Genomic DNA, 57,671 nt, shown 5'->3' with positions numbered 1-57,671 from the left:
AGTATTGAAAGGAACAAAAATAGGAACAAGTACAGATGCAAACGGTTTCTATGAAATTAAAAACATTAAACCAGGAAATTATGTAATCAAAGTTTCTGGAATTGGATATTCTTCTAAAGAAAAAAGTGTTAGCCTTAATGCAGGCGATTCTATTATTGAAGATTTTAGAATTAGCGAAAACTCTCAAGAATTGAATGAAATTGTGGTAAACGGAAACAGAAAAAACCCGTTAGCACGTAAAGAAACAACACAAGTTTCAAGATTACCTCTTAAAAATCTTGAAAACCCGCAAGTTTATACTACCATTACTGCTGAACTTTTAAAAGAACAAGTAGTTACAAATATTGATGATGCATTAAAAAATGCTCCAGGTTTATCTCCGCTTTGGGCTTCTACAGGTCGTGGTGGCGACGGTGCAGGATACTTCTCTCTTAGAGGTTTTGCTGTACAGCCAACTATGACAAACGGATTGCCAGCTTTGAATAACGGAAGCATCGATCCTGCAAACATTGACAAAATTGAAGTTATTAAAGGACCTTCTGGAACTTTATTTGGAAGTAGTTTAATTTCTTACGGAGGTTTAATTAACCTTACTACAAAAAAACCTTACGATCATTTTGGTGGAGAAGTAAGCTACACTGCTGGAAGCTACGGATTAAACCGTGTTACTGCAGATGTTAACACTCCATTAGATGATGAACACAAAATTAATTTCCGTGTTAACACAGCTTACCACAGCGAAAATAGTTTTCAAGATGCTGGATTTAGAAAATCGTTTTTCTTTGCTCCTTCATTATCTTACCAAGTTAGTGATAGACTTTCGTTCTTGATTAATACAGAATTCATGAATAACAAACAGACGAACCCAACTATGTTATTCTTAGATAGAGGAACAGAGTTGAGAGTTCATAACATGGATGAATTAGGATACGACAACAAACGTTCTTATACAAGCAACGAATTATTTATCGAAACTCCTTCTTACTCTCTTCAAGGACAGATGAATTACAAAATTTCTGACCAATGGACTTCTCAAACAGTTCTATCTAGAGGATCATCTAAATCTGAAGGGTATTATACTTATTTATACGAAGGAACACAATTTGCACCGACGCAGATTAATCAAGGAATTGTTTTAGGACGTTCTATGAATTACCAAGACACTACTACATTAACAACAGATATTCAACAAAACTTTATTGGCGACTTTAAATTAGGCAGTTTAAGAAACAGAATTGTTGTTGGTTTGGATTATTTTAATAGAGGACAAGTTGACAATGGTTCAGGATACGTATCAAACGGATATGTTTATATCGGAAACTTAGATGTAGCAACTGTAAATAATTATTTATTTGGAATTACAGATCCAACAAAATACATTACAGATAATGATAGCGGTAATCTAACAAAAGCTGGTTCTGACAAACTTATTGCAGCAACTGATGCAAACAACAACAAAACAAAACAAGAAGTTATTAGCGCTTACGTATCTGATGTAATCAATATTACGCCTGCATTATCAGCAATGGCTAGTTTACGTGTTGACCGTTTTATGACAGAAGGTGACGTTACTACAAATGCTGATGATTTTAACCAAACTTCTTTTTCACCTAAGTTTGGTATCGTTTATCAGCCAATTATTGATAAAGTATCGCTTTTTGCTAATTATATGGATGGTTTTACTAACACAGCTCCAACAACTGATACCGGCTTAGGCGGAATGGGTATTCCAAGAACTTTCAAACCAGAACACGCTAACCAATTTGAAATTGGTACGAAATTAAATGTTCTTAAAGATAAAGTTTATGCAACATTCAGCTACTACGATATTAAGGTAACAGATCAAGTTTATACTGTTTATGGTTCTACAGGCGGAGTACCAACTCAAACCTCTTACCAGGATGGTGAACAAAGAAACAAAGGTTTTGAAGCAGAAATCGTTGCAAGCCCAATTGACGGTTTAAACATCGTTGCAGGTTACAGCTACGTTGATGCTGTCCTAAATGCTGGAGATCCTTCTTTTGTAGGACATAGACCAGAAAGCTCTGGACCAAGAAACACTGCAAACTTCTGGGCAAGCTATAAATTCCCACAAGGAGATTTACAAGGATTTGGTTTAGGTTTTGGAGGAAATTATGCTGATAAAAACTTAATCATGAACAGAAATGTTGTGGGTCAGTTTACACTTCCTTCTTACACCGTATTAAATTCATCTATTTTCTACGGAACAGAGAAATTTACATTGACGCTTAAGCTAGACAACATTGCAAATGTTGACACTTATGACGGATGGTCAACCATTCACCCAAAAAACATGAGAAGTGTGTCTGCAAACTTTTCATATAGATTTTAATAAATAATTCACAAAAACACCTTTCTAAAAATTTAGAAAGGTGTTTTTTAAATTTCTAAGATTATGATTACTATAGCCAGTCTTATCGTTTTTTTAGCTTTTTACACGCTTTATTACACCTCAAAAAGAGCGGTTTTATCGTATGATTTTGGTTTTGAAAAATGGATGAAAAACAATCCAAAGCAAACCAAACTTACAGGTCTAGGATTATTATTGATTGCTTATGCATCTTGGCTTTACACACAATCTTTAGGCTGTGGCACTTTGATGTTCTTTATTCAGCTAATGACTGTTGGAAGCTTAATTATCATTTTAGCACCACTGAAAAAGGTAAACCACAAAGCGCTTTTAGCACTTTTGATCATCATTTCTATTTTAGAATTTTATTACGCTTAAATCAAATAACGAATGCCAGCAAATCCAAAATATTTAACTCCAGCCTTTTTGCCGCGTTTTCTTAAAATCACGGCCGCAATTTTAGGCGGTTATTTCGTTGCCGTTTCTTTTCACCTTGCCCTTGCGGCTTGGTTTAACCGAGCTAATGTTTTAATGACAATGGCTTATAGCGGTTTTATTCTTTGGGTTGCTCTTATGGTCATTGCTTTTCTAGCCAAAAGTGGTTGGAAAATCTGGGGAATTTACATTCTTCTTACTTTAGTGTTCTGTCTTTTTATTTACTTAGGTCAAACTTACCATCCAACGGCAAAATAATTTATGAATAACCGTCATTACAATATCTATTTTCATACACATACTGTTAGCGGAATCGTTATCAGCGTAGTTCTTTTTGTAATTTTCTTTGCTGGGTCTTTTTCTTTTTTTAGAGATGAAATCATCAATTGGGAAAGAAGTGAATCCACTGCAATTACAAGAGAAATCCAACTAGACTACAATAGTGCACTGAAAGATCTTGACAAAAAACATATCCTTCACGGAAGAAATATTACCATTTCTAAACCTTCTGTCGAAGAAAGAGTAGCCGTTTACATGGAAGGAACCAAAGATACTTTGGCACCAGCCAAACAAAAAGAAGGTTCATTTTTCTATCTTGATGCTAAAAATTTTAAATCGTACACTTACGAAGAATCGTATTCTTTGGGAGAACTTTTATACCGTCTGCACTTTTTAGCGCAGATTCCTTATCCTGCCGGATATTATTTATCTGGATTTACAGCTTTGTTTTTCTTATTTGCAATCGTAACAGGAGTTTTATTGCATTGGAACAAAATTGTATCTAATTTCTACATCTTTCGCCCAAAAGAAAAATTAAAAACACTTTGGACAGATGCACACACTGCATTAGGAATGATTGGTCTACCATTCCAATTTGTTTATGCGGTTACAGGAGCCTTTTTTATGATTAAACTTTTAATCGTTGCTCCCGCTGTAATGGCTCTTTATGGAGGAGATGATAAAAAACTGTATGACGAATTAGAATACAACGATCCTGATTATACTTTTGAAAATAAAAAACTGGCCAATCCTTTTAATATAAATGAATTAGTTGCAAAGGCAAAAAACAACTGGAAAGATTTTGAAATCACCAGAGTAATCATTCAGAATTACGGAGATATTAACATGCATGTTTTGGTTGAAGGCGAATTATTATCTCATAAAAAATTTGTCGGCGTTGGAAAAGCAGTATATCGCGTATCTGATGGAAAAGAAATTGCTAAAAAAGATCCAGTTTCACAAAACAATTATCTTGATGCCGTAAAAACTGTTTTATACCGTATTCATTTTGGAGATTACGGCGGATACGCTTTAAAAATCGTAAGTTTCATTTTAGGAATTATAACTTGTTTTGTGATCATTTCTGGAGTTATGATTTGGCTTGTTGCTCGACAAAAAAACAATTTGCCAGAAAAGAAAAGACGTTTTAACGCTGCAGTGGTACGCATTTATTTGGCTATTTGTTTAAGCATGTATCCTATAACAGCGCTATCTTTCATTGGAAGTAAAATTTTCTATCCTTTAAGCCAATCTAATTTATTTGCACTTTATTTTGGTGGATGGTTAATCCTTACGATCTTCTTTATTATTAAAAAGAATGATGCTTTTACGAACAAGTTCTGTTTGATTTCGGGAAGTATTTTAGGATTCTTGATTCCAATTACAAACGGTATCGTTTCTGGAGATTGGTTTTGGACTTCTTTTATGGAAAACAAAATTCAGATTTTCTTTATTGATGTTTTCTGGATTTTCTTGGCTTCCATTTCGCTATACACGGCTTATCATTTAAAACCTAAAAAAGAGGTTTCTAACTAAAAGGTTTTTTTGTGCCACGAAGGCACAAAGGCACTACGTTTTTTTTGAATCTCGCAAAGTCGCGAAGTCGCAAAATTTTTCTTTCACGCTGATAAAAAAATCCTTTTAATCTTTTTAATCTGTGGCTAAAAAAACTTTGCGACTTCGCGACTTTGCGAGATTAATTTATTCCGCTCATATTAACCACTTTCAAACAAAATACTTACAATAACTTGTCCCTTATAAATTTTGAGCATACTTTTACGCTTTTAATCAAAAAATGGGATTCAAGACCAAAATACGATTTCTGCACAAATGGCTCGGATTAATTTCTGGGCTTATTGTTTTTGTAGTCTGTATTACGGGTTGTATTTTTTGTTTTCATGACGAAATAAAAGACATTACCCGAAAAGAATGGCGTTTGGTTGAACCTCAAAACAAACCTTTTTTATTGCCGTCTGAATTGCAGGAAAAAGCAAAACAAGCTGTTCCAGAAAACAAAGCCAGCATGGTTGCTTATTACGGAAAAAACAGATCGGCAATTGTTTACACCTATTCAGATACCGGAAATCTTTATTTATATTTTAATCCCTACACGGGAAAATATCTAAAATCAGAAAATCCCGAAACTGATTTCTTCATCATTGTAGAATACATTCATTTGTATCTTCTTCTGCCCGACTATATCGGAAAACATATTATTGGTGGAGCAACTATCATTTTTATTTTGTTGCTCATTTCCGGAATTATACAATGGTGGCCAAAACGAAAAAGTGATCTCAAAAGAAGTTTTACCATTAAATGGAATGCCAAATGGCGACGTATCAATTATGATTGGCACAATACTACAGGTTTTTACATTTCGATAATTGCCTTAATTCTAGCCATAACTGGACTTACTTTTACCTACGAATGGGTTGGCGACGGAATTTACAAATCTTTTAATTTGGGCGGAGACAAAGCAGCCGAAACCAAAACTCCTGTAATTGATACTACTGCATTCAAAACCAATTCGATTACAGCAATTGACAAAGCATTTATTCAGACCCAGAAATTAGAGCCAAAAGCAGAAATGTTTTTTATAATGATTCCCCAGCAAAAAGGAGATATTGTGAGCACTGGCGCTTATCCGCATACATTGCGCTATGATCAGCAGAGCAATTATTATTTTCATCCGTCAAGCGGAAAATTAATTCAAAGCCAGACTTTCGATAAAAAAACTTTAGGACTCCAAATTGTAGAAATGAATTACGGAATACATACCGGACAAGTTTTAGATCTTCCTGGAAAGATTTTAGCTTTTACCGTAAGTTTAATTGCTGCCGCGCTACCCGTTAGTGGATTTATAATTTGGTATGGAAGAAACAGAAAATCTAAAAAAGTAAAAGCATAAAAAAACCGCCCCGATGTATCGGGACGGTTTTTTTATAATTGGGGTTTCTGAAATTATGATTAATTTCTGTTTGCTAAAGCATTTTTCTGTAAGCTTTTAACCGAGCTTACTTTATTGTCTACATACGCAACTTCGTTTAAACTGTTTTCATTAAAATAAATCCAATTTCCAGTTTTTACTCCGTCTGTATATTCTCCAACGGCTTTTTTGTTTCCATTTACGTCATAAGATACCCAAACACCGTCTAATTTACCGTCTTTAAAAAAGCCTTCCTGCTGTACTTTACCATTGTCATAGTAATACGTTGCTTTTACCTTGTTTCCAGCAGCTTCCAATTCAGGCTTTCCTTCTTGTGCAACTACAATTCCTGAGAACAATATTGCAGCTAAAATTACACTCTTTTTCATATCTTTAGGTATTTAATGTTAAGAAATCTTTATCAAATATAATCAAATGTTTACATTAAAAAAACTTTTGCTTAACAATTTGGTAACATAGAATAAAAACTTAACATTGGAAAACTTCAAAAAAACAAAAAACCAGCGCTCAGGCACTGGTTTTACTAGTATTCTATAAAAAATGCTATTTTACGAAAACGTTTTAAATTTCGTAAAAAATTTAGTTCAATAATGCGCTAAGCTGTTTATCTAATTCAGGATCAGACGGTCTTGCCGCTTCAGATTTCAGAATATTTCCATTTGGATCTATCAAGATAAATCTCGGAATTCCTAATATACCGTAGTTAACAACAAACTCAGATTCCCAATCCTTGTCAGCCAATAGCTGTGTACCGCCAAGATGCTTATCATTTACAAATTTTTTCCATTTCTCAGTGTCTTTCAATTTATCAATAGAAATACTCACAAATTCAATATTCTTTCCATGATATTTCTCTTCGATCTTTTGTAAATACGGAATCTCAGCTCTACAAGGTGCACACCAAGTTGCCCAAACATCAATGTAAACATATTTCCCTTTCAAGTCAGAAAGTTTTGTTTTTCCTCCTTTATAGTTATCATAGTCAAAACCCGGAGAAGGTTTTCCAGTCAATTTATTAGCTTTTGCAACTCTCTCGTATTGTTCTGTGCCATATTGGTGAAAACTTTCGAAACTAAGTTTTAAAGATTTTTTAAACTCTGGATCAAAATTATTCTTTTCTAAAGTTTCTGTATCCGATTTTAATTTGCCGTCAAGCAAAGCAGTAAATTCAGCTGGTTCTTTAGTAAAAGCATCTTTCTGAAAGTTTTCGTCCTTTAGGGCTTGCTGCGCTAAAAAATTACTTTCATCAACACCTTTACCTTTATAAACAATAGTTTCGTCAAATTCTTTTGCATCCATTGTTAAATTGATTTCAGAATTTGGCTTTAAGTATAAATTAGAAGATTCCTTTCCGTCAGAAAACACATAAAAACCCTGAGGAGCATCAAAAGTTGCAGCAAAAACTTCCTTTTTATCAATTGGAATTACTTGTCTGAAATTATCTCTACCTCTTATTACAAGAGTATCGCTATTTCTATTGGCAATCTTTGCGGTAAATTTTATTGAATTTTTGCTTTGACCGATAACATTCAAAGCATTAAAAATTACCAAACCCGCAATAAAAAGTTTTTTCATAGGTATTATAATTAGTTTTTAGATAATCAAAACTAAATAAATTAAAGCTTTCAGATTTGACAATTAACAAAATATTTAAAATTATTCTGCATCAACTTCTCACTTTACTATATTAATTTGAATTTTGTGTTTACTTTTGCAGTCTAAAATTTTGATTATGTATAGAAGTCATAATTGTGGCGAATTAAATGCCTCAAATATTAATACGGAAGTTACACTAGCGGGATGGGTTCAAAAATCTCGTGATAAAGGATTTATGAATTGGGTTGACTTACGTGACCGTTACGGAATTACACAACTTATTTTTGACGAAAGCCGTACCGATAAAACCGTTTTTGAATTGGCAAAAACTCTAGGAAGAGAATTTGTTATTCAGGTAAAAGGAACTGTAATTGAGCGTGAAGCTAAAAACAAAAATATTCCAACAGGTGAAATCGAAATTTTAGTTTCTGAATTAACGATTTTAAATTCGGCTTTAACTCCTCCTTTTACGATTGAAGATGAAACAGACGGTGGTGAAGATATCAGAATGAAATACCGTTATTTGGACATCAGAAGAAATCCAGTAAAAAACAGTTTATTGTTCCGTCACAAAGTGGCAATGGAAGTTCGTAAATATTTATCTGATTTGGATTTCTGTGAAGTTGAAACTCCTTATTTAATTAAATCTACTCCAGAAGGAGCAAGAGATTTCGTTGTGCCAAGCCGTATGAACGAAGGTCAGTTTTATGCTTTACCGCAATCGCCACAAACTTTCAAACAGCTTTTGATGGTTGGAGGAATGGATAAATATTTCCAAATTGTAAAATGTTTCCGTGATGAAGATTTACGTGCAGACCGTCAGCCTGAGTTTACACAGATTGACTGCGAAATGGCATTTGTGGAACAAGAAGATATTTTGAATGTTTTTGAAGGATTGACAAGACATTTATTAAAAGAAATTAAAGGTATTGAAGTAGAGAAATTCCCAAGAATTACTTACGACTATGCCATGAAAACATACGGAAACGACAAACCGGACATTCGTTTCGGAATGAAGTTTGGAGAATTAAACGAGTTTGCACAGCATAAAGAATTTCCTGTATTCAATGCAGCAGAATTAGTTGTCGGAATTGCTGTTCCGGGAGCAGGAAACTACACTCGTAAAGAAATTGACGGATTAATTGACTGGGTAAAGCGTCCGCAAGTTGGCGCATCTGGAATGGTTTATGTAAAATGCAACGAAGACGGAACATATAAATCATCTGTAGATAAATTCTACGATCAAGACGATTTGGCAAACTGGGCAAAAGCAACAGAAGCAAATCCTGGCGATATGATTTTTGTACTTTCTGGTCCTGCAAACAAAACACGTGCTCAGCTTTCTGCTTTACGTATGGAACTAGCAACTCGTTTAGGATTGCGTAATCCAGAAGAATTTGCACCTCTTTGGGTTGTAGATTTCCCACTATTAGAGCTTGACGAAGAAAGCGGCCGTTACCACGCTATGCACCATCCATTTACTTCTCCAAAACCAGAAGATATGGCTTTATTGGAAACTGATCCGGGAAAAGTTCGCGCAAATGCATACGACATGGTTTTGAACGGTAACGAAATTGGTGGAGGATCTATTCGTATCCACGATAAGGCGACACAGCAATTGATGTTTAAATATTTAGGATTTACCGAAGAAGAAGCAAAAGCGCAATTTGGTTTCTTAATGGATGCTTTCCAATTTGGAGCACCGCCACACGGAGGGCTTGCTTTTGGTTTGGATAGATTGGTTGCCATCTTAGGCGGACAAGAAACAATTAGAGATTTTATCGCTTTCCCAAAAAATAATTCTGGGCGCGACGTAATGATCGATGCACCTGCTGCAATTGATGATGCACAATTAAAAGAACTAAAAATTAAAGTAGATATTGCTTAGTTTTAAATAGTTCCTTCATAAAAACTAAAAACGCGTTGCAATTGCAGCGCGTTTTTTGGTTTAATAAAATGTTAAGAAAAATCTTAAGGCTATTTTTTTTGAATTATCAAATTCTTACAAATGCAATATTTTTAGATTCTTACAATTAATGATTCGCAAATTTCACTATTCTATAAATAAATTGATGCAATAAACCGCGTAAAAACACTGTAAATCAATAATTTTTACAAAAAATTAACACGTAGATGTCTTTTGTATTATTTTATATATTACATTTGTTTTATTATAAATTATTATTACAATTACAATGCGTACAGGTACAGTAAAATTTTTCAATGAATCTAAAGGTTATGGATTCATTACAGACGAAGAAACAGGAAAGGACATCTTCGTTCACGCTTCAGGAATTAACGCGGAAGAATTACGCGAAGGTGACCGTGTAAGCTACGAAGAAGAAGAAGGAAGAAAAGGGAAAGTTGCTGCTAAAGTAGCAGTAATCTAAGAAAAATATAGCAATTTATTTTTTTTGCCTCTGAATGGTCTCAGAAAACGTCTCGAAATATCGGGACGTTTTTTTTTACCCATTTCTTAAAAAAATATTAAAATAACGCAATGTTATTTATAATGAATAAAAATTACACATAAACGCGGTTTCAAGCACTACTTATCTCCTCCTTTAGCTTGTGTTTTACAGAGTTCCAAGTTATCTTTGTGGCTCATTTTTTAAGTAAAAAATCGAAGTTTATGCAATCTGATCAATACAGTTACATTCCTATTTTAATGCAGTTTATTCTAGCTGTTGGTTTTGTGGTAGGAACAATCATTATTTCTGGAAAATTAGGACCTAGAAGAACCTCTGAAGTTAAAGATAAAAACTTCGAATGCGGTATCGAATCTGTTGGTAACGCCCGTATTCCTTTCTCAGTAAAATACTTCTTAGTTGCTATTTTGTTCGTATTATTCGACGTAGAGGTTATTTTCCTTTACCCATGGGCAGTAAACTTCAAAGACTTAGGAGTTGAAGGAATGTTAAAAATGATAGTTTTCATGTCTCTGCTTTTAGTTGGTTTCTTTTATATCATCAAAAAGAAGGCATTAGAGTGGGAATAAATGATTTTAGATTTTAGATCTGAGATTTTAGATTTATCTAATACTGAGATTTAAAATTTGAACTCAAATTTAAAGTACTGATTTAAAAAATTGATTTTACTTTTTACGATTTAAAAAATCTAAAATCTAAAATCAGAAATCTAAAATAAAATGAGCGATTCAAAAGTAAATATGGTTGCGCCGCCAGAAGGAGTTACTGGTGAAGGTTTCTTCGCTACAAAACTTAGTGATGTTGTTGGTTTAGCAAGAGCCAACTCATTATGGCCGCTTCCTTTCGCGACTTCATGCTGTGGTATTGAATTCATGGCAACAATGGCATCTCACTACGATTTAGCTCGATTTGGTTCTGAACGTGTAAGTTTCTCTCCTCGTCAAGCTGATATGCTTTTAGTAATGGGAACTATTTCTAAAAAAATGGCGCCAATTTTAAGACAAGTTTACGAACAAATGTCTGAACCACGCTGGGTAATTGCTGTTGGAGCTTGTGCTTCTTCAGGAGGAGTTTTTGATACCTACTCTGTTCTTCAAGGAATTGACAAAGTAATTCCGGTTGACGTTTATGTGCCAGGATGCCCGCCAAGACCAGAACAAATTGTTGATGGAGTTATGAGATTGCAAGATTTAGTAAAAAGCGAATCTGTGAGACGAAGAAGCTCACCAGAATATCAAGAATTATTAGCTTCATATAATATCTCATAAGATGGCTTTAGAAAATACCCAAATTCAAGACAAACTTGTAGAAACATTCAGCAATGATGTTTTTAACTTTCAACAAGAAAGAGATATTTTTTCTTTAGAAGCTTCGGCTGATAAAATCACACCGTTGATTCTATTCCTTAAAAACGATCCAGAATTAAAATTTCATTTCTTAACTGACTTATGCGGTATTCATTACCCAGATAATGAAGCAGAACGTCAGTTTGCAGTTGTATATCATTTACACAACTGGTACGAAAACAAAAGATTAAAAATCAAAGTTTTTCTAAACGGAGAAAAACCAGAAATAAAATCAATTTCAAATATTTTCTTGTCTTCCAACTGGATGGAAAGAGAAACTTTCGATTTCTATGGAATTGACTTTATAGGCCATCCACAATTGAAACGTATTTTGAATATGGACGAAATGCAGTCTCACCCAATGAGAAAAGAATTCCCATTGGAAGACAGCGGAAGAACTGATAAGGATGACAGGTTCTTTGGAAGAACAACAACAAATTGCTAAAAAATAATTCAACATTATAAAATGTCAGAACTATTATTACCACCAGAGCATCGTTATGCTAAAATAATTAAGGAGAGACTAAATGACGACGGAAGCGAACTTTCTGTACTGAATTTAGGTCCGACTCACCCAGCTACACACGGTATTTTCCAAAATATCTTGTTGATGGATGGTGAAAAAATTCTTGAGGCTGAGCCAACTATTGGTTACATCCACAGAGCTTTCGAAAAAATTGCCGAAAATCGTCCTTTTTATCAAATCACACCTCTTACAGACCGTATGAACTATTGTTCATCTCCTATTAATAATATGGGATGGTGGATGACAGTAGAAAAACTATTAGGTATTGAAGTTCCGAAAAGAGCTCAATATTTGAGAGTTATCGTTATGGAGCTGGCTCGTATTACAGACCACATTATCTGTAACGGAATTTTAGGTGTAGATACTGGTGCGTATACTGGTTTCTTATACGTTTTCCAATTTAGAGAAAAAATCTACGAAATCTACGAAGAAATTTGTGGTGCTCGTTTAACAACCAATATGGGAAGAATTGGTGGTTTTGAAAGAGACTGGTCTCCAGAAGTTTTCAAAAAACTAGATGCTTTCCTTGAAGAATTCCCTCCAGTTTGGCAGGAATTCCAAAACTTATTCGAAAGAAATAGAATTTTCCTTGACAGAACTGTAAACGTAGGTGGTATTACTGCTGAAAAAGCTATGGCTTACGGATTTACAGGTCCAAACTTACGTGCTGCAGGAGTTGATTACGACGTACGTGTAGCACAACCTTATTCTTCTTACGAAGATTTCGATTTTATTGTTCCTGTTGGAAAATCAGGAGACACTTACGATCGTTTCTGTGTTCGTAATGCTGAAGTTTGGGAAAGTTTAAGCATTATTCGTCAGGCATTAGAGAAAATGCCTCCAGGAAACGAATACCATGCTGAAGTTCCAGATTACTACCTTCCTCCAAAAGAAGATGTTTACACTTCTATGGAATCTTTAATTTATCACTTTAAGATCGTAATGGGAGAAGTTCCTGTACCAGTTGCAGAAGTATATCACCCAGTAGAAGGAGGAAATGGAGAACTTGGATTCTATTTAGTAACAGACGGAAGTAGAACTCCATATAGATTACATTTCAGAAGACCTTGCTTTATTTATTATCAAGCATTCCCAGAAATGATTAAAGGCGCTATGCTTTCTGATGCAATTATCATTCTATCAAGTTTGAACGTAATTGCAGGAGAATTAGACGCGTAATTGATTGTAGATTTAAGAGTTTAGATTTTAGATTACTATGCAGATTTTAAAATTTAGATTTCTAAATCGAACCCAAATAAAGATTGAAGAATCTAAAACTTAAAAAAAATTATAGATACGGATTATAGATACAGATTTGAAAAAATCTAAAATCTAAACTCAGAAATCTAAAATTAACAAGATTGCAGAATACGGATTGGACAAAGATTTGAAAAAATCTATCCCGATAGCTATCGGGACTAAAATCTAAAATCTAAAATAAAAATGGAACGTAAACATTACAAACAAGAAATAAATATGACTGAGGCATTGATGAACCGCATCAATGAATTGATCAGTCATTATCCTGAGGGCAAACAAAAATCGGCTTTATTGCCTGTTTTGCACGAAGTTCAGGATGCGCACAACAACTGGCTTAGCATTGAACTTCAAGATAAAGTTGCCGAGATTCTTCAGATAAAACCGATCGAGGTTTATGAGGTGGTTACTTTCTATACGATGTTCAACCAAAAGCCAATTGGTAAGTATATGTTTGAGTTCTGCCAGACTTCTTGCTGCTGTTTAAGAGGTGCTGAGGATTTGATGGATTACACTTCTGAAAAACTAGGCATTAAAATGGGCGAAACAACTCCAGACGGAATGTTTACCATTGCTGGTGTAGAATGTTTAGGCGCTTGCGGATACGCTCCGATGATGCAGTTGGGTGATTTCTACAAAGAAAAACTGACAGAAGAGAAAATCGATCAGATTATTGCTGATTGTAAAGATGATAAAATAATATTACACGATAAATAAGATGTCACAAAAAATATTATTAGATAAAATCAATATTCCTGGAATTAAAACCTACGAAGTATATCGCCAAAACGGTGGTTATGCTTCTGTAGAAAAAGCTTTAAAAACACTTACTCCAGATGAAGTTACTGAAGAAGTAAAAAAATCAGGATTGCGTGGTCGTGGTGGTGCAGGTTTCCCTGCTGGAATGAAATGGAGCTTTATTGACAAAAAATCAGGAAGACCAAGACACTTAGTGTGTAATGCCGATGAGTCTGAGCCAGGAACATTCAAAGACCGATTCTTGATGGAATATATTCCTCACTTATTGATCGAAGGAATGATTACTTCAAGCTATGCTCTAGGCGCTAACCTATCTTATATCTACATTCGTGGAGAATATATGTGGGTTTTCAAAATCTTAGAAAGAGCAATCGCCGAAGCAAAAGCTGCAGGTTGGTTAGGAAAAAATATATTAGGATCAGGTTATGATTTGGAACTTCACGTTCACTGTGGAGCTGGAGCATATATCTGTGGAGAAGAAACAGCATTAATCGAATCTTTGGAAGGTAAAAGAGGAAATCCTCGTATTAAACCACCTTTCCCAGCGGTTTCTGGTCTTTGGGCAAACCCAACAGTAGTGAACAACGTAGAAACTATTGCAACGGTGCCTTGGATCGTAAACAATTCTGGAGATGATTATGCTAAAATTGGAATTGGACGTTCTACTGGAACCAAATTAATTTCTGCTTCTGGACACATTAAAAATCCTGGAGTTTACGAAATTGAATTAGGCTTAAGCGTTGATGAATTCATGAATTCTGATGAATATTTAGGAGGAATGTCTTCAAGCAGACCTTTGAAAGCATTTGTCCCTGGAGGTTCTTCTGTGCCAATTTTACCAGCTGAATTAATTTTTAAAACAGCAAACGGAGAAGACCGATTAATGACTTACGAATCTCTTAGTGATGGTGGTTTTGCAACTGGATCTATGTTAGGTTCCGGAGGATTTATCGTATACAACGACACTGCTTGTGTGGTTAGAAACACTTGGAATTTTGCTCGTTTCTACCACCACGAATCTTGCGGACAATGTACTCCTTGCCGTGAAGGAACTGGATGGTTGGAAAAAATCTTATGGAGAATCGAAAACGGTCAAGGCCGTGAAGAAGATATCGAATTATTGTGGAGCATTCAAAGCAAAATTGAAGGAAACACAATTTGTCCACTTGGTGACGCTGCTTCTTGGCCAGTAGCTGCAGCGATTCGTCACTTTAGAGATGAGTTCGAATATCACGTTCGTTTCCCAGAAAAAATTAAAAATAGAGATCACTTTGTAGCTGAGCCTTTTTCTCAGGTAAAACATTTAGTTGGCGGTAAAGTAATCGTATAAAAATATATAGCAGAAAGTTATAAAGTTAAAAATATTAAAAGGACAGCAACTCTTTTGAATATTCTTACTTTCAACATTCAAATCAATAAGAGATGAAAGTAACCATAGACGGTCAAAGTATAGACGTAGAACCAGGAACAACGATCCTGCAGGCTGCACGTATGATTGGTGGAGATTTAGTTCCGCCAGCCATGTGCTATTACTCAAAATTAAAAGGCAGTGGCGGAAAATGCCGTTGTTGTTTAGTTGAAGTTTCTAAAGGAAGTGAAGCTGACCCGCGACCAATGCCAAAATTGATGGCATCTTGTGTAACAGGATGTATGGACGGTATGGAAGTAAACAGTAAATCGTCTGCAAGAGTAACGGAAGCACGTAAATCTGTAACAGAATTTTTATTAATCAATCACCCATTAGACTGCCCTATTTGTGATCAGGCTGGAGAGTGTGATTTACAGAATTTAAGTTTTGAACACGGAAATCCGAAGTCGCGTTACATTGAAGAAAAAAGAACATTTGAACCAGAAGATATTGGTCCGAATATTCAACTTCACATGAACCGTTGTATTCTTTGCCAAAGATGTGTACAAGTTGCAGATCAATTGACAGACAACAGAGTTCACGGGGTATTAGACCGTGGTGATCACGCTAATATTTCGACTTGTATTTCTAAAGCTATTACAAATGAGTTCTCTGGAAACATGATCGATGTTTGTCCAGTTGGAGCTTTAACAGATAAAACTTTCCGTTTTAAATCAAGAGTTTGGTTTAACAAACCTTACAACGCACACAGAGAATGTACAACTCCAGGATGTTGCGGAAAAACTACCGTTTGGATGTTTGGTGGAGAAATTCAGCGTGTAACTGGCCGTAAAGACGAGTACCATGAAGTGGAAGAATTCATCTGCAACAGCTGTCGTTTTGATCATAAAGATGTGAAGGATTGGGTAATTGAAGGTCCAAGAGAATTTGAAAAAGACTCTGTAATCAATCAAAATAATTACACTCAGAAATTAGAGAAAGTAACGATCGACACTGAAAAGAACATTCTTTTAGGCCGTGATATTGACCGTAAAAAGATTAGTATGGCAGCAATTCCATTAACTGATAAAGACCAAAAATAGTAAGAAATGGAAAGTGCGTTAATTATAGAAAAAAGTGTTGTTATTGTAGTCGTTTTTGCGGTTACAATGATTATGGCCATGTATTCTACTTGGGCAGAGCGTAAAGTTGCTGCTTTCTTGCAAGACCGTGTTGGACCAAACCGTGCAGGATGGGGAGGTTTATTACAGCCGCTTGCAGATGGTATGAAATTATTCTCGAAAGAAGAATTTTTCCCAAACACTCCTAATAGATTCTTATTCGTCGTAGGTCCCGCAATTTCGATGAGTACAGCTTTGATGACAAGTGCTGTAATTCCGTGGGGAGACCGTTTACACCTTTTCGGAAGAGACATTATTCTTCAAGCTACAGATGTAAATATTGCTTTATTATACATTTTTGGAGTTCTTTCTGTTGGAGTTTACGGCATCATGATTGGTGGATGGGCTTCTAACAATAAATTCTCTTTAATGGGAGCTATTCGTGCTGCTTCTCAGATGGTTTCTTACGAGGTTGCAATGGGATTATCAATAATCGCTTTATTGATGATGACTGGAACAATGAGTTTAAAAGAAATCTCATTACAGCAGCAAGGAATGAACTGGAATGTTTTTTATCAGCCATTATCATTCTTAATTTTCTTAATCTGTTCATTTGCAGAAACAAACAGAACTCCTTTCGACTTAGCAGAATGTGAAAATGAGTTAATTGGAGGTTACCACACAGAATATTCATCAATGAAAATGGGATTCTATTTATTTGCTGAATATGCGAGTATGTTTATATCTTCTACTATTATTTCTGTTTTATTCTTTGGTGGATACAACTATCCAGGAATGCAATGGATGGTAGAAAATGTAAGTGTAAATGCAGCTAACTTATTAGGAATTGCAGCATTATTTGTAAAAATATGTTTCTTCATATTCTTTTACATGTGGGTACGTTGGACAATTCCAAGATTTAGATATGACCAATTAATGAATTTAGGATGGAGAATTTTAATTCCGCTTTCAATCATTAATATCATGATAACAGGTGTTGTTATTTTAAGACACGAAATCTTAGCTGCCTTAGGCTTCTAAGAACCGTAATGCCCTAGCCCTGATAGAAGCGGCATCCTTATATTTTTTTCTTTAAAAAATATAAGATATAGCGGATAGCAGGATTAGCTTCAAATAAAAAACAAAATAGATTGAATTTGATTCATTTCAAATAATAAATCATAAACTATAATAGTAAAAATGTCAATAGAAACTATATCATTATCGGGTAGAAAAAAGGTGGTGTCAAATAAAGACATGTCTTTTGTTGAGCGATTGTATCTTGTGGCGATTGTAAAAGGTCTGGTTATTACAGTAAAACACCTTTTTAGAAAAAAAGTTACCATTCATTACCCAGAGCAGGTTCGTGAAATGAGTCCAGTTTACCGTGGGCAGCACATGCTGAAACGCGACGAACAAGGCCGTGAAAACTGTACTGCTTGCGGATTATGTGCATTATCTTGCCCTGCAGAAGCGATTACTATGAAAGCTGCAGAACGCAAGGCTGATGAAAAACACTTGTACAGAGAAGAGAAATATGCAGAAATCTACGAAATCAATATGCTTCGTTGTATTTTCTGCGGTTTATGTGAAGAAGCTTGTCCAAAAGACGCTATTTACTTGACTGAATCTAAAGTGTTAGTTCCTGCTAGCTACAACAGAGAAGATTTCATTTTCGGGAAAGACAAATTAGTAATGCCTTTAGAAATGGCTTTGAAAAACGCTCAACTTAAAAACGCTAACTAAATGATACATATTCCTGATTTTGCACACGCAACAACTGTTCAAGTTATCTTTTGCTTTTTAGCGTTTATTACCGTTATTACTGCTTTCTTGACTATTTTCAGCAGAAACCCGATTCACAGTGCCATTTATTTGGTAATCTGTTTCTTCTCAATTGCTGGTCATTATTTACTATTAAATTCTCAATTCTTAGCTGTTGTTCATATAATAGTCTACTCTGGAGCTATTATGATTCTGTTCCTGTTTACCATCATGTTGATGAACCTGAACGAACAACGAGAAGTTCACCGTCCTAGAATTACACGTCTAGGCGCTATTGTTTCTTTCTGTTTAATCTTGATCGTTTTGATTACAATCTTTATTAACTCGAAACCAATTGTGGGTGAATACGATTCTACTGGAGAAGATTTCCAATCAATTAAAGTTTTAGGTAAAATTTTATTGGACGAATATATGGTTCCTTTCGAATTTGCTTCGATCTTACTTTTGGTTGCTATGATTGGAACAGTTCTATTGTCTAAAAAAGAAAAATTAAATAAATAATGGGTAATATATTAAATCAAATAGGTATTGAAAACTACATCTTTTTGAGTGTTGTACTTTTCTGTATTGGTATTTTTGGTGTATTGTACAGACGAAATGCTATTATCGTTTTCATGTCTATCGAAATTATGTTGAATGCGGTAAACCTTTTATTTGTTGCTTTTTCAACTTATCATCAAGATGCGCAAGGACAAGTTTTTGTGTTCTTCTCGATGGCGGTTGCTGCAGCCGAAGTTGCGGTAGGATTGGCCATTTTAGTTTCTATCTTTAGAAATATCGGATCAATTAGTATCGATAATTTAAAAAATTTAAAAGGATAATCAGAAATGGATACCAATTTAGCTTTAATTTTAGTTTTAACTCCTTTACTAGGTTTTCTAGTAAATGTCTTTTTTGGAAAAAGCTTAGGAAAAACAGCTTCTGGTGCAATCGGAACTGTTGCTGTAGCGATTTCTTTTGTAGTTTCTCTTTTACTTTTTAATCAAATAACTTCAACTGGAAAAGGAATTGAGGTTACTTTATTTGATTGGATTCAAATTAGCAACTTAAAAATCAATCTTGGATTTTTATTAGATCAATTATCTGTTCTTTGGTTATTATTTGTAACTGGAATTGGATCTTTGATTCACTTATACTCTATCAGTTACATGCATGACGATGAGAATATGCACAAGTTTTTTGCGTATTTAAATCTGTTCGTATTCTTTATGATTACGCTTGTAATTGGAAGCAACTTATTAGTTCTTTTCATTGGATGGGAAGGTGTTGGACTTTGTTCTTACCTATTAATTGGATTCTGGCATAAAAACCAAGATTACAATGATGCTGCAAAAAAAGCTTTCATCATGAACAGAATTGGAGATTTAGGTTTATTAATCGGAATGTTCATCATCGGATCGATGTTTTCAACTTTGGATTATGCGACTTTAAAAACTGCAATTGCAGGAGCAACTAACTTAAATTTACCATTACTTTCTTTAGCTGCTTTATGTTTGTTCATTGGAGCTTGTGGTAAATCTGCTCAGATTCCGTTATACACTTGGTTACCTGATGCGATGGCTGGACCAACTCCAGTTTCTGCATTGATCCACGCGGCTACGATGGTAACTGCAGGTATCTTTATGGTAACCAGATTAAACTTTGTATTTGATTTAGCTCACGATGTACAAAATGTAATCGCAATTATTGGAGCTATCACTTCATTGGTTGCTGCTACAATTGGATTAGTACAGACAGATATCAAAAAAGTTTTAGCTTATTCTACAGTTTCTCAATTAGGATTAATGTTTTTAGCATTAGGATTTGGAGCTTACGAAGTAGCGGTTTTCCACGTAATCACTCACGCATTCTTCAAAGCTTGTTTATTCTTAGGTTCTGGATCTGTAATTCACGGATTACACGGAGAACAGGATATGCGTAACATGGGAGGTTTGCGTAAAGCGATGCCAATTACATTCTGGACCATGTTAATTTCTTCATTAGCCATTTCTGGAGTTCCATTCTTCTCTGGATTCTTTTCTAAAGATGAAATCTTATTAACTGCTTTCCACCACAGTATTCAATTATACGTTGTTGGATCTGTTGCTTCAATCATGACAGCTTTCTATATGTTCCGTTTAATGTTCTTGACTTTCTTCAAAGAATTTAGAGGAACTGAAGAGCAAAAACATCATTTACACGAAAGTGGTTCATTAATTACTATTCCGCTTATCATCTTAGCTATTTTAGCCACTTTCGGTGGATTAATTAGTTTACCAGGAAACAGTTGGTTAAATCATTACTTAGCTCCGCTTTTCACAAAAGTAGCTGGCGAAGAACATCATTTAGGCACAACTGAATATACTTTAATGGGTGTTGCTGTTCTTGGTGGGTTATTAGGAATTTTAATTGCTTACGTAAAATACTTCAAGCAAGATAATGTGCCGGAATCTGATGAAAACATTACTGGCTTAAGCAAAGTTTTATACAACAAATATTATGTAGACGAAGTTTACGATGCTGTATTTGTTCAGCCAATTAATAGCTTATCTAAATTCTTTAGAGATTATATCGAAACTGGTTTATCTGCTCTTGTTTTCGGATTAGGTAAAGTGACAAACGAAATTGCTTATCAAGGAAAGAGATTACAATCAGGAAGTATCGGATTATATCTATTTGTATTTGTTTTAGGAATGTGTGCCATTATTTCCTATATATTTTTAGCTCAATAATATTATAACTATGAACGTTTCTACTATATTAATTATACTTTTAATTGGTGCATTTGCCACTTATTTTTCTGGTGACAAACTAGCTTCGAAAGTTGCTTTGCTTTTCAGCTTAGCCGCTTTAGGATGTTCAATTGTATTATTGAATAATTATAACGCTGGCGAAAATATCAGCGTAATCAACAGCTGGATCACACAGCCTAAAATTTCTTTCGCTTTAAACGCTGACGGATTGGGATTGGCAATGGTTTTATTAACTGCAGCCCTTACTCCTATTATTATATTTTCTTCTTTTGGAAATGAATATAAAAATGCAAAAGCTTTCTACGGATTAATTCTTTTTATGGCATTTGCTATGACAGGAACTTTCTTAGCTTCTGACGGTCTTTTATATTATATTTTCTGGGAGCTTGCTCTTGTTCCGATTTACTTTATTGCTTTAATCTGGGGTAATGGCGATGCTGAAGAACGCAGAAAAGCAGTGGTTAAATTCTTTATTTACACACTTGCTGGATCGTTATTCATGTTAACTGCTTTTATTTACTTATACACAAAAGCAGGATCTTTCTTAATTGAAGATTTATATAAATTAAATTTATCTGCTTGCGAGCAATTCTGGATTTTCTTGGCTTTCTTCTTAGCTTATGCTATTAAAATTCCGATTATCCCTTTCCACACGTGGCAGGCAAATGTGTACCAAAAAGCACCAACTGTTGGAACAATGCTTTTATCTGGTATCATGCTAAAAATGGGACTTTACAGTGTTCTTCGTTGGCAATTGCCACTTGCACCAACAGCTGCAAAAGAATACATGTATATCTTTATTGCTTTAGGAATTGCAGGTGTAATTTACGGTTCTATTGTCGCTTTAAGACAAAAAGATCTTAAAAAATTATTAGCTTATTCTTCTCTTGCGCACGTTGGTTTAATCGCTGCAGCTTCTTACACTTTAACTCTTGATGGTTTAAGAGGTGCAGTTTTACAAATGATTGCTCACGGTTTTGTGGTAGTTGGATTATTCTTTGCTGCTGAAGTTATTTTTAGAAGATATGAAACTAGAGAAATTGCAGAAATGGGCGGTATTCGTACACAGTCTCCAAAATTTGCTTCAATGTTTTTAATCTTAGTATTGGCTTCTGTTGCATTACCAAGTACGTTTAACTTTGTTGGAGAATTTACTGTTTTATACAGCTTATCTCAAATTAATATTTGGTTTGCTATTTTAGGAGGAACAACTATTATTTTAGGAGCTTATTATATGTTGAGAATGTTCCAGCACGTAATGTTGGGTGAAACGAACTCAAAAGCTTTTGCTGATGTGACACTTAACGAAGGAATTTCTTTCGCAGTAATTATCGCTGTTTTATTGTTCTTCGGATTTTATCCAAAACCAATCACAGATTTGATTACACCAAGCTTGGAAAACATTTTACAAGTTATCAATAAGAACTAATATTTTAAACAAAAAATAAATTAGGATTACATTTAAAAATTGAAATCCTAAATCAAAAAGATAAAAATGAATACATTAATAGCTATAACAGGATTGGGTATTTTCTGCCTATTGTTTGAAATTCTTAATTTAAGAAAAGCCATCGTTCCTTTTACCATATTAGGTTTACTAGGGGTATTGGCAATCAATTTCTGCGAATTCGGAATGGAACAAAGTTATTACAACAATATGATTACAGTAAGTAAGTTCTCTACTTCGTTTTCATCATTGTTTATTGTCCTGACGATTTTCCTTGTAGCATTAAGCCATAATTTCTACCATAATCATCCAACGAAAATTTCAGATTATGTTGCTATTAAAGTTTTCTTACTGGCTGGAGCTGTAGCAATGGTTTCTTTTGGAAACTTAGCAATGTTCTTTTTAGGAATTGAAATTCTATCTATTGCATTATATGTTTTAGCAGCAAGTGACCGTTTAAATATTAAGAGCAATGAGGCCGGTATGAAGTATTTCTTAATGGGATCTTTTGCTTCTGGAATTATCTTATTTGGAATCTGCTTGATTTACGGCGCAATGGGAAGTTTTGATATAAGCGAAATTCACGAAAGCGCGCTTTCTGCGGAGTTACCAATCTGGTTTCCAATTGGTATGATTTTAATGGTTATCGGTATGTTATTTAAAGTAGCTGCTGTACCTTTCCATTTCTGGGCTCCAGATGTTTACGAAGGTTCTCCTGCTTTAACAACAGCTTTAATGAGCACATTGGCAAAAGTGGTGGCAATTGCAACGCTATTTAAATTGGTTTCTGGTTTAAATTTAATTGCTTCATTAGACAACCAAGATCTTTTACACACATTTGAAGTTATTGTCGTTGTTCTTTCTATTGCTTCAATGTCTGTTGGTAATATTATGGCATTAAGACAAGTAAACGTAAAACGTATGTTGGCTTTCTCTGGAATCTCTCACGCAGGTTTCATGTTAATGACATTATTAACTGTTTCAGCTTCTGCTGGCGTTTTATTATACTACACTGCTGCTTACGCATTATCAGGAATCGCAGCTTTCAGCGTAATTTTATATGTTTGCAGAGATCATGACAATGAAGACATTACCAATTTCCACGGTTTAGGAAAAACAAATCCGTTATTGGCTGCAATCCTTACAGGTTCATTATTGTCAATGGCCGGTATTCCGATTTTCTCTGGATTCTTTGCTAAGTTATTCTTATTCAACCAAACTATTCAAGCAGGATATATCGGTTTAGTAATTGTTGCCGTAATTAACTCTATCATTAGTGTTGGTTACTATTTCAAACTAATTTTGGCAATGTATTCTAAAGAACCAAATCAGGAAAGAACAGGAAGACCATTCCTTATTTATGCAACTGCAGTAGTTTCAATTGCTTTAAATATTATTATTGGTTTATTCCCTTCATTAGTTTTAGACTTATTGAATTAAGATAAGAAATACAATATATAGAAAAATCCATCAGTCTCGGTTGATGGATTTTTTTGCTTTATAAAGAACAGAAAATCATGTTAAATAATTCTCTTCGGAGATTGCACTTCAAAAAATCTCCATATATTTGGGTTCAATTAAATGTATTAAATTATGAACTTTAATTCAAAAAATCCATTTTTAAACAGTAAGCGTTTTTCTAATGCTGACTCAAGAACAGAAGTACACCAAGCTCAGATTATTGATTACAATCAAGAAATGACGGTGTCTGGAACAATCAACAAAACTGCAATCTTATTTCTTATTTTATGCGGTGCTGCTATGGTAACATGGTGGATGGCTTTTAACGGAATGAATCCCATGTTGCCTACAATTGGAGGTGCAATTATTGGTTTTATTTTAGTGTTGGTTTCTTCATTTAAACCACAGGCTTCCCCTTACCTAGCGCCTGGATATGCTTTATTTGAAGGATTGTTTATTGGAGGAATTTCTGCAATATTTGAATTAAAATTTCCAGGAATCGTAATTAATGCCGTTGGTGCAACTCTAGTTACTTTCTTGGTTTGCCTTGGTTTATACAAATTTAGAATTGTGAAGGTTACAGAACAATTTAAATCTGTGGTTGTTGCGGCAACATTGGCAATTGCTACTTATTATTTAATTTCTTGGTTAGTCTCTCTATTTACAAGCTGGCAGCCTGTTCATTATGGAAATTCTATGATGAGCATTGGTATCAGTGTTTTTGTAATTATTATCGCTGCTCTTAATTTATTCTTAGATTTTGATTTAATTGAAAAAGGTGCAAGAGAAAGAATGCCAAAATTTATGGAATGGTACGGAGCAATGGGATTAATGATTACATTGGTTTGGTTATACATTGAATTCCTAAGACTTTTAGCTAAGCTTTATAGTAAGGATTAATTTCTTCGTTATAAAAATTTAAGCCCTTTTGAGTAAAATCAAAAGGGCTTTTTTTATTTTAATAAATTACTTTTTTAAAGTTTAAATGTAAATTTTGAGATTAAATCTTTAAGAATAATCTGTTCTTCAAAAAACAAAAAGAATTCTTTTCCTACAAAAAATGGAAATGTAATTTATGTAATTAAAAAAAATTACAAATCTTCTAAATTCTTCCTATTTAAATTGTAAAATTCTAAAAAGCTAATAAATTACGGCTTTCCTTACACAATAATCAATGTGTAATAAATTACAATTCATGCAATTAATTACATTTTTAACATTTTAAAAGCTAAAAAAATTAAGTATATTCTTTTTTTTAGTAAAAAAATTACGGTATTAAAAATTAATATATAATTTTGTGTAATCGATTACAATTAAACCACTTGGAGTCGAAAGTAAAACCACTTACTTATTTTATTAACTATCTTAAACAAACACTATGAAAAAAAACCTACTTTTCGTAGCTGTCTTTCTTATGACAGCTCAATTATGGGCCCAAACTATCAATGAAGCTTCCGGCTGGTTGGAATCTGCTTTTGTAAAGTGGCAGCCAGTCAGCGGTGTCCAAACCTACAATGTTTACTACACGGGTAACGGATTTACAGACAAAAAAATTGACGACCAGCTTATTAGAAGTTATGGCTCTTATTTTCGCGCTGATATTCCTGGGTTAAAAGCTGGATCTTATACCGTAAAAGTAAAGCCAGTTATAAATGGCAACGAGGGAACTGGAACCACAACGGGAAGCTTAACTGTAGCAGCACATGACCGAAATGGATTTGCTTTTGAAAGCGGCCGTATTCCTGGCGGATATAAAGCTGACGGAACTCCAAAGGATAATGCCGTAATTCTTTACATTACGCAAAATACCAAAAACACCATTTCTATGAATATTACTGGTGCAAGTTCAAATCCTTGTATTGGTTTACAAAATATTTTGTATGCTATTAAAAAAGGAAAAGATACGCGTCCGTTCATTATTCGCTTGATTGGAAATATCACCGATATGACCGTTATGGAAGGTGGTGATGTTGTTATTGAAAACGCAAACAATGCTTCAAGTTATGTTACGTTTGAAGGTATTGGTGACGACGCTGTTGCAAATGGCTGGGGAGTTAGATTGAAATCGGCTTCAAACATAGAAGTGAGCAATCTTGGATTTATGAATTGTAACAGTACTGCCGGTGATAACGTAGGAATGCAGCAAGACAACGATCACGTTTGGGTACACAACTGCGATTTATTCTATGGAAATGCAGGAAGCGATGCCGACCAAATAAAAGGCGACGGAGCATTAGACAACAAAACTTCGACTTATATTACATTGTCTTACAACCACTTTTGGGACAATGGAAAAGCAAGTCTTTTAGGCTTAAGCGAAGGTACAACTTCAGGATTGTACATCACGTATCACCACAACTGGTTTGACCATTCTGATTCTCGTCATCCACGAGTGCGCTATTATTCGGCACATATTTACAACAACTATTATGATGGCGTTTCTAAATATGGAGCAGGTTCAACTTTAGGATCTTCACTTTTTGTTGAAGGAAATTATTATAGAAACAGCAAGCACCCAATGCTAACTTCACTGCAAGGTACTGATATTTGGGATGAAGCCAACCAAGTGAATAACGCAGGAACAATGGGAACATTCTCTGGTGAAGCAGGTGGAAGCATCAAAGCTTTTAACAATACTTTTGACGCTTCTAATGGAACAAACAATATGCGTTTTGTAGCGTATAATGATCCAAATCCTCTGTACAATATTTCAGGAAAGATAAGCTCTACAACAGATTTTGATGCTTACTTAGCGGCAACAAGAGGAGAAGTCGTAAGCAGTTCTGTAAAATCGAAATCAGGCGCTAATACGTATAATAACTTTGATACAGATGCTAATTTGTATGTAAAAAATCTAGTGGTTGATACTCCAGCAGCGGCAAAAACTAAAACGACTCAATATGCTGGACGTGTTTCTGGAGGAGATTTAAAATGGACATTCAATAATGCAACAGATGATACTTCTTCTTTAGTTATTACAGCATTAAAAACAGCGCTAACAAACTATACAGGAACTCTAGTTGCTGTACAAGGTGAAGGAAATCCACCTTCAAGCGGACAGACTTTAACGCTGACATCTGCTTCAAACAACAATCAAATTGTTGCAAGCGGTACTGCTATCTCTTCGATTGTATTTACATGGGGTGGTGACGCAACAGATGCAACTGTAACGGGATTACCTGCTTCTGGACTATCTTTTGTAAAAAATACATCCGCAAAAACGATAACTATTTCGGGTACGCCAACTGCAACAGTTTCGTACTCCATTGCAACTTCTGGAACTAGTGGTTCCCCAGCCACTGGTTCAGGAACTGTAACCGTTACTGCTGCTGGAAACCAAACTTTAACTTCTTCTGGAAACAATAACCAAACTGTTTCTTCTGGAACTGCAATTGCTTCGATTGTGTTTACTTGGGGTGGAAATGCTACAGATGCTTCAGTAACTGGATTACCAGCTTCTGGATTGTCTTTTGTAAAAAATACATCGGCAAAAACCATTACCATTACAGGGACTCCAACTGCAAATGTGTCTTACTCTGTAACTACTTCTGGAAGTTCAGGAACTCCAGTAACTGCTTCAGGAACAATAACCGTTACAACGGGTTCAACTGGTGGTTCTGAAAATCATAATTTTACAACTTCTGGAAAAACAAGTTCATTCTATTCTATTACAGGAAATATGAATTCGACTCCAGGTTCTGTAACTTATAATGGCTTAACGCTAACACAACGATTAAAAATTGAATCGAGCACCTCTATAACCTACACAACAACAAGTGCATCAACTTTAACATTGGTTTTCGATTCTAACTTTACAGGAACTATTAAAGTAGACAATGTTTCTTATACCGCATCTGCTGGTATTGTAACAGCTTCTATTGCTGCTGGTTCTCATAGCATAACAAAAGGTTCTGTTGCCAATTTATTCTATATCAGCACGGTTTACAGCGGAGGAACATTAAAAATGACGACTACAACTGATTTAGCTGTAGAAGAAAGTACTAATGAAACATCAAAAATCATTTTATATCCAAATCCAGTTTCTAGCACTTTATATTTATCAGATCCTGAGCAAAAAGTGCAAAAAGTACTGATTTACAATATTTCTGGAAATCTAGTAGTTAATTCTGGAAATTCTCAAAGCATTGATACAAGCGGTTTAATTCCTGGAACTTATCTAGCGAAAATTTATACTGTCGATGGATCATTTAATCAAACTCTTATAAAAAAGTAAAACTAAACTTAACTTAAAAAGGCTTCCAAATTTGGAAGCCTTTCTTATTTCAGATATTTATATAATTACAAATCAAATTTAATTCCCTGCGCTAGCGGAAGATTTGTTGTATAGTTAATTGTATTGGTTTGGCGTCTCATATATATTTTCCAAGCGTCAGAACCTGATTCGCGACCGCCTCCAGTTTCTTTTTCACCGCCAAAAGCACCACCAATTTCGGCTCCAGAAGTTCCTATATTTACGTTTGCAATTCCACAGTCAGATCCTGTTGATGATAAAAATCTTTCTGCTTCGCGCAAATTATTTGTCATAATTGCCGACGATAAACCTTGGGCAACGCCATTTTGAATTTCGATTGCATTTTCTACTTCGCCAGAATATTTAATTAAATATAAAACTGGAGCAAATGTTTCATGCTGAACAATTTCGAACGAGTTTTCAGCTTCTACAATTGCAGGTTTTACATAACAGCCGCTTTCATAACCTTGACCAGATAAAACTCCACCTTCTACTAGAATTTTTCCGCCTTCAGCCACAACTTTATTTAAAGCTGCTGCGTACATTTCGACAGCATGTGTGTCAATAAGTGGACCAACATGATTATTTTCGTCAAGCGGATTCCCGATTCTCAATTGTTTGTAAGCCGCAACCAAAGCGTCTTTTACTTTATCATAAATACTTTCGTGAATGATCAGTCTTCGTGTTGAAGTACAACGCTGTCCAGCCGTTCCAACCGCTCCAAAAACAGCTCCGATTACAGTCATTTTTATATCTGCATCTGGAGTAACAATAATGGCATTATTTCCTCCTAATTCAAGTAATGATTTGCCTAATCTTCCTGCAACGGTTTGAGCTACAATTTTCCCCATTCGGGTTGAACCTGTAGCAGAAATAAGTGGAATACGAGTATCTGCAGTCAATAACTCCCCTATTTTATAATCGCCGTTTATTAAACATGAAATTCCTTCTGGAAGATTGTTTTCTTTAATAACCTGAGCAATTATATTTTGGCAGGCAATACCACAAAGAGGGGTTTTTTCAGAAGGTTTCCAAACGCAGACATCACCAGAAATCCATGCTAAAGCTGTGTTCCAAGACCAAACTGCAACTGGGAAATTGAATGCCGAAATAATTCCAACAATTCCTAATGGATGATACTGCTCGTACATGCGGTGTCCTGGCCTTTCAGAATGCATCGTTAATCCGTGAAGCTGACGAGATAAACCAACTGCAAAGTCGCAGATATCAATCATTTCCTGAACTTCTCCAAAACCTTCTTGCAATGATTTTCCCATTTCATAAGAAACCAATTTACCAAGAGCTTCTTTATTCTGTCTCAATTTTTCTCCAAACTGACGTACAATTTCACCACGCTGAGGCGCCGGAATCAATCTAAAAGTCTTAAACGCTTCTGCCGCAGTTTGAATTGCTTTTTCATAATCCTCAGCAGTTGACATTTTTACCGAAGCAATTAACTTTCCGTCAACTGGCGAATAGCTTTCTAGAATTTCTCCAGAAGAAAAATTATTTGTTCCTGTTGATGTTCCTTCATTTACGGTCTTGATGCCCAATTTTTCAAGAGCTTCATTCATTCCAAATTGCGATGCTATTGTTGTCATTGTAACTTTTTTAGTTAAAATTGTTATATTTTAATGTAAAGATATTGTTTTAGAATTAATTTTCGATTGAAGTTAATTCATAAATCAACGTAAATTTAAGTTTATTTTAGAGTATTAACAGTAACGAAACTTTATTATTAGATTTATTTAATGAAATTTGCATTACTTAAAATTAAAAATATGACTCTTAATCGGCTTCTTCTCTTTTGTTTGCTATTCGTTTCAACTCACATATTTTCTCAAAAAGAAAATGCCTCTTTTTCTGTAGTTCCATTGGGTGTAATGGGCGGTATTGACGAAAAAAATCTTTCTGCTTACTTAATAGCTCCTTCCAATACTAACGATTATATTTGTCTTGACGCCGGAACGGTAAATGCGGGAATTGAAAAAGCTATTGAAAAGAAAACTTTTAAAGTTTCTACAAGTGAAGTTTTACGAAAATACATTAAAGGATATTTAATTTCGCACGCGCATTTAGACCATGTTTCTGGTTTAATTATCAATTCTCCAGCTGATTCTTCGAAGACGGTTTATGCGACAAATAAATGCATGGAAATGATGGAAAACCATTATTTTAACGATCAGACTTGGGCAAATTTTGGAGATGCTGGACCTGGTTTCCCTTTAAGAAAATACCATTTTCAAACTTTGAATTTAGGCGTAGAAACTCTTTTAACGAATGCTAAAATGACGGTTAAGGCATTTCCTTTAAGTCATGTTAATCCATTTGAGAGTACTGCTTTTTTAATTAGAAGCAATACTGATTATGCATTATATTTAGGAGACACGGGATCTGACGAAGTCGAAAAAAGCAATAATCTTCGTGATTTATGGACAGCCGTTGCACCATTAATTAAACAAAAACAATTAAAAGGGATTTTTATTGAAGTTTCTTTTCTAAATGAGCAACCGGACAAATTTTTATTTGGTCATCTAACTCCAAATTATTTAATGAAAGAACTTCATGTTCTAGAAGATTTAGCAGGAAAAGGTTCTTTGAAAAACTTCAAAATTATCATCACGCATTTAAAACCTCCTGCGAAGAATATTGTAAAAATTAAAGAGCAGTTAAAAAATCAAAATGATTTAGGAGTGCAGATTATTTATCCGGAGCAAGGAAAAAAATTGGAGTTGTAGCTTTACTAAACCATAAAAACGAACCATTAAGAGATTAAGAAAATTAAGTTTTCACTTAGCTTAACTTTCTTAATCTCTTAATGGTTTAATTTATTATTTCTTCGCCACAAATCTCGGATCAGTTTCCATAACAGTCCCGCAGTTATCGCAGGTTCTTAATTCTTCTGAATTGTAAAAATGCTCGAAATGAGGAAGAAAATCCTTCTCTATATTATGAAGTTCAAAATACACTTCGTACAATTTATGATTGCAATTATCGCAATGCCAAAGCAGACCATCAGTATACCCCAAACCAGCGCGTTTTCTTTCAATTACAAGACCAATAGAACCTTCTGAACGAACAGGAGAATGTGGCACTTTAGCTGGATGCAAGTACATATCGCCCGCGTTTAATTCCATTTCTTTACGCTGTCCATCTTCCTGAATCACCACTTTAATACTTCCTTCCAGCTGATAAAAAAGTTCCTCTGTTTCGTTATAATGATAATCTTTTCGGGCATTTGGTCCTGCTACAATCATTACAATATAATCTCCAGAATCTACATAGAGATTTTTATTTCCAACAGGTGGTTTCAATAAATGACGATTTTCGTCAATCCATTGCGTCAGGTTAAAAGGTTTTGCTATAGCCATTTTATAAGTACTAAATTTTGAAAAGCTAAAGTTAGTAAATTTGTAGAGACGCACCGCAGTGCGTCTTTAGATTCGTAGATAACATTTTAAAACCATAATCGAAAAAGATTACTTCTGATTATTCTACTGCTTATAAAAGCCGTTGCAAAAGAAGTTTTGAAGAAAATTAAATGAGTTTTTTTTGCTACAGATTAAATGAATTAAAATGATTTTTTTAGTTTGCCACGAATTTCACTAATTACACTAATTCATTCTGACTGAAAAAATCTTAAAAATCTTTTTAATCTGTGGCTAAAAAATTCGAGCAATTCGTGTAATTCGTGGCAGAAAAATTTTTAGGGTTTTAAAACGAGATATTAGACGCACTGCTGTGTGTCTCTACTAAAATTCTTTTATCAAATAAATATAAACAGGAAAATGATCACTAAATCCTGCTTCTGCAACTGAATTTCGCAGCGGATAACCTTTATATTGTCCCGAAGTTTGAATAAGATAAGATTTATTAAAAATACCAGCTTTCCAAAAATTATAAGTCGAAAAATCAGGTTGAATTAAGGATTGGGTCATGATAATCTGATCAAAAATGTTCCACGAATCACGATAAGCGATCGTTCCTAAACCTTTATTTTGAAGTTCTTCAAACGGATTAAAAACACCAAATTCTGTTACTTCAGTTTTTACGCCTTTTGTACCTAAACCAGATTTTATGCTTTTATTCAATGGTCCGTCATTAAAATCTCCCATCGTCAAAACTTTGGCTTGCGGATTAATCTGTTGTAGAGAGTCGATAATTTTTCGGTTTAATTTTGCTGCGGCTTCTCGAAAGAGACTTGTTGCTTTTTCTCCACCAGATCTCGACGGCCAGTGATTGACAATAATATGTATTTCTTCATCTTCCAAAAATCCTGAAACCAAAAGTTGGTCTCGTGTAAAAACACGATTCTTACTTTCCTTTTTAACTTCAATTTCATCATCTAAAATTTCTTCTTCTTTTTTAGGAATTTCTTTTTTATAAATAATTAATGGAATATTCGAATAAGAAGTCGGTCTGAAATACTTTTTCTGATAAAGTAAAGCCACATCAATACCTCGTTTGTCTGGCGAATCGAAATGAATGATTCCTAAATCCAGTGGCAAGAGTTTTGGCTCTTTAATTAAATCTTCTAAAACATTGCGATTTTCTATTTCTGCTCCGCCAATTAAAGTTGGCGCATTTGTATTTTCTGGTGTTCCAATTTCAGAAATCACTTTCGCTAGGTTTTTCAATTTCTGCTGATACTTTTCTTTTGTCCAGTGCTGTGTTCCATTTGGTGTCCATTCGTCATCATTTGTAAAAGCATCATTTTCAGTATCGTAAAGATTTTCAAAATTGTAAAAAGCGACGGTATGTATTTTATACTTTTTGGATTGCGATTGCGTTTGAAATGAAAAAAGAATAACTAATAAAAAGTAGCTTCTAAAAAAGTGCATATATTTAGTATTTAAAAAACATTCAATATTACTCTTTTTTAATTAAATGTAAGAAAATTCAAATATATTTAAAATCTAAAATTTCTATATTTGTTTTTTCATATAAATGAAAGAAGCAAATGATGACCATGAAAAACCTATTAAACATTAAGAAACCGTCTATTATTTATCAGTTCGCATTTCTTATTTTTGCTTTAAAATCATTCAACTGTCAATCTCAACAAAACATGATAACACCGCCTTACTTACAAAAGGGAGATACTGTAGCGCTTTTAGCGACAGCGCGAAAAAATATCGATGACAATTTAAAACCAACAATAGATTTATTGCACAGCTGGGGTTTAGAAGCAGTTGTCGGATCTACAATTGGTTTAGATTACCATCAATTGGCTGGAACAGATGAACAAAGAGCTGCCGATTTTCAAAAGCAATTAGACAATCCTAATATTAAAGCCATTTGGTGTGTTCGCGGCGGATATGGTACTGTTAGAATGTTAGATTTATTGGATTTTACGAAATTCAAACAGCATCCAAAATGGGTTATCGGTTTTAGCGACGTTACCGTTCTGCATAATCATTTGAATACGATGGGTTACAAATCTATTCATGGAATTATGCCGGTTACGGTTCCAAGAGCAACTCCAGATGCTGTGAGCTCTTTACACGCCGCTCTATTTAACGAACCTATTTCCTACTCGGTAAGTCCAACTCCTATGAATCGTTTGGGAAGCGCTACAGGCGAATTAGTAGGTGGAAATTTATCTATTTTATATAGTTTATTAGGATCTCCATCGGCAATTGACTGCAAGGATAAAATTTTATTTATAGAAGATTTAGACGAATATTTGTACCATATTGACCGTATGATGATGAACCTGAGACGCAACGGCTGTATTGAAAATCTCAAAGGAATTATCATTGGCGGAATGACAAGCATGAAAGACAATGAAGTGCCTTGGGGTAAAAATGCTTTGGAAATTATTGATGATGTAACCAAAAAATACAATATTCCGGTAATTTTCAATTTTCCAGCAGGCCATATTAGAGACAATAGAGCTTTAATTATGGGAAATACCGTTTCTATGGAAGTTACTGCTACTGGAAGCACGGTTACTTTTAAAAAATAATATTTCGTATTCCTTTTTTAAGGAAGTTCAAAATACCACATAAAATCTCGCAAAGACGCGAAGCCACAAAGTTTTATGCTTTTGTGTCTTCGCGTCTTTGCATGCAAAAAACTCAAACCCAATATAAGATTCAACAACTTGAAACTTGAAACTTTAAAGCAAAACCATGGCAGAGCATAATAATTTAGGAAAATTAGGCGAAGACCTTGCCGTCTCGCATCTTGAAGAAAACGGATATACTATTCAACACAGAAATTACGTTTTTCAGAAAGCAGAAATAGATATCATTGCACAAAAAGATTCTATTTTAGCCATAATTGAGGTAAAGACCCGATCGAATTTAGATTTTGGTTCTCCGCAAGATTTTGTGAAGCCAAAAAAAATTCAATTACTTATAAAAGCAGTAAATGCCTACATAAACGATAGGGAAAAGGATTTTCAGGAAGATTTAGAAATCCGTTTTGATATCGTTGCGATCCATAAAGACAGGGAATCATTTGCAATTGAACATCTTACCGATGCTTTTTATCACTTTTAACATAATTTTTTATTGTTATAATTGTAACAATTTGTTTTTTTATTTATATTTGCAAAGAATTATAACATCGTAATGTTAAATTAACAACCAACTCAACTGTTACCAAAAAAAAAAAAAAAATTATGAAAACTGTTTCTTCTATTGTAGAAAACTACATTAAAACAAAACCATTTTTATTAAATGCTCTGTCGCTCGGAATTATTAACCTAACTTCACTTTCGCGAAATATTATGACCGAATTAGAAAGTGAGTTTGGAAAAGAAGTAAAACAAGGCGCTGTTGTAATGTCTTTAAAACGACTGACGGAAGAACTAGATTTTAAACTGAACCACAAAATCAATAAAGTAATTAAAAATATAGGTGAAATCACCGTTCGTTCTGAACTGACAGATTACACTTTTGCAGCATCTGAGACTGTTTTAAACAAACAAGCAGATTTGATCTCAGACATTAATGCTTTATCTGATATTTTTTATACCTCATCTCGTGGTGTAAACGAAACCAATATCGTTGTCAGCAGCAGTGTAAATCATTTAGTTGAAAAACACTTTATGAGAGAAAAATTAATTCAGAAATTAGATAATTTAGCTTCTATCACAGTAAAATTACCAAAAGAGAATATCGTAGTTCCTGGTATTTACTATTTCATCTTCCAACGTTTGGCTTGGGAAGGAATTATCATCAATGAGGTAATTTCGACTTCAAATGAATTTACGATTTTAGTTGGAGAAGATCAAGTTGATGTCGCTTTTAAAGTGATTAAAGATTTGAAAAACTAATCTCAAAAACGAATTATAAAATCAAATTTTGATTTTTATCCATACAAATCCTTTTAATTCTTTGGAGTTAAAAGGATTTTTCTTTTGAAATAAAGCCAGTAAGACTAAAATTTCATATTTCGTAGATAAGAATATTCTCAAAAGTAAGATTCGGAATAAAAATTTATTTGGCAATAGCGTCAAAATAACACTTACTTGTAGAAAAGCCACTTCAGCGTGTTTTTTAAGTCATCATTACAAAAAACTAACAAAAAATCCGAATTAAGTTTTTTTAGATATAATTTGTTGCGAATAATATTTTTATATATTTGCGATGAAGTCAGATTCAGGACCTCTTATTTTGATAGCCTAATATCATTAGAATTAAATAAAAAGCGATTAAAATTGTTAGAAGCTGCCAACCATAGTGAAAAATTATTGGTAAGTGAACTCAAAAAAGGAAACGAAAAAGCCTTTCGCCAGCTTTTTGATTTATTTCGCCAAGATATTTATGGATATAGCATTAGCCTTCTAAAATCGAAAGAAGCTGCAGAGGAAAATGTCCAGGATGTTTTTTTGAAAGTTTGGCTTAATCGCGAAAGTTTAGATGTAGATCAGTCTTTTAAAGCCTACATTTTTACGATTGCCAGAAATCAGGCTTTTAATGTTTTGAATAAAGCGGCAAATGAAGTTATTTTGAAAGAAGCCGTTTTTTATGAAAGTCAGAAAACACATGAACACGGAGATTATGCTATTCGCGAAGCCGATTGCAAAAAACTCCGAAAACAAGCTATAAAACAGCTCCCGCCCAAACGACGGCAGATTTTTAAAATGTCGCGGAAAAAAGGAATGAGTTATGAAGAAATAAGCGAGGAACTCGGAATCTCGATAAACACGGTCCGGAACCAAATGAGTAAAGCGCTCGAATCGATGCGCGGTTTTTTTCAACTTCACGATGAAATTATCTAACCAAAACCACAATAATGCCCTTAAAAATCACTCTTCGGAGTGATTTTTTTGTTTTAAATTATACCAATCCGCCTTTTTTAAAATCATCTATTTCAAACATAGCCCAAAACGTCTTGATTTGCGTGATTTGCGTTGCGTCCCAAGATTGAAACCATAGCCCACGGTTTCAACCGTGGGAAACGTATTGATTTGCACGATTTCAATTACGTGATTGCGTTGCGTGATTTGCGTTGCGTGATTTGCGTTGCGCTCCCACGGTTGAAATCGTGGGCTATGTTTTAATTTCTTTGCGTCGATCTTTGTCAAAGTTTAAAACTTTGACAAAGATTTCTATTTAATCAGAAAATTTTTTACTTACAAAAACCATTAAAAATCAACAAGTTAAATACATATCATTCGTTTCCAAATGTTAAAATTTAAAAATTTATAACGTTTGAGTAGTACTCAACTCCTTCTCATCTGTATTATAGAAACACAGAACCCAAAAACATTCTTAATGAATTCAAATTCTGAAATAAAAACGCTTTTAGAGAAGTTTATTTTAAATCAATGTACTGCTGAAGAAACAGAACAAGTTATTGCTTATTTCAGAAGCAATAATCTTACTGATGAATTTCCAACAGTAGAAGAAGTGAAAAATCTCTTGAGCGAAATGCCAAAAATGGAGGAACAGAAAGCCGATTCCATTTTTGACAGCATATTAGCTACAGCGAAAGAACAAGAAACAGTAATCGAATTACAGCCGAGAAAATCAAACTACAGAAAATACATTTCTATTGCGGCTTCTGTTTTGGTTCTTCTTGGAGTTGGACTTGCCTACAAACAAGGTTTCTTCAGTAAATCTACTGAAGCAACTTTCGATTTTAAAAGCTCTGATATTGTCCTACAAATGGAAGACGGAAGTATTAAAGTTATTTCTGAAAACGGAAAAGTTCAAGTTCATGATAAAAACGGGAATATTATTGGGAACCAAGACGGCGATAAATTGGTTTATGAAAATCAAGCTGATTCTGATCAATTGGCTTACAACACGCTTAAAATTCCGTTTGGCAAAAAATTTCGTTTGCAATTATCAGACGGAACTATGGTTCATTTAAATTCTGGTACTACTCTAAAATATCCAGTAAAATTTATTGCTGGAGAAAATCGTCAAGTATATCTGGACGGAGAAGCTTTTTTTGATGTAGCAAAAGATAAAAAACATCCTTTTATTGTAAATGCAGATAACTTAAATGTCCGCGTTTTAGGAACCCACTTTAATGTGTCTAATTATCCTGAAGATCCTGCCACAGATGTTGTACTTGTTGAAGGTTCTGTTGGGATGTACCGCTCTAGCGAAGACTTTAATGCTGACAAGAGTACTATTCTTAAACCAGGTTTTAAAGGAAGCTTCAACAAAGCAAATGCTTCAATCTTAACCAAACAGGTTATTACAGAGATCTATACTTCTTGGATAGATGGCGGACTTACTTTTAGAAATATGGCTTTTAAAAATATCATTACCAAACTGGAAAGACGCTACAACGTAACGATCATTAATAAAAATGAAAAATTGGCTAACGAAAAATTCAACGCCAGCTTTAAAGAAGAATCAATCGAAAATGTGATGAGTTATTTTAATGATGTTCATGGCATTAATTACACGATAAAAAACAATCAGATACTAATTAACTAACCACCTAAAACCAATACAATATATGATGAGATAACATTACGGGAATAAAAAAATCGGAAAGAGCTGCGAACAATTTCCGATTAACTAAGTGATTGAATATAACGAATTAACTACAATCAATTAACAAAATTATGAAAAAAAAATCTAAGAATAATGGGTTTCTATACTCATTGTTCCAAAATGACCTAAAATTGAAATTAACAACACTACTTATTTTGGTCGCCATGTTTAATATCAAAGCGAGTACTTATGCCCAAAAGACAAAAGTTACTCTTGATTTAAACAATTCAACAATCGAAAAGGTTATTGAGACCATTGAACAAAAAACAGATTTCAGATTTATTTATAAAATGAACGATGTCGATTTAGATCGTACGGTTTCAATTTCTGTAAAAGATCAGTCTATATATGTTGTTTTAGACAAAATTTTTAAAGGAACTCCAACCGAATTTAAAATTCGTGACACGCAGATTATCCTTAAAAAACCAGAGCTAAAAACGCAAGTAATCGAATTTCAAAAACAAACTGTTTCCGGTGTTATTACAGACGAAAACGGCCTGCCATTACCTGGTGCTTCGGTTATTGAAGAAGGTACAAAAAATGGAATGGTTACTGATTTTGATGGAAAATATAAACTTACTGTAGAAAGCAGCCAGTCTGTAATCATTGTATCTTTTGTGGGGTATAAAGAAAAAAGAGTGACTGCAAATCAACCTGTTATAAACATTCAGCTGCTTCCAGACGCAACTGACTTACAGGAAATTGTAGTAGTAGGTTATGGAACTGCAGCCAAAAAAGATGTAACAGGAGCGGTTTCTTCTATTGCCGCAAAAGACATGAATCAGGGAGCAATTGTAAATCCTTTGCAGTTGATCGCAGGAAAAGCTGCCGGAGTTAATATTACGCAGATAGGAAGTGAGCCAGGTTCTGGACCAAGTGTTCGTATTAGAGGTATTGGCTCTTTAATTGGGGGAAACGATCCTTTGGTAGTAGTTGATGGGATTCAGGGAAACATGGATTTATTAAATCAGGTTCCACCAAGCGAGATTGAGAGTATCGATGTTTTAAAAGATGCTTCTGCAACTGCCGTTTATGGTTCTAGAGGTGCGCCTGGTGTAATCATTGTTACGACTAAGAAAAACAAAGCCGGAAAAACTACGATTGAATATACAGGGTCAACTTCTGTTGATTTTATTCCAAAAAAACTGGATATGTTGAGTGCAGACCAATGGTGGGAAACGGGTCAAAAATATGGTGTTCCAGCTTCTGCAAATCATGGTTCAAATACCAACTGGTACGGCCTTTTAACTGAAACTGGAATTACTCAGACTCATACCTTATCATTTGGAGGCGCAACAGATAAATTTAATTACAGAGCTTCTATAACAGCTATTACGCAGGATGGTGTGGTAATTAATTCAAGCAACCAAAAATATATTGGGCGCATTCAGGCAACACAATTGGCTTTAGACGATAAATTAAAATTGACTTTTAATTTAAACTCAGGAATAAATAATATTACAAGCAGTATTGGAAGTATTGGTACCGTTGCTTATACATCAAACTTAATTACAAATGCATTATTAGCAAGACCAACAGATCCTGTTTATAATACTGACGGAACTTATTTTACAGATCCTGCTGTATTTCATTACTTAAATCCTTATGCGGCTGCGCAAGAGGTTACAAATGAAAGACAAGAAGATAATTTATTTGGAAGTTTAAAAGCTGATTTAGATTTAGGAAAAGGTTTTACAGCAAACTGGTTTGGAAGCTGGAGAAAGACCAATTATACAGCTGGATATTATATGCCAGCAGAATCAACAGACTTTAATGCGGTTGAACAACATGGTTTTGCCAATATTGACAATAAGAAACAAAACGAAAAATTAACCAATTTTAGTCTTACCTATAAAAAAACTTTCGGAATCCACAGCTTTAATGCATTGGCTTTATACGAATGGCAAAGTCAGACTTACCAAGGCAATTATACTCAGGCAAGAGGTTTTATCAGTGATGAAGCTACATATAATGCGCTTCAGTTTGGCGATTTGTCTAAAGTCAGAGCTGGAGATATCAGATCTTATAAAAATGACAGATCATTGGCTTCTTATTTAGCACGATTAAATTACTCTTTATTAGACCGTTATTTACTAACAGCTAGTATCAGACGTGATGGTTCATCTGTATTTGGTTCAAACAACAAATGGGGTAATTTCCCTTCAGCATCTGTTGCTTGGCAGATTAACAAAGAATCTTTTATGATGAATCAGAATCTGTTTAGCGAATTAAAATTGCGTGCGGGTTATGGTGTAACAGGAAACCAGCAGGGGCTATATCCGCAGACTTCACTTCCATTAGTTGACAGCGCAGGAAATATTTATTTTGGAGGATCGATCATTACCAATTTTGGTATTTCTCAAAATGCAAACGCTGATTTAAAATGGGAAACCAAAAAACAAACCAACATCGGACTTGATTTTGCTCTTTTAGACAATAGATTAAGAGGAAGCATCGATGTTTATGATTCTAGAACTGATAATCTTTTGTTTGATTATACAGTACCTCAACCTCCTTATCCGTATAATAAAATCAAAGCCAATGTCGGTAGCATTTCTAACAAAGGTTTAGAAGTAGCGCTGGCGTATGATGTTATTAGAACGGAAAACAGCACGCTGACGTTAGCAGGAAACATGTCTTTAATGAAAAACGAAGTTCTTAATTTAAGCGGAAGCATTAACGGAATTCCTTTAAATACAAACTTTGTAAACTGGGGAGCACCAAACTCATTACTAGTACAAGGAAAACCAATTGGTTCATTTTATATTTTAGAAAGTACTGGTACCAATAGTAATGGTGTCGAAACAGTGAAAGACCGCGATGGAGATGGTAAAATTGATCAAGGAGCTACAAGTCAAGATCGTTATTACGCAGGTTCTGCATTGCCAACTTACACTTTTGCCTTTAATCCGTCTTACCGATACAAAAACTTCGATGCTTCTATGTTAGTAAGAGGTTCTGGAGGAAATAAAATCTACAACAATCTTAATCAGCGATTAAGCATGTTAGAAAACACAGGTAGTTCTAATGTTTTGCAAAGCGCTGTTGACAGAGGAATTTTTTCTTCTCCATACGGATCTGATGCATGGTTAGAAGACGGTTCATTTGTTCGTTTAGAAAATCTTACTGCTGGATATACTTTCCGCTTTACAGATAAATATGTAGACTCTGTGCGTCTTTCTCTTACTGGAAATAATTTATTCTTAATTACGGATTACACAGGTGTTGATCCAGAATTGAACATAAGCGGAAGTGGTGATCCTAATGACAATTTTGGAGGCGATAAAGGAATTTATCCTCGTACCAGAAGTGTTGCATTTGGTTTGACTGTAAAATTTAAATAGTAGAAGAAATGAAAATTAAAAATATAGTAATAGCAGGAAGCGCATGTTTTCTGACACTTTTTAGCTGTACAGATATCAACGAAAATATATACGACAAATATCAGCCGGACAGCTTTTATGGAACTCCAGAAGGAGCAAATATTGCTCTGGCGAGCGTTTATGCTGAAATTCCGGGTGACTTTGAACGTAAAAATGTACCAGGCGTAGGTTATGCAGGAGCAGATAACGGCTGGTACGACATGAACTGTATGTCATCAGATGAGCAGGTAATTCCGCATAGAAATGACGGTAACTGGCAGCAGGATTTTGCCCGTCTGCACAAACACGAATGGCTTCCATCAGAATTTATCATCAACAATACCTGGAATTGGTTGTACAAAGGTATTTTCAATGCTAACTTGGCAGTTGAATTATTAGAAAAAGGAAATGCAGAACCTTCAAAAATTGCTGAAGCAAAAGTATTACGTGCTTTCTTTTATTATTTGCTAATTGATGATTTTGGAAATGTTCCTTTTTATACAGACAACAATATTACTGTTGACAAAATTCCGCAGTCAAGCCGTAAAGAAGTTTTTGATTTCATCGTAAAAGAATTGACAGAAAATGTAGAATTACTTTCAGTAACTAAAGGCGGTAATTATTACGGAAGATTCAATAAATGGGCGGGTTATACTTTGCTAGCAAAAGTGTATTTAAATGCAGAAGTATATACAGGAGAAGCAAAATGGAATGAGTGTTTAGCTGCTTGTAACAAAGTAGGCGAAGGCGGTTTTTCATTGCATTCAGGCGAAGCAAACGATGCAAGTCCGTTAGGAAATAAATATTATGAATTATTTGGAGACGTACTTCCAGATGATGAAACGATACTGCCAATTTTCGCAACTCTCGATGTTGTTTCTCGTAATGTGTATGCCGTTCGAAGTGTATACGGACCTCAGGGTACCAATATGTTTGGATTAAGCGGCTGGAACGGAACTATAGTTCCAAAAGATTTCTTCCTGAAATATGCTGTAAACGATGTTCGAAGAAAGCAATTTTTGTTTGGAGAACAGCCAGGAGGATTTAATTATACTCTTGAAGTTGCTTCATTAGACAATCCTGGAGCAGCGCCGCAGGCAGGAGTTCGTAATGTGAAGTTTTATCCTGCAGGTGTAAAAAGCGGAGGAGGAGCTTCAAACGACTTCCCAATTTTTAGATATGCTGATGTAATTTTAATGATAGCAGAATGTAATGCACGCTTAGGAAATCCTGCTGCTGCAAAACCTTTTGTAGATCAGATTAGACAGCGTGCAGGCTTAGATGCTTTAGACCACAATCCCACTCTTGATGACATTTACAACGAAAGAGGATTTGAATTAAGCTGGGAAGGCCACAGAAGGCAGGATATGATTCGTTTTGATAAATTTTTATTGGCAAACGAATTCAGACCAGCGTCTCCAGCTTTCAGAAAATTGTTTCCAATCCCAACATCTGCTTTAGATGCAAATCGTGGACTTAAACAAAATCCGGGTTACTAAAAACAAAAACTATTATGAAAAAATATATTAATAAATTATTCGTATTAGGCAGTTTGCTTTTTTTAGCAACTTCCTGCGAAACCGAAGGGCAATTAACGACCCTAGCGACTGTCACTTTTCCTTCTGCAATTGAAGCATCAGCGAGTACAATAGTCCTTAAAGAAGATGTTTCAGATCAACCGGCTTTGCTTATTTCTTGGCCAAAGGTAACCTATCCTATTAGTGCGCCTGTGAGTTACGCTATACAGTTTGATTTAACAACAGACATTAAAGGAAGTGAAGCGTGGCAGAAAGCCAAAAGAATTGATGCTGGACAAGATGTTTTGAGCAAATCATTTACGGGTGCCGAATTAAATAAAATTGCCACAGATTTAGGTCTAAAACCTGATGTAGCTGGTGAATTAGTAATTCGCGTAGAATCTACTATGGACCATAGAATTTATTCAGATCCTATCGTAATAACAGTTACGCCTTACCTTAAAACGGTTGTTATGGGCGAAATCTATATGCCGGGAAGTTATCAGGGATGGGCTGTGGAAACTGCTGCCGCATTAAATGAAATTCAATTGGGAGTCTATCAAGGTTATATGACTTTACCAGAAGGTGCAGGTCCTGGGTTTAAATTAAATAAAGGAAGAAACTGGGCACAATTCTACGGTGCAGGTGATACAAATGCTGATTTAAAAAATATGAGCGACACTGATTTTGTACTTCCTGAAGCAGGTTCTTATCAAATAAAAGTAAATTTAAATACTTTAAAATGGAGTTCTACACCTTATGCATGGGGAATTGTTGGAACTTCTCAAGCCGGAGGATGGGACAACAGCACGCCTATGAGCTACGATCATCAAACCAAAACATGGAAAGTTACAGCCAATTTAACAGCAGGAGCTTTAAAATTTAGGCTAAACAATAGCTGGACTATCAATTATGGACCAGCAGATCCTTCTACAAATACCATTAATTTAGATAATGGAGGTGCTTATGACATTGCCGAAGCTGGAGTTTACGAAGTAACTTTTAAGATTGATGAAAAAGATCCACTAAGTAACGGTTACCCAAAAACTGCAACTTGTACGATAGTTAAAAAATAATCTAACAATGTAATAAAAGCTAGATTAGTTTTGAGTGATACCTGCCTTTTTGAGCGAAGGCAGGTTATTTTAACCTCTAAATTTTATTACATCCAAATTCAATAATTATGAAATTTAATATAAAATTCGTTTACGGATTAGTACTTGCATTAGCCTTTATGTCATGCAGTTCTTCTGATGATGATAACAAAACACCCGAATCTCCGTATACCCAATTCGGTGCTCCTTTTGATAAAATGCCAAAAAAAGAAGATGCTATTATTTATCAGGTAAATATTCGCGCTTTTAGTCAGGCTGGAACTTTAAAAGGAGTTCAAGAAAGATTGGCTCAGATTCAGGAATTGGGCGCCAATGTCATTTACCTAATGCCAATTTACCCTGTTGGAAAAGAAAGAGCCTCTGGCGAATTAGGTTCTCCGTACGCCGTAAAAGATTATAAAGCTGTAAACCCTGATTTCGGAACTTTACAAGATCTTCAGACTTTAGTTGAAGAAGCACATAAAAAAAACATGGCGGTGGTTTTAGACTGGGTTGCCAATCACACTGCTTGGGATAATGCGTGGATTACACAACACAAAGATTGGTATCAGCAGGATGCAAGCGGAAATATTATCATTCCGCCAGGAACCAATTATAATGATGTGGCTCAGCTAAACTTCGAAAATAATGAAATGAAAGATGCCATGATCGATGCGATGTCTTATTGGGTTTACAATGCCAACATCGATGGTTTCAGATGTGATTATGCTGATTTTGTTCCAAATAATTTCTGGACTGATGCTATTTCAAAATTGAGAAAAATCAAAAAAAATCAAGAGATTTTAATGTTGGCTGAAGGTTCAAAATTCAATCACTTTGCATCAGGATTTGATTATACTTTTGGTTTTAATTTCTTCTCGACTTTAGAACAGCTTTTCAAAGAAAATAAATCGGCTACAACTATTCAGAGCTCTAATACAACTGAATATGCAAATGTTTACGATCCATCAAACAAAGTTGTTCGCTACACTAGCAATCATGACGTAAACCTTTCTGAAGGAACTCCGTTAGAGCTTTTTGGAGGTAAAAAAGGATCAATTGCAACCTTTGTAGTCGCTGCCTATTTAAAATCTGTACCCATGATTTACAACGGTCAGGAAATTGGCTACAACAAAAGATTAAATTATTTTGCTAAAACACCTATTGACTGGTCAACCGCAGATAACGAAATGTTTGCTGAATACAAAAAAATCATTGCTTTCAGAAACACAAGTAACGCTATTAAAAGAGGAGAATTTACCGGTTACAGCAGCGATGCCGTTAGTGCATTTACTATGATAAAAGATTCTGAAAAGGTTTTTGTTCTTTCAAATTTAACCGATTCAACTGTAAAACAGCTTATTCCATCAACATTAAAAGGAAACTGGAAAGATGCATTTACAGGCGCTTCTGTAACAGTTGGAGCAGATTTAACCTTACAGCCTTTTCAATATTTAGTGTTGAAAAATTAATACCTAAAGCAACTTTAAAATCTAAATTTGCACAAAACTAAATAAACATGAATTTTCAATCCCAAAAATCATTGCTTCAAATGCGTTTGAGCAAAAAAACTGCGCTTTTATTTTTTGTATTTCTAAGTACATTATGGCTTCAGGCACAAGAAATAACTTCGCCAGACAAAAGTCTTTCTTTAAAATTTGAATTAAAAGAAGGCGGAATTCCGTCTTATCAATTATCATACAAACAGAAACCAGTTATTAAACCAAGTACATTAGGTTTAGAACTAAAAAACAATGCTTCGTTTATGGATGGTTTTACCATTACAAATACAGCACAAAATTCTGTTGATGAAAATTGGAATCCAGTTTTAGGGGAAGAAAAAACAATTCGCAATCATTATAACGAATTGGTTGTCACTTTAGCGCAAGCGAAAAACAACAATAGATTTATCCGTCTTCGTTTTCGTTTATTCAACGACGGATTGGGATTTAGATATGAATTTCCTAAACAAAATGACCTGAGTTATTTCGTAATTAAAGAAGAACGCACCGAATTTAATTTGGCTGGAAATCATAAAATTTTCTGGATTCCAGGGGATTATGATACCAATGAATATGCGTATACGACTTCGAAGATTTCAGAAATTCCTTCGTTGATGAAAAAAGCAACGATCGAAATCAATGCGCAACAGCCAATAAAAGAATTGTCTGTGCAAACGCCTTCAATGATGAAATCGGATGATGGTTTGTACATCAACATTCACGAAGCAGGATTAATCAATTATCCAGCAATGTATTTGGAAGTTGATGCTAAAACCAATAAAATGGTAAGTCATTTGGCTCCAGATGCAGTTGGAAACAAAGGTTATATGCAGACTGATGCACAAACTCCGTGGAGAACGATTGTAGTAAGTGATAAAGCAACCGATATTTTAGCTTCTAAACTGATTCTGAATTTGAATGACCCAACTTCATACAAAGATGTTTCTTGGATTAAACCAGTAAAATACATCGGAATTTGGTGGGAATATTTCGTTGCCGGAAGAAGCACTTGGGCTTTTGGAAAAGAAAACAATGTTAAACTAACGGATGATTTTACCAAATTGACTCCAAACGGAAAACACGGTGCTACAACAGAACGTGCTAAAGAGTACATTGATTTTGCTTCTAAAAATGGCTTTGATGCAATTTTGATCGAAGGCTGGAACATTGGCTGGGAAGACTGGATTGGAAATTGGAAAGAAGAGGTTTTCGATTTCGTAACTCCTTATCCTGATTTTGATGTAAAAGCCGTTCATGCTTACGCTGCCTCCAAAGGCGTAAAAATTATCATGCACCACGAAACTTCAGGATCGGCTACGAATTACGAACGTCGTTTGGATCGTGCTTTTCAATTTATGAATGACAACGGTTATGATGCCGTAAAAACAGGTTACGTAGGACAAATTATTCCACGTGGCGAACATCACGACGGACAATGGATGGTCAATCATTACATTAACGTTGCGAGACGTGCTGCCGATTATAAAATTATGATTAACAGCCACGAAGCCGTTCGTCCAACGGGATTAAACCGAACTTTTCCAAACTGGATTGCTCAGGAATCAGCGCGCGGTACCGAGTTCGAATCTATGGGAGGATTAGCTCCAGATCACACGACAATTTTGCCTTTTACCCGTTTAATGGGAGGTCCAATGGATTATACACCGGGAATTTTCCAAACCGATCTTTCGTATTACGGAACAGGAAGTTCACAACGAGTAAACACCACTTTAGTAAAGCAACTGGCTTATTATGTTACTATGTACAGTCCGTTGCAAATGGCTGCAGATATTCCAGGAAATTATGAGCGTTTTCCAGATGCTTTTCAGTTCATCAAAGATGTGGCTGTAGATTGGGATAACAGTTATATTTTGGAAGCTGAACCTGGAGATTATATTACAATTGCCAGAAAAGCAAAAGGTAAAAACGAATGGTTTATTGGCGGAATTACAGATGAAAATTCAAGAACAGCCAACATTTCTTTTGATTATTTGCCTGCAGGAAAAAGTTTCGTTGCAACGATTTACGCCGACGCAAAGGAAGCAGACTGGAAACAGAATCCGCAGAAATATACCGTTACTAAAGCTGTTGTAAACTCAAAAACAAAATTGAAGCAGTATTTAGCTCCTGGAGGAGGAGTTGCCATCAGCATCAAAGAAGGAACTGCTTCAGATTTAAAAGGATTGAAAAAATTATAGATTAACAGATTATAAAGTTTTTTTCGCCACGAATTTCACTAATTACACGAATGAATAACGCAATTAAAATTTGTGTAATTCGTGTAATTCGTGGCAGAAAACTATTGCCTAAATTTTAGGCAGAAAATTAAAAACTTACTATTGAAAACTATTAACCACAAAATGTTTGTCGAATTTAAATACAATGCGAGTGAGAATGAATTTTAGTTAGAAATGCCGACAAGCATGCAAAAAACTATTATTATGAAAATCAACATTACCCCTAGGTTATTTCATTTTACGAAAGCACTATTCTGTTTTCTATTATTATTTGCAACTTCCCTTTACGCACAAGATCCCGCTCAGTACGGAACGCCATTTACAGGCGTGCCCGATACGCGCGATATCAACATGTATCAAGTGCACATTCGTCCGTTTAGTGCCAACGGAAATCTAGCCGGAGTAACCGCCCGTTTAGATAATATCAAAGCACTCGGCACAAACGTTATTTATTTAATGCCGATTTTCCCCCACGGAACTGATTCTCGAAGTTCCCCTTCACCTTATTGCATCAAAGATTTTAAAGCTGTTGGTTCAGAATATGGTTCACTTGCCGATTTAAGAACTCTAGTTGACGGTGCTCACAGCCGCGGAATGGCCGTTATTTTGGACATTGCCATCAACGGAACTTCATGGGATCATGGCTGGACTGTTTCGCATCCTGAATATTACAAACGAACTGGAACAACGATTCAGCAATTAGGAAACTTCTCTGATATTGCAGCGCTCGATCTTAATAATTCAGCAACTAGAAATGCAATCAAAGACGCTATGCGTTACTGGATTTTCGCTGCCAATATTGACGGTTACCGTTGCGATTATGCTAACAATCCTCCTTTAGATTTTTGGTCTGAAGTGAATTCAAACCTGCGCGGAATTACTTCTCATAATTTATTAATGTTAGCTGAAGGTGATAGACAAGAGAACTTTCAAGTTGGTTTTGATATGAATTATGGAGACCGTTGGTTTCACAGCGGTTTATATGATGTTGCTAACGGCGGACCTGTTTCGCAAAGACTTCAAGACCAAACGACTTATGAATACGCTAAAGCAACCGGAAATCAGCAAATTGTTAGATACACGGGTAATCATGATACGTACACCAATGATGATGGCGTAAGAAGGCCAATTATTCCATTCAAAAGTCACAATGGAATTGTTGCCAATTTCTTAGTTTCGGCCTATATGAAAGGAGTCCCTTTCTTAATGAGTGGACAAGAAATTGATTATGAACCCAAAACCGACTGGCCTTGGCAGAATTTCAAATTCAATTGGTCGCAAAACCCAACCGCTGCCGCCGATTTTGCTAAAATTCTAAATTTCAGAACTTCAAGTGCAGCAATCCGTCGTGGTGATTTAACGACTTATGCAAACGATGATATCAGCATTTTTACCAAAACATTAGGTACTGAAAAAGTAATCGTAATGTCGAATTTGAGAAATACTTCTAAGTCTTATGTAATTCCGGCAGCTTTGGCGGGAACTTATGTAAATCCGTATAACAATAATGCTTCGGTGACTTTAACCGCTGGTTCTACAAGAAATTTTGCAGCTTACGAATATTTGGTTTTAACCAATACCAATGCTCCTGTTGTAGCGGTTACGGGAGTTTCTGTTAATCCTACAACGGCAACTGTTGGTTTAGGAACAACACAGCAATTAAACGCAACAATTGCTCCAGCAAATGCAACCAATCAAAACGTCACTTGGACATCAAGCAATACCGCAGTTGCAACTGTAAACGCTTCTGGATTGGTTACAGCTGTCTCGGCAGGAACAGCCACGATTACGGTAAAAACAGTTGATGGAAACAAAACAGCAACCTCAGCTATAACAGTTTCAACAATTCCCGTTTCTTCTGTAGCGGTTTCTCCAACTTCGGCAACTTTGTATGCAGGAAATACGCAACAGCTTACAGCGACTGTTTCACCGACAAATGCAACGAATAAAAATGTTACTTGGTCGTCTAGCAATACTGGTGTTGCAACAGTAAACAGTTCTGGTTTGGTAACAGCAGTTACTGCTGGATCAGCAACAATTACGGTAAAAACAGTTGACGGAAACAAAACAGCTTCGGCAACAATTACTGTTAATCCGAATATTAATTTTACTGTTTATTTCTACAAACCATCAAACTGGGGAACTGGAATCAAAATTTATCATTGGAGTGCTTTACCGGCAGGCGTTTTAGCAGATGCTTCTTGGCCTGGCGTAAATATGGCCAATGCTGGAAATGGCTGGTACAGTTATACGTTTACAAACGTAACCTCAACCAATTTAATTTTTAACGACGGAACCAACCAAACTGCCGATTTAAGCCGAAACAAAACAGGCTGGTATATGAATGGCGCTTGGTACGATTCTAATCCTGGAACTGGCGTAGCAGTTACAAGTGTAAGTTTGAGTCCATCTACGGCATCGTTAAATGTGGGTGGAACGCAACAGCTTACGCCTACTGTACTTCCTTCAAATGCTACAAACAAATCAGTAACATACAGCTCAAACAATACTTCTGTAGCGACTGTAAATGCTTCAGGTTTAATTACCGCTGTCGCGAATGGAACAGCCACAATTACCGTAACAACTGTTGACGGAAGTAAAACAAGTAATTGCTTAGTTACGGTTACAACAGCTTCAGGCGGAGGAAATTATTATACGATCAAAAACAGATGGACAGGGGCTTATTTATCTGATGCAGGAACAAATGTTGGCTACGGAACTACCATTTCTGGAAACAATTACAAATGGCAGAAAATAGCAATTGACGCCACTTATTTTGTATTGAAAAATGTAGCAACTGGCGAGTTAATCAATATTGAAGGACAAACTGGATCTGTACAATGTAATATTACTGACACCACTTTCTGGAGTGCACAATGGTCTAGCGATTATATCGACGGAACTTGGACAAGATTGAGAAATAGATGGCAGTCTGGAAATATTATTCATGTAGAAAACCAAACGGGATCTGCTCAATACGGAAATTCGCAAGACGGCTGGTACAGCGCGCAATGGCAATTGGAACCAACAACTGTTGGAACATCAAAAATGGCACTTAATGTTGAAGAAGCTCCTGCAGCTGAACCTGTAATTGGCATTTACCCAAATCCTTCTACTGGTAATGAATTTAATATTGTAATGCCTGCATTAACAAACGGAGATGCCGAAGTTTTTGTTTCTGATTTGAATGGGAGAACTCTTTTAAACCAAAGACTTTCTTCTTCAGGACAAGTTAATCATCATCTATCTACAGGAATTTATATTGTAAATATCGTTTCTAAAGATTTTAATGTGACTAAAAAACTGATTGTGAAATAATTTTTTTTTTGCCACGAATTCACGAATTTTTAAAAAACTTTCTAGAAAATTATTCGTGAATTCGTGGCTATTTTTTAAAACGTATAATTCAAAGCAAATCCAAAATCATTTGCTGCTGTTATATCATTTCTTATAACTGCGGGTTTAAATGCTAATCTTTCATCAACATTAAATTGTGACAATGCGGCATCAATATTCGCATCAATAATATTTAAAACATAAAAACCAACTATAAACAACGCAGATAAATCTCTGTTTCTTTGAAACTGTTTTTGCGCTGTTATTAATTGGCTTTCGCTTAACCTCGCCATATAATCAGAATCACTTGTTTTACCTTCCAATCTGTTTTTATATTCATCTCTATACAAATTGTATTTTTTCTGATTATCAATATACAAATAAGTACTCGTGCCAATTGCACCATACACCAACGGAAGTTTCCAGTATTTTTTATTATAAATCTGTCCTAAACCTGGTAAAATAGCCGAATAAAAAGCGGCTTTCGCAGGACGAAGCGGATCAATCTCAACTGATTTTAAAGAATCAGCAGCAATTATTTTGTCTGTTTTCTGAGCTGATAATGTAGTTATTCCAAATAATAAAAATGCAAAAAGAAGTCTATAAGACATAAAAGTGGCTTTGAAAATTTTGATTCAAAGAAAACTTTTTAGTTCTAAGATTTTTCTTAAATAAAAGGTAAATAAAACTTAAATTTTTTTTAGCCACGAATTGCTTCGCCTGTTCGCTTTCGCTCGAGTCACGAATTATTAAAAAAGCAATTCGTGAATTCGTGGCTATTTTTTTTATTCCTCAAACAACTCCATCAATTCCAGCGCACGTTTTATGGACTTCACATTTTCAAAAGTCAATAACAAACGTAAACCATTAACGGTTTGTTTTTCTTTCATTTTGCAGAGATTACTATGCTTTTGAACAAAGTTTAAAACATTTCTAAACTTTACAGACTGATAATAATCAGATTGTTGATCGGATACGAAATAACCAATCATTTTTCCTTGTTTCAAAACCAATTTCTCGATTCCGACTTTTGTCGCAATCCATTTTATTCTGATGCTGTTTAATAAGGCTGTTGCTTGTTTTGGCAATGGCCCGAAACGGTCGATTAATTTTTTCTCGAATTCCTGTAAACCAGCTTCGTCTTTTATTGCGCCTAATTCGTTGTATAAAACCAAACGTTCTGAAACGTTATTGATATATTCATCTGGGAATAACAATTCGAAATCGGCATCGATTTGAATGTCTTTTACGTATTCTTTTGTATCGATGTCATTTTCTTCCGGATAAAGATCTTTGAATTCGTTTTCCTTCAATTCTTCGATGGCTTCGTTCATGATTTTTTGGTACGTATCAAAACCTATTTCGTTAATGAAACCGCTTTGTTCACCACCTAATAAATCTCCTGCTCCACGAATCTCCAAATCTTTCATTGCAATATTGAAACCGCTTCCTAATTCGCTGAATTGTTCCAAAGCCTGAATACGTTTTCTCGCATCTTCGGTCATTGATGAATATGGCGGACAGATAAAATAACAGAATGCTTTTTTATTGCTTCGCCCAACGCGTCCACGCATTTGATGCAAGTCTGATAATCCGAAATTATTGGCATTGTTGATGAAAATCGTATTGGCATTCGGAACGTCCAATCCGCTTTCGATGATTGTGGTTGCGACCAAAACATCAAAATCTCCGTTCATAAAGCCTAGCATCAATTCTTCGAGTTTCGCGCCGTCCATTTGTCCATGACCGATTCCGACTCTGGCATTTGGAACCAAACGCTGAATCATTCCTGCGACTTCTTTTATGTTCTCAATTCGGTTATTGATAAAGAAAACCTGTCCGTTTCTTTGAATTTCATACGAAATCGCATCACGAATAATTTCTTCATTAAATCCAACCACATTCGTTTCAATCGGATAACGATTTGGCGGAGGCGTCGTAATTACTGATAAATCTCGCGCTGCCATTAATGAAAATTGCAAAGTTCTCGGAATTGGCGTCGCTGTCAATGTCAACGTATCGACATTTGCAGCAATTGTTTTTAGTTTATCTTTTACGTTTACACCAAACTTTTGTTCTTCATCAACAATCAATAAACCAAGGTCTTTAAAAACCACATTTTTATTGACCAATTGATGTGTTCCAATGACAATATCGAGTTTTCCTTCAGCTAAATCTTTTAACGTTTGTGTTTTTTGTTTCGCCGTTCTAAATCTATTTAAATATCCAATAGAAACCGGCATATCTTTTAAACGTTCTGAGAAAGTTCTGTAATGTTGATAAGCCAAAATAGTTGTCGGAACTAAAACCGCAACTTGTTTACTATTATCTACAGCTTTAAAAGCAGCACGAATCGCAACTTCTGTTTTTCCGAAACCAACGTCACCGCAAACCAAACGATCCATAGGGCGATCGCTTTCCATATCGGCTTTTACTTCAGCCGTCGATTTCATTTGGTCTGGTGTATCCTCATAAATAAACGAACTTTCTAATTCGTTTTGAAGATAACTGTCTGGCGCAAACTGAAAACCTTTTTCTAAACGTCGTTTTGCATACAGCTGAATCAAATTGAACGCAATATGTTTAACACGTGCTTTGGTTTTCTGTTTCAGAACCTTCCAAGCATTGGAACCTAATTTATATATTTTCGGAGGTGTTCCGTCTTTTCCGTTGTATTTGGAAATTTTATGCAGCGAGTGAATGCTCACATACACAATATCATTGTCGGCATAAACCAATTTTATAGCTTCCTGCGTTTTTCCTTCAACCTGAATTTTCTGCAATCCGCCAAACTTCCCGATTCCGTGATCAATATGCGTTACATAATCACCAACAGAAAGTGCGGTTAATTCTTTTAGCGTAATATTTTGCTTTTTAGAATAACCATTTTTGATATTGAATTTATGGTAACGCTCAAAAATCTGGTGATCCGTATACGCCGTAATCTGATTTTCTTCGTCAATAAATCCCTGATACAAAGGCAGAACAATCGTGTGATATTGTTTTCTAATATTTTCTGAATTTGCTTCGTCTAAACTTTCAAAAATATCATGAAAACGTTTTGCCTGAGTATCATTCGAACAAAACAAATAATTCACATATCCGTTAAAATGATTTTCGCTCAGATTATTCATCAATAAATCAAATTGTTTATTGAACGAAGGCTGAGGCTGAATATGAAATTCGAATTTTTTGGTCGTTTTATAAACTGGTCTTGAAGCTAATTCGACAACCGAAAAATCTAAAGAACGTTTTATAAAAGATGCCTGATTCAAAAACAATTGTTCCGGAGTGGCGTGTTTTATTTCTTTCGAAAGTTTCTCAAAAGCTTCTTCTGCCCTTGCAAATTGTCTGTCTAATTGAGAAAAAAGACCTTCTGTATTTTGGATGAAAAGAACGGTTTTCTCGGCAATATAATCTAAAAAGCTTTCGCGATTTTCCTGAAACAGTTTGTTCTCCACATTCGGAATAATCGTAATTTTTTTATGTGTTTCAACCGATAATTGTGTTTCAACATCAAAAGTTCTGATGCTGTCTACTTCATTTCCGAAAAACTCAATTCGGTACGGATGATCGTTTGAAAAAGAAAAGACATCGACAATTCCTCCACGAACTGAAAATTCTCCGGGTTCTGTAATAAAATCGACTCTTTTGAATTCGTATTCGAACAAAACTTCGTTGATAAAATCGATCGAAATCTTATCGTTTAAAGCCACTTTTAAAGTGTTTTTATCGAGTTCTCTTCTCGTTACTACTTTTTCAAAAAGCGCTTCGGGATACGTGACAATTACAGCAGGTTTCTTTCTGGAATTAATTCTGTTTAAAACCTCAGCGCGAAGTAAAACATTGGCATTATCAGTTTCATCAATCTGATATGGACGACGAAAAGATGCAGGATAAAACAATACATCCTGCTCGCCGATCATTTGTTCTAAATCGTTCAAGTAATAAGCCGCTTCTTCTTTGTTGTCTAAAACAATCAGAAAAGGCAGTTCGGTTTTCCTGAAAACGGAACGTATAATAAATGAAACAGCAGATCCTAACAATCCGCTGATGTTCATTTTTACTTGGTTTCCTTCCAGTAAACTCGATGCAATCTGCTGTGCTTTTGGCAGATTGTCGTATGTGGTATATAAAGCGTTTTTACTCAACTCTCGGTATATTTGGATCTATTGGCGGTGCCGAACTCGGAATCGCGCGTGCTGTGTCTAACATTCTAAGGAAATCGGCTTCTCCTTCTTCTTTCGGTATTTTGGCTTTTTCGACAATTTTATCCATTTGTCTTTCCAACGAAATCAGTTCTTTATTAATTTCTTGTATTAAAAAAACCACTTTATCATCTGGAATTTTACTTAAATGAATAAACAAATCCAGCATTTTGATTTTTGTAATTAGAATAGAAATACGGCTTTTGATCTGCGGCTGATTAAACTGTGCCGGAATATTATTGTTCAAAGCCATTGCTTTTTTAGCAATAGCAGTCGATTTTTTTTGAAACGCGCCGATTGTTTTTCTTGGCTTATCGCCGATTTCTTTTATAAACTCACGCCACTCTGTCCATGAATTCAATTGTGATTCTGAAATTTCATTAATCGGTTCATCTAGAAAAGTCCAGCCTTTATTTATGTTATTAAAAATAGCTTCTTTCTTTTTCGCTTCTTTTGCGTTTTCTGCAAGGCGTTTTTCATTTTCATTTTGGCAAGAAAATAACACAGTTGTCAAAAGCAGAAAAAGAGATATTTTGTATTTCATTTATTAAAATGTTAGGCTGCAAAGTTACGAAGTAAATTTACAAATATGAATTCTGATTTTATGCTAAAGATTCTATAAATCAAGGTTATTATTTTTGTCCTTTATGACGTGAAATAAGAAGATTTTTTTCGTTTTATTCTTCTTAAAAATGACCTTTTAAACCGAAAATAAAAAAGCACAAAGACACACCCCCTCTAAAAGAGAATAATCCAACAAACAAACTTTTTAATTATTGAATTAATAATTTATTATTCAAAAAAACTCACGTAATTGCGAAAACGTTATATTTGTAAATCTAAAAATCATGAAAAAATGAATCCAAAAATATTGATCATTGGCGCTTGCGGTCAGATTGGAACGGAGCTGACTCAAAAGCTTCGCAAAATATACGGAACAGAGAATGTAATCGCTTCCGATATTAGAAAATTGAATACTGATGTTGTTAATTCAGGGCCTTTTGAGGTGGTCAATGCTTTAGATTTTAATCAGATCGAACATTTGGTAGAAGTGCATAAAATTACTGATGTCTATTTAATGGCTGCTCTTTTGTCTGCAACGGCTGAAAAAAATCCTGCTTTTGCTTGGGACTTGAATATGAATTCGCTTTTTCATGTTTTAAATTTAGCTAAAGCAAAAAAAATCCAAAAGATTTTCTGGCCTTCAAGTATCGCTGTTTTTGGTCCGACAACCCCAAAAGAAAACACACCGCAATATACTGTAATGGAGCCTTCAACAGTTTACGGAATCAGTAAACAAGCTGGTGAAAGATGGTGTGAATACTATCATAATATTTATGGTGTTGATGTACGCAGCATTCGTTATCCAGGTTTAATTAGCTGGTCGACTCCTCCTGGTGGTGGAACTACAGATTACGCCGTTGATATTTTCTATAAAGCCATCGCTGATAAAAAATATGAATGCTTTTTATCGTCTGAAACCAAAATGCCCATGATGTATATGGATGATGCAATCGATGCAACAATCAACATTATGAAAGCTCCGGTTGAAGAAATCAAAATACATTCTTCGTACAATTTGGCTGCGATGAGTTTTACTCCAACTGAAATTGCCGCTGAAATCAAAAAACATATTCCGGAATTTGAGATTACCTACAATCCAGATTTCCGTCAGAAAATTGCGGACAGCTGGCCAGCAAGTATTGACGATTCTTCTGCCAGAGAAGACTGGGGATGGAATCATAAATTTGATTTGGAATCTATGACAAAAGATATGATTGAGCATTTGAGTTAGATCTATTAAGCTCGATTTAATAAAATTTTTCAATTGCCTCCAGCTTTAGCTGGAGGTTTTTATTGTAAAAGCGAAAGGCTTTAGCCAAACTTAAAGTGTTCGGCTAAAGCTTTTTCATGTTTGATTGTTTAACTATTGAATTTTCTATTTGGCTTAAAAGTAAAAGTCCCGATTAAAATTTTAATCGGGACTTTTCTATTTTTTTATTTGAAGATTACTTCACTTCAAAAACGTTATTTGTCTGTTTTACATCAGCCATTAATCCGCTTGGATCGATAGTGATTTTTTTGATTGCCGTTTTGGCTTTATCAATTGTAAAACTATAGTTTTGCTGTGCCCAAGCCCAGTCTTCTAAAACTGTTCTTTTTTCGTTCGGATTTGGATTTGGCTTAATAAAATTCATCATTCTCAACGGAATGTAGAATGTCTCAGAAGTACCATCTGTATAATCTACTTTTAAATCAATTGGCATTGGCATTCTTCCGATTCTTTCTAAAGAAACAGTTGTTTTTCCAGCATTATCTGCTACGTCTTTAATTCCGTAATCGATAGTGTTTGTTG

General features: G+C 34.9%; 45 protein-coding genes (2 of these 45 cut by a window edge). 36 read left to right on the top strand and 9 right to left on the bottom strand.

The window, feature by feature from the left end:
- The 5 genes from Q9Q97_RS03430 to Q9Q97_RS03410 all read left to right on the top strand — a co-directional run.
- Positions 1-2,353: the 3' portion of a TonB-dependent receptor gene (locus Q9Q97_RS03430; RefSeq protein ID WP_306154634.1), read on the top strand. It extends 140 nt beyond the left edge of the window; the window shows 2,353 of its 2,493 coding nt (coding positions 141-2,493); its start codon lies off the left edge, out of view; it ends in the stop codon at positions 2,351-2,353.
- 63 nt (positions 2,354-2,416) lie between these two features.
- On the top strand, positions 2,417-2,749 hold the full coding sequence (locus tag Q9Q97_RS03425; RefSeq protein ID WP_306154633.1) for a hypothetical protein: 333 nt from the start codon (positions 2,417-2,419) through the stop codon (positions 2,747-2,749).
- A 12-nt stretch (positions 2,750-2,761) separates the two neighbouring features.
- The gene (locus Q9Q97_RS03420; protein WP_306154631.1) at positions 2,762-3,064 is read left to right on the top strand and encodes a hypothetical protein; all 303 of its coding nucleotides are present in this window, start codon (positions 2,762-2,764) and stop codon (positions 3,062-3,064) included.
- Between the two features lie 3 nt (positions 3,065-3,067).
- Positions 3,068-4,621 carry a PepSY domain-containing protein gene (locus tag Q9Q97_RS03415; RefSeq protein WP_306154629.1) on the top strand — a complete coding sequence of 518 codons (1,554 nt, stop codon included), beginning with the start codon at positions 3,068-3,070 and terminating at the stop codon, positions 4,619-4,621.
- 259 nt (positions 4,622-4,880) lie between these two features.
- Complete coding sequence (locus tag Q9Q97_RS03410; protein WP_306154627.1) at positions 4,881-5,993, top strand: PepSY domain-containing protein; 1,113 nt, start codon at positions 4,881-4,883, stop codon at positions 5,991-5,993.
- 59 nt (positions 5,994-6,052) lie between these two features.
- Here the strand turns inward: Q9Q97_RS03410 and Q9Q97_RS03405 are convergent, their stop codons facing one another.
- Together Q9Q97_RS03405 and Q9Q97_RS03400 are read right to left on the bottom strand one after the other, a co-directional pair.
- Positions 6,053-6,400 (bottom strand): toxin-antitoxin system YwqK family antitoxin, encoded by a 348-nt coding sequence (locus Q9Q97_RS03405; protein ID WP_306154625.1) that lies wholly within the window; start codon positions 6,398-6,400, stop codon positions 6,053-6,055.
- A 211-nt stretch (positions 6,401-6,611) separates the two neighbouring features.
- Positions 6,612-7,607: a TlpA disulfide reductase family protein gene (locus Q9Q97_RS03400; RefSeq protein WP_306154623.1), complete on the bottom strand. Its 996-nt coding sequence runs from the start codon at positions 7,605-7,607 to the stop codon at positions 6,612-6,614.
- A gap of 157 nt (positions 7,608-7,764) precedes the next feature.
- On the opposite strand from Q9Q97_RS03400, the gene aspS reads away from it, so the two are divergent.
- The 18 genes from aspS (at position 7,765) to Q9Q97_RS03310 (ending at position 28,073) form a co-directional block, all read left to right on the top strand.
- Positions 7,765-9,516 (top strand): aspartate--tRNA ligase, encoded by a 1,752-nt coding sequence (aspS, locus tag Q9Q97_RS03395; RefSeq protein WP_306154621.1) that lies wholly within the window; start codon positions 7,765-7,767, stop codon positions 9,514-9,516.
- A gap of 307 nt (positions 9,517-9,823) precedes the next feature.
- The gene (locus Q9Q97_RS03390; RefSeq protein ID WP_007137066.1) at positions 9,824-10,018 is read left to right on the top strand and encodes a cold-shock protein; all 195 of its coding nucleotides are present in this window, start codon (positions 9,824-9,826) and stop codon (positions 10,016-10,018) included.
- A 242-nt stretch (positions 10,019-10,260) separates the two neighbouring features.
- Positions 10,261-10,626: an NADH-quinone oxidoreductase subunit A gene (locus Q9Q97_RS03385; RefSeq protein ID WP_306154575.1), complete on the top strand. Its 366-nt coding sequence runs from the start codon at positions 10,261-10,263 to the stop codon at positions 10,624-10,626.
- A gap of 150 nt (positions 10,627-10,776) precedes the next feature.
- Positions 10,777-11,325, top strand: a complete 549-nt coding sequence (locus Q9Q97_RS03380) for an NADH-quinone oxidoreductase subunit B (RefSeq protein ID WP_111378918.1) — start codon at positions 10,777-10,779, stop codon at positions 11,323-11,325.
- 1 nt (position 11,326) lies between these two features.
- Complete coding sequence (locus Q9Q97_RS03375; protein WP_306154573.1) at positions 11,327-11,848, top strand: NADH-quinone oxidoreductase subunit C; 522 nt, start codon at positions 11,327-11,329, stop codon at positions 11,846-11,848.
- A gap of 21 nt (positions 11,849-11,869) precedes the next feature.
- On the top strand, positions 11,870-13,108 hold the full coding sequence (locus tag Q9Q97_RS03370) for an NADH-quinone oxidoreductase subunit D (RefSeq protein WP_306154571.1): 1,239 nt from the start codon (positions 11,870-11,872) through the stop codon (positions 13,106-13,108).
- 264 nt (positions 13,109-13,372) lie between these two features.
- Complete coding sequence (locus tag Q9Q97_RS03365; protein ID WP_306154569.1) at positions 13,373-13,903, top strand: NAD(P)H-dependent oxidoreductase subunit E; 531 nt, start codon at positions 13,373-13,375, stop codon at positions 13,901-13,903.
- A gap of 1 nt (position 13,904) precedes the next feature.
- Positions 13,905-15,275: an NADH-quinone oxidoreductase subunit NuoF gene (nuoF, locus tag Q9Q97_RS03360; protein ID WP_109191391.1), complete on the top strand. Its 1,371-nt coding sequence runs from the start codon at positions 13,905-13,907 to the stop codon at positions 15,273-15,275.
- Between the two features lie 92 nt (positions 15,276-15,367).
- Positions 15,368-16,396, top strand: a complete 1,029-nt coding sequence (locus tag Q9Q97_RS03355) for a 2Fe-2S iron-sulfur cluster-binding protein (protein ID WP_306154567.1) — start codon at positions 15,368-15,370, stop codon at positions 16,394-16,396.
- 6 nt (positions 16,397-16,402) lie between these two features.
- Positions 16,403-17,455, top strand: coding sequence for an NADH-quinone oxidoreductase subunit NuoH (gene nuoH / locus Q9Q97_RS03350; protein WP_306154565.1), 1,053 nt, complete (start codon positions 16,403-16,405; stop codon positions 17,453-17,455).
- A 159-nt stretch (positions 17,456-17,614) separates the two neighbouring features.
- Entirely contained in the window at positions 17,615-18,160 is a 546-nt protein-coding gene (locus Q9Q97_RS03345) for an NADH-quinone oxidoreductase subunit I (RefSeq protein WP_306154563.1), read from the top strand.
- Entirely contained in the window at positions 18,161-18,700 is a 540-nt protein-coding gene (locus Q9Q97_RS03340; RefSeq protein WP_125718840.1) for an NADH-quinone oxidoreductase subunit J, read from the top strand. It begins immediately after the preceding gene.
- Entirely contained in the window at positions 18,700-19,020 is a 321-nt protein-coding gene (gene nuoK, locus Q9Q97_RS03335; protein WP_008466103.1) for an NADH-quinone oxidoreductase subunit NuoK, read from the top strand. The genes Q9Q97_RS03340 and nuoK overlap by 1 nt, the downstream gene beginning before the upstream one ends.
- 6 nt (positions 19,021-19,026) lie before the next feature.
- Positions 19,027-20,910: an NADH-quinone oxidoreductase subunit L gene (nuoL, locus tag Q9Q97_RS03330; RefSeq protein ID WP_306154559.1), complete on the top strand. Its 1,884-nt coding sequence runs from the start codon at positions 19,027-19,029 to the stop codon at positions 20,908-20,910.
- Between the two features lie 10 nt (positions 20,911-20,920).
- A complete protein-coding gene (locus Q9Q97_RS03325) occupies positions 20,921-22,360 on the top strand; it encodes a NuoM family protein (protein ID WP_306154557.1) in 1,440 nt (479 codons plus the stop codon).
- Between the two features lie 66 nt (positions 22,361-22,426).
- Entirely contained in the window at positions 22,427-23,818 is a 1,392-nt protein-coding gene (locus tag Q9Q97_RS03320) for an NADH-quinone oxidoreductase subunit N (protein WP_306154555.1), read from the top strand.
- Positions 23,819-23,971: 153 nt separating this feature from the next.
- Complete coding sequence (locus Q9Q97_RS03315; RefSeq protein WP_306154553.1) at positions 23,972-24,739, top strand: Bax inhibitor-1/YccA family protein; 768 nt, start codon at positions 23,972-23,974, stop codon at positions 24,737-24,739.
- A 478-nt stretch (positions 24,740-25,217) separates the two neighbouring features.
- A complete protein-coding gene (locus Q9Q97_RS03310; protein ID WP_306154551.1) occupies positions 25,218-28,073 on the top strand; it encodes a T9SS type A sorting domain-containing protein in 2,856 nt (951 codons plus the stop codon).
- Positions 28,074-28,138: 65 nt separating this feature from the next.
- On the opposite strand, the gene Q9Q97_RS03305 is transcribed toward Q9Q97_RS03310, so the two are convergent.
- Positions 28,139-29,692, bottom strand: coding sequence for an aldehyde dehydrogenase family protein (locus tag Q9Q97_RS03305; protein WP_306154549.1), 1,554 nt, complete (start codon positions 29,690-29,692; stop codon positions 28,139-28,141).
- Positions 29,693-29,872: 180 nt separating this feature from the next.
- On the opposite strand from Q9Q97_RS03305, the gene Q9Q97_RS03300 reads away from it, so the two are divergent.
- Positions 29,873-30,829, top strand: coding sequence for an MBL fold metallo-hydrolase (locus tag Q9Q97_RS03300; RefSeq protein ID WP_306154547.1), 957 nt, complete (start codon positions 29,873-29,875; stop codon positions 30,827-30,829).
- A 93-nt stretch (positions 30,830-30,922) separates the two neighbouring features.
- On the opposite strand, the gene Q9Q97_RS03295 is transcribed toward Q9Q97_RS03300, so the two are convergent.
- Both Q9Q97_RS03295 and Q9Q97_RS03290 read right to left on the bottom strand, forming a co-directional pair.
- Positions 30,923-31,462: a 3-hydroxyanthranilate 3,4-dioxygenase gene (locus Q9Q97_RS03295; RefSeq protein ID WP_306154545.1), complete on the bottom strand. Its 540-nt coding sequence runs from the start codon at positions 31,460-31,462 to the stop codon at positions 30,923-30,925.
- Between the two features lie 381 nt (positions 31,463-31,843).
- Positions 31,844-32,932 (bottom strand): endonuclease/exonuclease/phosphatase family protein, encoded by a 1,089-nt coding sequence (locus tag Q9Q97_RS03290; RefSeq protein WP_306154543.1) that lies wholly within the window; start codon positions 32,930-32,932, stop codon positions 31,844-31,846.
- A 227-nt stretch (positions 32,933-33,159) separates the two neighbouring features.
- Between Q9Q97_RS03290 and Q9Q97_RS03285 the strand changes: the two genes are divergently transcribed.
- The 11 genes from Q9Q97_RS03285 to Q9Q97_RS03235 all read left to right on the top strand — a co-directional run bounded on the left by Q9Q97_RS03285 (position 33,160) and on the right by Q9Q97_RS03235 (position 51,089).
- Positions 33,160-34,059 (top strand): LD-carboxypeptidase, encoded by a 900-nt coding sequence (locus Q9Q97_RS03285; RefSeq protein WP_306154857.1) that lies wholly within the window; start codon positions 33,160-33,162, stop codon positions 34,057-34,059.
- A 166-nt stretch (positions 34,060-34,225) separates the two neighbouring features.
- Positions 34,226-34,597 carry a YraN family protein gene (locus Q9Q97_RS03280; protein WP_306154542.1) on the top strand — a complete coding sequence of 124 codons (372 nt, stop codon included), beginning with the start codon at positions 34,226-34,228 and terminating at the stop codon, positions 34,595-34,597.
- A gap of 122 nt (positions 34,598-34,719) precedes the next feature.
- The gene (locus Q9Q97_RS03275) at positions 34,720-35,376 is read left to right on the top strand and encodes a hypothetical protein (protein WP_008466087.1); all 657 of its coding nucleotides are present in this window, start codon (positions 34,720-34,722) and stop codon (positions 35,374-35,376) included.
- 384 nt (positions 35,377-35,760) lie between these two features.
- The gene (locus Q9Q97_RS03270; RefSeq protein WP_306154536.1) at positions 35,761-36,324 is read left to right on the top strand and encodes an RNA polymerase sigma factor; all 564 of its coding nucleotides are present in this window, start codon (positions 35,761-35,763) and stop codon (positions 36,322-36,324) included.
- A 496-nt stretch (positions 36,325-36,820) separates the two neighbouring features.
- Positions 36,821-37,999, top strand: coding sequence for a FecR family protein (locus tag Q9Q97_RS03265; RefSeq protein WP_306154535.1), 1,179 nt, complete (start codon positions 36,821-36,823; stop codon positions 37,997-37,999).
- 191 nt (positions 38,000-38,190) lie between these two features.
- A complete protein-coding gene (locus Q9Q97_RS03260) occupies positions 38,191-41,403 on the top strand; it encodes a TonB-dependent receptor (protein WP_306154533.1) in 3,213 nt (1,070 codons plus the stop codon).
- Positions 41,404-41,411: 8 nt separating this feature from the next.
- Positions 41,412-42,920 (top strand): RagB/SusD family nutrient uptake outer membrane protein, encoded by a 1,509-nt coding sequence (locus Q9Q97_RS03255; protein ID WP_306154531.1) that lies wholly within the window; start codon positions 41,412-41,414, stop codon positions 42,918-42,920.
- 14 nt (positions 42,921-42,934) lie between these two features.
- Positions 42,935-44,014, top strand: a complete 1,080-nt coding sequence (locus Q9Q97_RS03250) for a SusE domain-containing protein (protein WP_306154528.1) — start codon at positions 42,935-42,937, stop codon at positions 44,012-44,014.
- 107 nt (positions 44,015-44,121) lie between these two features.
- On the top strand, positions 44,122-45,504 hold the full coding sequence (locus tag Q9Q97_RS03245) for an alpha-amylase family glycosyl hydrolase (protein ID WP_306154526.1): 1,383 nt from the start codon (positions 44,122-44,124) through the stop codon (positions 45,502-45,504).
- An 80-nt stretch (positions 45,505-45,584) separates the two neighbouring features.
- Positions 45,585-47,732: a glycoside hydrolase family 97 protein gene (locus Q9Q97_RS03240; RefSeq protein ID WP_306154855.1), complete on the top strand. Its 2,148-nt coding sequence runs from the start codon at positions 45,585-45,587 to the stop codon at positions 47,730-47,732.
- A 243-nt stretch (positions 47,733-47,975) separates the two neighbouring features.
- Positions 47,976-51,089 (top strand): Ig-like domain-containing protein, encoded by a 3,114-nt coding sequence (locus Q9Q97_RS03235; protein ID WP_306154524.1) that lies wholly within the window; start codon positions 47,976-47,978, stop codon positions 51,087-51,089.
- Between the two features lie 74 nt (positions 51,090-51,163).
- Here the strand turns inward: Q9Q97_RS03235 and Q9Q97_RS03230 are convergent, their stop codons facing one another.
- The 3 genes from Q9Q97_RS03230 to Q9Q97_RS03220 all read right to left on the bottom strand — a co-directional run bounded on the left by Q9Q97_RS03230 (position 51,164) and on the right by Q9Q97_RS03220 (position 55,859).
- A complete protein-coding gene (locus Q9Q97_RS03230; protein ID WP_306154522.1) occupies positions 51,164-51,718 on the bottom strand; it encodes a DUF5683 domain-containing protein in 555 nt (184 codons plus the stop codon).
- Between the two features lie 174 nt (positions 51,719-51,892).
- Positions 51,893-55,258 carry a transcription-repair coupling factor gene (mfd, locus tag Q9Q97_RS03225; protein ID WP_306154520.1) on the bottom strand — a complete coding sequence of 1,122 codons (3,366 nt, stop codon included), beginning with the start codon at positions 55,256-55,258 and terminating at the stop codon, positions 51,893-51,895.
- The gene (locus Q9Q97_RS03220; RefSeq protein ID WP_306154519.1) at positions 55,251-55,859 is read right to left on the bottom strand and encodes a hypothetical protein; all 609 of its coding nucleotides are present in this window, start codon (positions 55,857-55,859) and stop codon (positions 55,251-55,253) included. Before Q9Q97_RS03220 ends, mfd begins: the two co-directional genes overlap by 8 nt.
- 312 nt (positions 55,860-56,171) lie before the next feature.
- Between Q9Q97_RS03220 and Q9Q97_RS03215 the strand changes: the two genes are divergently transcribed.
- Complete coding sequence (locus Q9Q97_RS03215) at positions 56,172-57,110, top strand: L-threonine 3-dehydrogenase (protein WP_306154517.1); 939 nt, start codon at positions 56,172-56,174, stop codon at positions 57,108-57,110.
- A 214-nt stretch (positions 57,111-57,324) separates the two neighbouring features.
- Here the strand turns inward: Q9Q97_RS03215 and Q9Q97_RS03210 are convergent, their stop codons facing one another.
- A protein-coding gene (locus Q9Q97_RS03210; protein WP_306154515.1) for a M1 family metallopeptidase crosses the window boundary here: on the bottom strand, positions 57,325-57,671 show its 3' portion. It continues 1,534 nt past the right edge of the window; the window shows 347 of its 1,881 coding nt (coding positions 1,535-1,881); its start codon lies off the right edge, out of view — the gene reads right to left on this strand; it ends in the stop codon at positions 57,325-57,327.

The organism is Flavobacterium sp. DG2-3, from assembly GCF_030730925.1.
Lineage (GTDB): Bacteria > Bacteroidota > Bacteroidia > Flavobacteriales > Flavobacteriaceae > Flavobacterium.
Note: the sequence above shows the minus strand (reverse complement) of the source record. Positions and strands in the feature narration are given on the sequence as shown.

Excerpts from the sequence above, each read along its gene's own strand:
- Q9Q97_RS03375 (WP_306154573.1), top strand. The coding sequence starts at position 11,327 with ATGGCTTTAGAAAATACCCAAATTCAAGACAAACTTGTAGAAACATTC.
- Q9Q97_RS03235 (WP_306154524.1), top strand. The coding sequence starts at position 47,976 with ATGAAAATCAACATTACCCCTAGGTTATTTCATTTTACGAAAGCACTA.
- Q9Q97_RS03315 (WP_306154553.1), top strand. The coding sequence starts at position 23,972 with ATGAACTTTAATTCAAAAAATCCATTTTTAAACAGTAAGCGTTTTTCT.
- Q9Q97_RS03285 (WP_306154857.1), top strand. The coding sequence starts at position 33,160 with ATGATAACACCGCCTTACTTACAAAAGGGAGATACTGTAGCGCTTTTA.
- Q9Q97_RS03420 (WP_306154631.1), top strand. The coding sequence starts at position 2,762 with ATGCCAGCAAATCCAAAATATTTAACTCCAGCCTTTTTGCCGCGTTTT.
- Q9Q97_RS03415 (WP_306154629.1), top strand. The coding sequence starts at position 3,068 with ATGAATAACCGTCATTACAATATCTATTTTCATACACATACTGTTAGC.
- Q9Q97_RS03220 (WP_306154519.1), bottom strand. The coding sequence starts at position 55,859 with ATGAAATACAAAATATCTCTTTTTCTGCTTTTGACAACTGTGTTATTT.
- Q9Q97_RS03325 (WP_306154557.1), top strand. The coding sequence starts at position 20,921 with ATGAACGTTTCTACTATATTAATTATACTTTTAATTGGTGCATTTGCC.
- Q9Q97_RS03425 (WP_306154633.1), top strand. The coding sequence starts at position 2,417 with ATGATTACTATAGCCAGTCTTATCGTTTTTTTAGCTTTTTACACGCTT.
- Q9Q97_RS03275 (WP_008466087.1), top strand. The coding sequence starts at position 34,720 with ATGAAAACTGTTTCTTCTATTGTAGAAAACTACATTAAAACAAAACCA.
- Q9Q97_RS03390 (WP_007137066.1), top strand. The coding sequence starts at position 9,824 with ATGCGTACAGGTACAGTAAAATTTTTCAATGAATCTAAAGGTTATGGA.
- Q9Q97_RS03340 (WP_125718840.1), top strand. The coding sequence starts at position 18,161 with ATGATACATATTCCTGATTTTGCACACGCAACAACTGTTCAAGTTATC.
- Q9Q97_RS03310 (WP_306154551.1), top strand. The coding sequence starts at position 25,218 with ATGAAAAAAAACCTACTTTTCGTAGCTGTCTTTCTTATGACAGCTCAA.
- Q9Q97_RS03405 (WP_306154625.1), bottom strand. The coding sequence starts at position 6,400 with ATGAAAAAGAGTGTAATTTTAGCTGCAATATTGTTCTCAGGAATTGTA.
- Q9Q97_RS03385 (WP_306154575.1), top strand. The coding sequence starts at position 10,261 with ATGCAATCTGATCAATACAGTTACATTCCTATTTTAATGCAGTTTATT.
- nuoK (WP_008466103.1), top strand. The coding sequence starts at position 18,700 with ATGGGTAATATATTAAATCAAATAGGTATTGAAAACTACATCTTTTTG.
- Q9Q97_RS03265 (WP_306154535.1), top strand. The coding sequence starts at position 36,821 with ATGAATTCAAATTCTGAAATAAAAACGCTTTTAGAGAAGTTTATTTTA.
- Q9Q97_RS03370 (WP_306154571.1), top strand. The coding sequence starts at position 11,870 with ATGTCAGAACTATTATTACCACCAGAGCATCGTTATGCTAAAATAATT.
- Q9Q97_RS03245 (WP_306154526.1), top strand. The coding sequence starts at position 44,122 with ATGAAATTTAATATAAAATTCGTTTACGGATTAGTACTTGCATTAGCC.
- Q9Q97_RS03365 (WP_306154569.1), top strand. The coding sequence starts at position 13,373 with ATGGAACGTAAACATTACAAACAAGAAATAAATATGACTGAGGCATTG.
- Q9Q97_RS03300 (WP_306154547.1), top strand. The coding sequence starts at position 29,873 with ATGACTCTTAATCGGCTTCTTCTCTTTTGTTTGCTATTCGTTTCAACT.
- Q9Q97_RS03230 (WP_306154522.1), bottom strand. The coding sequence starts at position 51,718 with ATGTCTTATAGACTTCTTTTTGCATTTTTATTATTTGGAATAACTACA.
- Q9Q97_RS03355 (WP_306154567.1), top strand. The coding sequence starts at position 15,368 with ATGAAAGTAACCATAGACGGTCAAAGTATAGACGTAGAACCAGGAACA.
- Q9Q97_RS03290 (WP_306154543.1), bottom strand. The coding sequence starts at position 32,932 with ATGCACTTTTTTAGAAGCTACTTTTTATTAGTTATTCTTTTTTCATTT.
- Q9Q97_RS03345 (WP_306154563.1), top strand. The coding sequence starts at position 17,615 with ATGTCAATAGAAACTATATCATTATCGGGTAGAAAAAAGGTGGTGTCA.
- nuoL (WP_306154559.1), top strand. The coding sequence starts at position 19,027 with ATGGATACCAATTTAGCTTTAATTTTAGTTTTAACTCCTTTACTAGGT.
- Q9Q97_RS03320 (WP_306154555.1), top strand. The coding sequence starts at position 22,427 with ATGAATACATTAATAGCTATAACAGGATTGGGTATTTTCTGCCTATTG.
- nuoF (WP_109191391.1), top strand. The coding sequence starts at position 13,905 with ATGTCACAAAAAATATTATTAGATAAAATCAATATTCCTGGAATTAAA.
- Q9Q97_RS03250 (WP_306154528.1), top strand. The coding sequence starts at position 42,935 with ATGAAAAAATATATTAATAAATTATTCGTATTAGGCAGTTTGCTTTTT.
- Q9Q97_RS03215 (WP_306154517.1), top strand. The coding sequence starts at position 56,172 with ATGAATCCAAAAATATTGATCATTGGCGCTTGCGGTCAGATTGGAACG.
- Q9Q97_RS03240 (WP_306154855.1), top strand. The coding sequence starts at position 45,585 with ATGCGTTTGAGCAAAAAAACTGCGCTTTTATTTTTTGTATTTCTAAGT.
- Q9Q97_RS03255 (WP_306154531.1), top strand. The coding sequence starts at position 41,412 with ATGAAAATTAAAAATATAGTAATAGCAGGAAGCGCATGTTTTCTGACA.
- Q9Q97_RS03305 (WP_306154549.1), bottom strand. The coding sequence starts at position 29,692 with ATGACAACAATAGCATCGCAATTTGGAATGAATGAAGCTCTTGAAAAA.
- Q9Q97_RS03280 (WP_306154542.1), top strand. The coding sequence starts at position 34,226 with ATGGCAGAGCATAATAATTTAGGAAAATTAGGCGAAGACCTTGCCGTC.
- nuoH (WP_306154565.1), top strand. The coding sequence starts at position 16,403 with ATGGAAAGTGCGTTAATTATAGAAAAAAGTGTTGTTATTGTAGTCGTT.
- Q9Q97_RS03295 (WP_306154545.1), bottom strand. The coding sequence starts at position 31,462 with ATGGCTATAGCAAAACCTTTTAACCTGACGCAATGGATTGACGAAAAT.
- Q9Q97_RS03410 (WP_306154627.1), top strand. The coding sequence starts at position 4,881 with ATGGGATTCAAGACCAAAATACGATTTCTGCACAAATGGCTCGGATTA.
- Q9Q97_RS03400 (WP_306154623.1), bottom strand. The coding sequence starts at position 7,607 with ATGAAAAAACTTTTTATTGCGGGTTTGGTAATTTTTAATGCTTTGAAT.
- Q9Q97_RS03380 (WP_111378918.1), top strand. The coding sequence starts at position 10,777 with ATGAGCGATTCAAAAGTAAATATGGTTGCGCCGCCAGAAGGAGTTACT.
- aspS (WP_306154621.1), top strand. The coding sequence starts at position 7,765 with ATGTATAGAAGTCATAATTGTGGCGAATTAAATGCCTCAAATATTAAT.